The sequence below is a fragment of the Vibrio sp. vnigr-6D03 genome, assembly GCF_002835515.1.
GTDB classification, from domain to species: Bacteria; Pseudomonadota; Gammaproteobacteria; order Enterobacterales; family Vibrionaceae; genus Vibrio; species Vibrio penaeicida.
On record NZ_PIZL01000020.1, the window covers coordinates 1 to 57265 of the forward strand.

General features: G+C 42.1%; 58 protein-coding genes and 1 tRNA gene (1 of these 59 cut by a window edge). 34 read left to right on the top strand and 25 right to left on the bottom strand.

The features are described 5' to 3' along the window. Positions 1 to 125: 125 nt before the first annotated feature. The 5 genes from CW749_RS16815 to tsaA form a co-directional block, all read right to left on the bottom strand. Positions 126 to 317 carry a DUF4250 domain-containing protein gene (locus tag CW749_RS16815; RefSeq protein ID WP_101113433.1) on the bottom strand — a complete coding sequence of 64 codons (192 nt, stop codon included), beginning with the start codon at positions 315 to 317 and terminating at the stop codon, positions 126 to 128. Further along, complete coding sequence (locus CW749_RS16820; protein WP_101113434.1) at positions 317 to 523, bottom strand: YaeP family protein; 207 nt, start codon at positions 521 to 523, stop codon at positions 317 to 319. The genes CW749_RS16815 and CW749_RS16820 overlap by 1 nt, the downstream gene beginning before the upstream one ends. Before the next feature lie 201 nt (positions 524 to 724). Next, positions 725 to 1402, bottom strand: coding sequence for a tellurite resistance TerB family protein (locus CW749_RS16825; protein ID WP_101113435.1), 678 nt, complete (start codon positions 1400 to 1402; stop codon positions 725 to 727). A 141-nt stretch (positions 1403 to 1543) separates the two neighbouring features. Then, on the bottom strand, positions 1544 to 3259 hold the full coding sequence (locus CW749_RS16830) for a proline--tRNA ligase (RefSeq protein ID WP_101113436.1): 1716 nt from the start codon (positions 3257 to 3259) through the stop codon (positions 1544 to 1546). Positions 3260 to 3385: 126 nt separating this feature from the next. Next, positions 3386 to 4084 (bottom strand): tRNA (N6-threonylcarbamoyladenosine(37)-N6)-methyltransferase TrmO, encoded by a 699-nt coding sequence (gene tsaA, locus CW749_RS16835; protein ID WP_101113437.1) that lies wholly within the window; start codon positions 4082 to 4084, stop codon positions 3386 to 3388. A 133-nt stretch (positions 4085 to 4217) separates the two neighbouring features. Between tsaA and CW749_RS16840 the strand changes: the two genes are divergently transcribed. The 3 genes from CW749_RS16840 (at position 4218) to CW749_RS16850 (ending at position 6446) form a co-directional block, all read left to right on the top strand. After that, a complete protein-coding gene (locus tag CW749_RS16840; protein ID WP_101113438.1) occupies positions 4218 to 4493 on the top strand; it encodes a type B 50S ribosomal protein L31 in 276 nt (91 codons plus the stop codon). Then, complete coding sequence (gene ykgO, locus CW749_RS16845) at positions 4493 to 4636, top strand: type B 50S ribosomal protein L36 (protein ID WP_004401614.1); 144 nt, start codon at positions 4493 to 4495, stop codon at positions 4634 to 4636. Before CW749_RS16840 ends, ykgO begins: the two co-directional genes overlap by 1 nt. A gap of 220 nt (positions 4637 to 4856) precedes the next feature. Further along, positions 4857 to 6446: an AbgT family transporter gene (locus CW749_RS16850; protein WP_101113439.1), complete on the top strand. Its 1590-nt coding sequence runs from the start codon at positions 4857 to 4859 to the stop codon at positions 6444 to 6446. Positions 6447 to 6542: 96 nt separating this feature from the next. Here CW749_RS16850 and CW749_RS16855 read toward each other — a convergent pair whose 3' ends face one another. After that, entirely contained in the window at positions 6543 to 6986 is a 444-nt protein-coding gene (locus CW749_RS16855; protein ID WP_101113440.1) for a DUF411 domain-containing protein, read from the bottom strand. A 20-nt stretch (positions 6987 to 7006) separates the two neighbouring features. After that, on the bottom strand, positions 7007 to 9733 hold the full coding sequence (locus CW749_RS16860) for a copper-translocating P-type ATPase (protein ID WP_101113441.1): 2727 nt from the start codon (positions 9731 to 9733) through the stop codon (positions 7007 to 7009). Between the two features lie 120 nt (positions 9734 to 9853). Here CW749_RS16860 and CW749_RS16865 point away from each other — a divergent pair, with 120 nt between their 5' ends. After that, entirely contained in the window at positions 9854 to 10189 is a 336-nt protein-coding gene (locus CW749_RS16865) for a DUF2834 domain-containing protein (RefSeq protein WP_101113442.1), read from the top strand. A gap of 126 nt (positions 10190 to 10315) precedes the next feature. Further along, positions 10316 to 11743 carry a glutamate--tRNA ligase gene (gene gltX / locus CW749_RS16870; RefSeq protein WP_101113443.1) on the top strand — a complete coding sequence of 476 codons (1428 nt, stop codon included), beginning with the start codon at positions 10316 to 10318 and terminating at the stop codon, positions 11741 to 11743. Between the two features lie 99 nt (positions 11744 to 11842). Here the strand turns inward: gltX and CW749_RS16875 are convergent, their stop codons facing one another. Further along, on the bottom strand, positions 11843 to 12349 hold the full coding sequence (locus CW749_RS16875; RefSeq protein ID WP_101113444.1) for a Fe3+-citrate ABC transporter substrate-binding protein: 507 nt from the start codon (positions 12347 to 12349) through the stop codon (positions 11843 to 11845). Positions 12350 to 12763: 414 nt separating this feature from the next. On the opposite strand from CW749_RS16875, the gene azu reads away from it, so the two are divergent. The 7 genes from azu to CW749_RS16910 all read left to right on the top strand — a co-directional run bounded on the left by azu (position 12764) and on the right by CW749_RS16910 (position 21090). After that, positions 12764 to 13201, top strand: coding sequence for an azurin (gene azu, locus CW749_RS16880; protein ID WP_101113445.1), 438 nt, complete (start codon positions 12764 to 12766; stop codon positions 13199 to 13201). A 487-nt stretch (positions 13202 to 13688) separates the two neighbouring features. Further along, positions 13689 to 14921, top strand: a complete 1233-nt coding sequence (locus CW749_RS16885; protein WP_101113446.1) for a tyrosine-type recombinase/integrase — start codon at positions 13689 to 13691, stop codon at positions 14919 to 14921. Between the two features lie 23 nt (positions 14922 to 14944). Further along, positions 14945 to 15934 carry a hypothetical protein gene (locus CW749_RS16890; protein WP_101113447.1) on the top strand — a complete coding sequence of 330 codons (990 nt, stop codon included), beginning with the start codon at positions 14945 to 14947 and terminating at the stop codon, positions 15932 to 15934. 73 nt (positions 15935 to 16007) lie between these two features. After that, on the top strand, positions 16008 to 16232 hold the full coding sequence (locus CW749_RS16895; protein WP_101113448.1) for a helix-turn-helix domain-containing protein: 225 nt from the start codon (positions 16008 to 16010) through the stop codon (positions 16230 to 16232). A 4-nt stretch (positions 16233 to 16236) separates the two neighbouring features. Beyond that, positions 16237 to 17490 (top strand): VapE domain-containing protein, encoded by a 1254-nt coding sequence (locus CW749_RS16900; RefSeq protein ID WP_101113449.1) that lies wholly within the window; start codon positions 16237 to 16239, stop codon positions 17488 to 17490. Between the two features lie 214 nt (positions 17491 to 17704). Then, positions 17705 to 18598, top strand: a complete 894-nt coding sequence (locus CW749_RS16905; protein ID WP_101113450.1) for a DUF1837 domain-containing protein — start codon at positions 17705 to 17707, stop codon at positions 18596 to 18598. Continuing rightward, on the top strand, positions 18595 to 21090 hold the full coding sequence (locus CW749_RS16910) for a DEAD/DEAH box helicase (protein WP_101113451.1): 2496 nt from the start codon (positions 18595 to 18597) through the stop codon (positions 21088 to 21090). The genes CW749_RS16905 and CW749_RS16910 overlap by 4 nt, the downstream gene beginning before the upstream one ends. On the opposite strand, the gene CW749_RS16915 is transcribed toward CW749_RS16910, so the two are convergent. The 3 genes from CW749_RS16915 to CW749_RS16925 all read right to left on the bottom strand — a co-directional run bounded on the left by CW749_RS16915 (position 21076) and on the right by CW749_RS16925 (position 23126). Then, on the bottom strand, positions 21076 to 21933 hold the full coding sequence (locus tag CW749_RS16915) for a hypothetical protein (protein ID WP_101113452.1): 858 nt from the start codon (positions 21931 to 21933) through the stop codon (positions 21076 to 21078). The genes CW749_RS16910 and CW749_RS16915 overlap by 15 nt on opposite strands. 355 nt (positions 21934 to 22288) lie before the next feature. Further along, a complete protein-coding gene (locus tag CW749_RS16920; protein WP_101113453.1) occupies positions 22289 to 22789 on the bottom strand; it encodes a hypothetical protein in 501 nt (166 codons plus the stop codon). Then, entirely contained in the window at positions 22779 to 23126 is a 348-nt protein-coding gene (locus CW749_RS16925; protein WP_101113454.1) for a hypothetical protein, read from the bottom strand. Before CW749_RS16925 ends, CW749_RS16920 begins: the two co-directional genes overlap by 11 nt. 331 nt (positions 23127 to 23457) lie before the next feature. Here CW749_RS16925 and CW749_RS16930 point away from each other — a divergent pair, with 331 nt between their 5' ends. Both CW749_RS16930 and CW749_RS16935 read left to right on the top strand, forming a co-directional pair. After that, on the top strand, positions 23458 to 24072 hold the full coding sequence (locus CW749_RS16930; protein ID WP_101113455.1) for an AHH domain-containing protein: 615 nt from the start codon (positions 23458 to 23460) through the stop codon (positions 24070 to 24072). Then, positions 24056 to 24664, top strand: a complete 609-nt coding sequence (locus CW749_RS16935; protein ID WP_101113456.1) for a hypothetical protein — start codon at positions 24056 to 24058, stop codon at positions 24662 to 24664. Before CW749_RS16930 ends, CW749_RS16935 begins: the two co-directional genes overlap by 17 nt. Before the next feature lie 128 nt (positions 24665 to 24792). Here the strand turns inward: CW749_RS16935 and CW749_RS16940 are convergent. Both CW749_RS16940 and CW749_RS16945 read right to left on the bottom strand, forming a co-directional pair. Further along, positions 24793 to 24869 (bottom strand) — tRNA-Arg (locus CW749_RS16940). 49 nt (positions 24870 to 24918) lie between these two features. Next, positions 24919 to 26058, bottom strand: coding sequence for a flagella assembly protein FlgT (locus CW749_RS16945; protein ID WP_101113457.1), 1140 nt, complete (start codon positions 26056 to 26058; stop codon positions 24919 to 24921). 158 nt (positions 26059 to 26216) lie between these two features. On the opposite strand from CW749_RS16945, the gene CW749_RS16950 reads away from it, so the two are divergent. Continuing rightward, positions 26217 to 26852 carry a FlgO family outer membrane protein gene (locus CW749_RS16950; protein WP_101113458.1) on the top strand — a complete coding sequence of 212 codons (636 nt, stop codon included), beginning with the start codon at positions 26217 to 26219 and terminating at the stop codon, positions 26850 to 26852. Between the two features lie 32 nt (positions 26853 to 26884). After that, entirely contained in the window at positions 26885 to 27313 is a 429-nt protein-coding gene (locus CW749_RS16955; protein WP_101113459.1) for an LPP20 family lipoprotein, read from the top strand. Positions 27314 to 27491: 178 nt separating this feature from the next. Here CW749_RS16955 and flgN read toward each other — a convergent pair whose 3' ends face one another. The 3 genes from flgN to flgA form a co-directional block, all read right to left on the bottom strand. Then, positions 27492 to 27917, bottom strand: coding sequence for a flagellar export chaperone FlgN (gene flgN / locus CW749_RS16960; RefSeq protein WP_101113460.1), 426 nt, complete (start codon positions 27915 to 27917; stop codon positions 27492 to 27494). 35 nt (positions 27918 to 27952) lie between these two features. Further along, the gene (flgM, locus tag CW749_RS16965) at positions 27953 to 28264 is read right to left on the bottom strand and encodes a flagellar biosynthesis anti-sigma factor FlgM (protein WP_101113461.1); all 312 of its coding nucleotides are present in this window, start codon (positions 28262 to 28264) and stop codon (positions 27953 to 27955) included. A gap of 121 nt (positions 28265 to 28385) precedes the next feature. Then, positions 28386 to 29105 carry a flagellar basal body P-ring formation chaperone FlgA gene (gene flgA / locus CW749_RS16970; protein ID WP_101113462.1) on the bottom strand — a complete coding sequence of 240 codons (720 nt, stop codon included), beginning with the start codon at positions 29103 to 29105 and terminating at the stop codon, positions 28386 to 28388. Positions 29106 to 29206: 101 nt separating this feature from the next. Here flgA and CW749_RS16975 point away from each other — a divergent pair, with 101 nt between their 5' ends. The 14 genes from CW749_RS16975 to CW749_RS17040 all read left to right on the top strand — a co-directional run bounded on the left by CW749_RS16975 (position 29207) and on the right by CW749_RS17040 (position 43598). Beyond that, positions 29207 to 30133, top strand: coding sequence for a chemotaxis protein CheV (locus tag CW749_RS16975; protein WP_101113463.1), 927 nt, complete (start codon positions 29207 to 29209; stop codon positions 30131 to 30133). Between the two features lie 10 nt (positions 30134 to 30143). Beyond that, a complete protein-coding gene (locus CW749_RS16980) occupies positions 30144 to 30971 on the top strand; it encodes a protein-glutamate O-methyltransferase (protein WP_101113464.1) in 828 nt (275 codons plus the stop codon). 327 nt (positions 30972 to 31298) lie between these two features. Then, positions 31299 to 31694, top strand: a complete 396-nt coding sequence (gene flgB, locus CW749_RS16985) for a flagellar basal body rod protein FlgB (protein ID WP_101113465.1) — start codon at positions 31299 to 31301, stop codon at positions 31692 to 31694. Between the two features lie 4 nt (positions 31695 to 31698). Then, complete coding sequence (gene flgC, locus CW749_RS16990; protein ID WP_101113466.1) at positions 31699 to 32115, top strand: flagellar basal body rod protein FlgC; 417 nt, start codon at positions 31699 to 31701, stop codon at positions 32113 to 32115. 18 nt (positions 32116 to 32133) lie between these two features. Then, positions 32134 to 32841 carry a flagellar hook assembly protein FlgD gene (locus CW749_RS16995; RefSeq protein ID WP_101113467.1) on the top strand — a complete coding sequence of 236 codons (708 nt, stop codon included), beginning with the start codon at positions 32134 to 32136 and terminating at the stop codon, positions 32839 to 32841. 28 nt (positions 32842 to 32869) lie between these two features. After that, positions 32870 to 34174: a flagellar hook protein FlgE gene (flgE, locus tag CW749_RS17000; RefSeq protein WP_101113468.1), complete on the top strand. Its 1305-nt coding sequence runs from the start codon at positions 32870 to 32872 to the stop codon at positions 34172 to 34174. 180 nt (positions 34175 to 34354) lie between these two features. Beyond that, entirely contained in the window at positions 34355 to 35104 is a 750-nt protein-coding gene (locus CW749_RS17005; protein ID WP_101113469.1) for a flagellar basal body rod protein FlgF, read from the top strand. 22 nt (positions 35105 to 35126) lie between these two features. Continuing rightward, a complete protein-coding gene (gene flgG, locus CW749_RS17010; protein WP_101113470.1) occupies positions 35127 to 35915 on the top strand; it encodes a flagellar basal-body rod protein FlgG in 789 nt (262 codons plus the stop codon). A 13-nt stretch (positions 35916 to 35928) separates the two neighbouring features. Then, complete coding sequence (flgH, locus tag CW749_RS17015; RefSeq protein WP_101113471.1) at positions 35929 to 36705, top strand: flagellar basal body L-ring protein FlgH; 777 nt, start codon at positions 35929 to 35931, stop codon at positions 36703 to 36705. Positions 36706 to 36730: 25 nt separating this feature from the next. Then, positions 36731 to 37828, top strand: coding sequence for a flagellar basal body P-ring protein FlgI (locus CW749_RS17020; protein WP_101113472.1), 1098 nt, complete (start codon positions 36731 to 36733; stop codon positions 37826 to 37828). Between the two features lie 9 nt (positions 37829 to 37837). Next, positions 37838 to 38749, top strand: a complete 912-nt coding sequence (flgJ, locus tag CW749_RS17025; RefSeq protein WP_101113473.1) for a flagellar assembly peptidoglycan hydrolase FlgJ — start codon at positions 37838 to 37840, stop codon at positions 38747 to 38749. Positions 38750 to 38950: 201 nt separating this feature from the next. Continuing rightward, positions 38951 to 40831, top strand: a complete 1881-nt coding sequence (gene flgK, locus CW749_RS17030; protein WP_101113474.1) for a flagellar hook-associated protein FlgK — start codon at positions 38951 to 38953, stop codon at positions 40829 to 40831. An 11-nt stretch (positions 40832 to 40842) separates the two neighbouring features. After that, the gene (gene flgL / locus CW749_RS17035) at positions 40843 to 42036 is read left to right on the top strand and encodes a flagellar hook-associated protein FlgL (protein ID WP_101113475.1); all 1194 of its coding nucleotides are present in this window, start codon (positions 40843 to 40845) and stop codon (positions 42034 to 42036) included. A 416-nt stretch (positions 42037 to 42452) separates the two neighbouring features. Next, positions 42453 to 43598 (top strand): flagellin, encoded by a 1146-nt coding sequence (locus tag CW749_RS17040; RefSeq protein ID WP_101113476.1) that lies wholly within the window; start codon positions 42453 to 42455, stop codon positions 43596 to 43598. Between the two features lie 538 nt (positions 43599 to 44136). Here the strand turns inward: CW749_RS17040 and crr are convergent. From crr to cysZ, 5 genes are all read right to left on the bottom strand, one after another. Next, positions 44137 to 44646 carry a PTS glucose transporter subunit IIA gene (crr, locus tag CW749_RS17045; protein ID WP_101113477.1) on the bottom strand — a complete coding sequence of 170 codons (510 nt, stop codon included), beginning with the start codon at positions 44644 to 44646 and terminating at the stop codon, positions 44137 to 44139. A 40-nt stretch (positions 44647 to 44686) separates the two neighbouring features. After that, a complete protein-coding gene (gene ptsI / locus CW749_RS17050; RefSeq protein ID WP_101113478.1) occupies positions 44687 to 46414 on the bottom strand; it encodes a phosphoenolpyruvate-protein phosphotransferase PtsI in 1728 nt (575 codons plus the stop codon). 139 nt (positions 46415 to 46553) lie between these two features. Continuing rightward, entirely contained in the window at positions 46554 to 46811 is a 258-nt protein-coding gene (locus CW749_RS17055) for an HPr family phosphocarrier protein (RefSeq protein WP_101113636.1), read from the bottom strand. Between the two features lie 303 nt (positions 46812 to 47114). Beyond that, entirely contained in the window at positions 47115 to 48083 is a 969-nt protein-coding gene (gene cysK, locus CW749_RS17060; protein ID WP_101113479.1) for a cysteine synthase A, read from the bottom strand. 216 nt (positions 48084 to 48299) lie between these two features. Beyond that, positions 48300 to 49043: a sulfate transporter CysZ gene (gene cysZ / locus CW749_RS17065; protein ID WP_101113480.1), complete on the bottom strand. Its 744-nt coding sequence runs from the start codon at positions 49041 to 49043 to the stop codon at positions 48300 to 48302. A 347-nt stretch (positions 49044 to 49390) separates the two neighbouring features. Between cysZ and zipA the strand changes: the two genes are divergently transcribed. The 3 genes from zipA (at position 49391) to CW749_RS17080 (ending at position 54238) form a co-directional block, all read left to right on the top strand. After that, entirely contained in the window at positions 49391 to 50302 is a 912-nt protein-coding gene (gene zipA / locus CW749_RS17070; protein ID WP_101113481.1) for a cell division protein ZipA, read from the top strand. An 83-nt stretch (positions 50303 to 50385) separates the two neighbouring features. Continuing rightward, positions 50386 to 52401, top strand: a complete 2016-nt coding sequence (gene ligA, locus CW749_RS17075) for an NAD-dependent DNA ligase LigA (protein WP_101113482.1) — start codon at positions 50386 to 50388, stop codon at positions 52399 to 52401. A gap of 799 nt (positions 52402 to 53200) precedes the next feature. Next, positions 53201 to 54238: a porin gene (locus CW749_RS17080; RefSeq protein ID WP_101113483.1), complete on the top strand. Its 1038-nt coding sequence runs from the start codon at positions 53201 to 53203 to the stop codon at positions 54236 to 54238. A 181-nt stretch (positions 54239 to 54419) separates the two neighbouring features. Here CW749_RS17080 and CW749_RS17085 read toward each other — a convergent pair whose 3' ends face one another. Further along, entirely contained in the window at positions 54420 to 55073 is a 654-nt protein-coding gene (locus CW749_RS17085) for a DUF2057 domain-containing protein (protein ID WP_101113484.1), read from the bottom strand. A 156-nt stretch (positions 55074 to 55229) separates the two neighbouring features. Here CW749_RS17085 and cueR point away from each other — a divergent pair, with 156 nt between their 5' ends. Then, the gene (gene cueR / locus CW749_RS17090) at positions 55230 to 55625 is read left to right on the top strand and encodes a Cu(I)-responsive transcriptional regulator (RefSeq protein ID WP_101113485.1); all 396 of its coding nucleotides are present in this window, start codon (positions 55230 to 55232) and stop codon (positions 55623 to 55625) included. Positions 55626 to 55678: 53 nt separating this feature from the next. On the opposite strand, the gene CW749_RS17095 is transcribed toward cueR, so the two are convergent. The 3 genes from CW749_RS17095 to CW749_RS17105 all read right to left on the bottom strand — a co-directional run. Beyond that, positions 55679 to 56131: an NfeD family protein gene (locus CW749_RS17095; RefSeq protein WP_101113486.1), complete on the bottom strand. Its 453-nt coding sequence runs from the start codon at positions 56129 to 56131 to the stop codon at positions 55679 to 55681. 1 nt (position 56132) lies between these two features. Next, positions 56133 to 57050, bottom strand: a complete 918-nt coding sequence (locus CW749_RS17100) for an SPFH domain-containing protein (protein WP_101113487.1) — start codon at positions 57048 to 57050, stop codon at positions 56133 to 56135. 192 nt (positions 57051 to 57242) lie between these two features. Then, positions 57243 to 57265: the 3' portion of a co-chaperone YbbN gene (locus CW749_RS17105; RefSeq protein ID WP_101113488.1), read on the bottom strand. The gene runs 832 nt beyond the window's last position; only the last 23 of its 855 coding nucleotides appear in the window; the start codon falls outside the window, past its right edge; it ends in the stop codon at positions 57243 to 57245.

Here is a 57265-nt window from a genome sequence, read left to right on the forward strand (position 1 = left end):
AGACCTTTGTCAGCAGTCTGACGCCGCTGATATCAGCGGCGTTTTAGTTTAAGTACTAGGTTTTAGTTAGCTACTAGTAGGTACGAGACTTCTTGTTTCTGGTATTTTGAATTGCCGAAGTAAGCTTAACGAAATTGCCCAGCTTCAGGTAAAAAGTCAAAACCAGCGGTTGCTAATCTTGCTTCCAGCTTCCTTTTATCAATGTCAAAAAACACAACAAGCTTGTCGAGGTCGCCGCCAAAATCATCGCGAAGCTTCATGTTCACAATACTCATTAGCATGACGGGGTCCATTGATTCGTAGTTCGCTAAATTCATTATTTGTCCTCAAAATCCGAAATCAATAAATTAGCTGCAGCAAAAGCGGCTTTCTCACGCACTTCGTCAGGAAGGGCTGTGTCTGATGCTATATCGTTAAAGGTACGAATTGAACACGCAATCGCGTTTGGCACGTAAGCTTGATCACCACTGCCAATCTGAGCGTACATCTGACGAATGAGTTCGCAACAATCGAATACTTTCATAAAGATTACCTAGAAAATGAAAACTGGAGTCAATATACAGAGTTACGATATTGACCTCAATATACAAAAAAACAAACTCAAAACATGAGTTTGTCTTAGCGCAATATGGGGAATGGAGTGATTGTTATTTGAGCATTTTAAAGCAGGGTAAAGTCTCAGATGGCTCCTAAAAGGGGGAACAGAGCCATCTGAGTGAAACGGTTATGTATTAACTTGAGCCTCTAGCTGCAACACTAAGTCATCAGTAAGCCCTAACTGGGTAGCAAGTTCTTTTAAATAACTTCTTTCCATGAAATTTTGCTCGTCAACGACAAGTAATGACGCGAGATAGACTTCGGCTGCTTGCTCTTTATTGGAGACAGAACGAGCGATGTCTGAAGGATCGAGAGGTTTGTTTAACTCCGATTGAACCAATTGGTTGACTGAATCATCCGCCCCAAGCTCTGTCACGGCTTGCTGAATTTTTAATTGTTCCTGTTCATCAACATGACCATCCGCTTTTGCGGCTGCTATCATGGCTTTGAGAATTAAAATACTGTGTTGATCTTCACTCAACTGTGGTGAGGGAGAAGGGGAAGTATTCCCCGGCTGGCTTTTTTGCCAGTCGTTGTACACTTTAAAAGCCAAAGCACCTAGAGCTGCGGCACTGCCGACTCCTAGTGCTTTCTTCCCCATTTTACGGGACTTTTTGGACCCCATGAGTAACCCAATTAAACCACCTCCTACTGCACCTGCTCCTAATGTTGCCAACTGGCTTTTGTCTTGCCCCAGCTTTTGCGCACTGTTTCCGAGACTATGTGCACTTTGGCTAAGAGTTTGACTGCCTTGTTTCATCAAATCAGAATTTAGCGCTTGGTTTAATAGGCTTTTGAGATCCATACTCGACTCCGTTTTAAACAACAAACACAGAATACGTTTCTCAATATGAATTAAAGATGAATGGTAGTAAGAAAAGAAAAAAGAGCAACAACGTTGCTCTTTTAGAAGGTTTCGAACTGACGAAAAAGTCAGTGAATCGTTTTAGGCAAGTTGCGCTTGAACATGCTCAATGATGCTATCGATCGCAACAGCCGTTTTCTCGCCTTTGCGGCGGTTTTTATATTCGAAGTTGCCTTCGTCCATACTGCGATCACCGATAACGATAGTGTGAGGGACACCCACAAGTTCGATATCCGAGAACATGACACCTGGGCGCTCTTTACGATCGTCAAACAGGACTTCAATGCCTGCTGCGGTTAGTTCAGCGTACAGCTTTTCTGCTGCTTCCTTAACACGCTCTGATTTGTGCATGTTCATAGGAACAATGGCAACTTGGAATGGTGCGATAGCATCCGGCCAAATAATACCGTGTTTATCGTGGTTTTGTTCGATTGCAGAAGCAACAACACGAGTAACACCAATGCCATAACAACCCATTTCTAGAATGGTATTTTTACCATCAGGACCAAGCACGCCACAGTTCATCTTTTCTGAGTAGTTTTTACCTAACTGGAAAATATGACCGACTTCGATACCGCGCTTCAGCTGAATTGTACCTTGACCGCACGGGCTAGGATCGCCTTCGACAACGTTACGTAGGTCTTCGACTTGTCCAAGCTCGACATCACGACCCCAGTTAATACCGAAGTAGTGTTTGTCATCAATGTTTGCACCCGCACCAAAATCGCTCATTGCAGCAACGGTACGATCGACGATGAACGGCAATTCAAGACCAACTGGACCTAAAGAACCAGGACCCGCTCCAATCAATGCGCGGATTTGTTCTTCTGTTGCCATCTCTAAAGGGGAAGCGACTTGCGCTAGGTTTTCCGCTTTAATCTCGTTAAGCTCGTGGTCACCGCGAACAATAAGCGCAATGATGTCTGCTTCAACTTCGTCAGATGCTTTTACAAATAGCGTCTTAACCGTCTTTTCAATGGCTAGATCAAATTGTTCAACCAGTTCTGCAATGGTTTTTGCGTTTGGTGTATCCACCATTGCCATTTCTTGAGTTGGCGCTGCACGTTCTGTTGCTGGGGCAAGTGCCTCTGCTTTTTCAATGTTTGCCGCGTAATCCGACTCTGAAGAGAAGGCGATGAGGTCTTCACCGCTTTCTGCCAAAACGTGGAATTCATGAGAACCGTTACCACCAATAGCACCCGTGTCAGCAAGAACTGGGCGATAGTTAAGGCCCATGCGATCGAACGCTTTACAATAGGCGTCGTGCATGGCTTCGTAAGACTTCTGTAAGCCGTCTTTATCGATATCGAAGCTGTACGCGTCCATCATAGAGAATTCACGTGAACGCATAACACCGAAGCGAGGGCGTCTTTCATCACGGAACTTAGTTTGAATTTGGTACAGATTTAGCGGAAGTTGCTTGTAAGAATTCACTTCGTTACGCACTAGGCTTGTAATGACTTCTTCAGCAGTAGGGCTAAGTACAAACGGACGTTCATGGCGATCAGTAAGGCGAAGAAGTTCAGCGCCCATCTTTTCGCTGCGGCCTGTTTCTTCCCATAGTTCAAACGGCTGGACAACGGGCATCAAAGTTTCAACTGCACCTGCATTGTTGATTTCTTGACGAACGATGTTTTCGACTTTACGCAATACACGTAGACCAGTAGGCAGCCAGGTGTATAAACCTGAAGCCAGCTTACGGATCATACCTGCACGTAGCATGAGCTGGTGGCTCACTACTTCTGCGTCGTTTGGAGTCTCCTTCAGAGTAGAAAGAAGATAGTTACTGGTACGCATTAAATTTATCCGTTTATCAAAGTTAGATACTCAAGCCGGAGTAGGCTGGAGTAAAGGTTTCCCATTCAAGGATGTAGGGGCGATAACCCCAGTTAAGCCGCTTATGATATCAGCCAATTGTCATTGTCAAAAGTGTTCAATTGCCCTGACGACCACTAAGTTGTTGTCGACCGTAAATTTCACGTTTAAATCGAACAAATTTACCGCATATTCTTTGTCATCTTGCTTCTTTTTCTTGTATGCAGGTCGCGGATCTTGCCCTAGAACCTCGGTGAGTACTTGGTAAATTTGCGTACGATTTGGATGAGTGTCTATTACCTCACATGCCGCAGCGAGAAAACTGACTTCCAACGTTTCTGGTTCTTGGTCTGCGTAACCGCCAGTGGCATTTGGAATCGAGTCGGAGTAGGGAATATACGGTTTGATGTCCATAATCGGGGTGCCATCCACTAAATCGACACTTCCCAGCTCCAAAAAGACCTGATCTCCCTCTTTAGTTATGCCTTTTAGTTCTACTGCAGACATACCCATTCCATTTGGTCGAAATGTTGAACGTGACGCGAATACGCCGATTCTTTCGTTGCCACCTAATCGCGGAGGACGAACAGTTGGCTTCCAGCCACCGGACAAATTTTGGTCAAACAGAAAAAGTAGCCATATGTGGCTAAATTGCTCAATTCCTCTGATTGCTTCAGGTGAATTTGCTTTTCCACATAAACGAATTCGAGCTGTCGAGTGTGGCGCTAACCTTGGCTGGCGAGGGACTGCGAACTTTTCTTTGTATGGGGATTCAACAAAACCAATAGGAGAAATAGTGTGATTCATGGTCGGAAATAGGGGGTAGTAATTCAGGAACTAAATGGAACATAACACAAAAAAAACTTGCATTCTCAATTGAGAATCGTTATCAATATGTTTTGTTATAACATAGCGGTTAAGATTTTTTGGAGTTTAACAAATGAAACCGAATATTCATCCTGATTACAGAACAGTTGTATTTCACGATACAAGTGTAGATAAGTACTTTTTGATTGGTTCAACCCTACAAACGGATCGCACCATTGAATGGGAAGATGGCAATACTTACCCATACTACACGCTAGACGTTTCGTCTGAATCACACCCTTTCTATACGGGTAAACAGCGCGTTGTTAATAAAGAAGGTCGAGTGGCTAACTTTAACCGTCGTTTTGGCGGGATGAAATCTGTAGCAAAAGAAGAGGTAAGTGAGTAATGAAAGTTCTGAGTTCTTTAAAAAGTGCGAAACAACGTCACCCAGATTGCCAGATAGTGAAACGCCGTGGTCGTGTTTACGTGATTTGCAAAACAAACCCTCGCTTTAAAGCGGTTCAGGGAAAAGTGAAAAAGCGTAAATAGAAATGCAATAAGTTTCTTAGTTGTGTATTTGATATGTCGTAAAGTATAATTTTTTTGGATGATTAGTTTAAATAAAATCGTGATTTTGGTTTTAAATTTGTTAATAGTTCATCTTTTGTAACACTTATGACTTTAATTTGCTCTCCATGTGACGTAATCTCCGCCTGCTTTTTTGATGGCTATGTCAAAAAAGTTAGGAATTACTACAAGGAGGGAACAGATGAGTTCATCTGCTTCAAATACACAATATCCACCTAAAAAGTCACTGTTTACACGTTTTCTTGATGGTGTGGAATATTTGGGGAACCTATTGCCCCACCCGATTACTTTATTCGCTATATTCTGTGTCGCTATTCTGGTTATGTCCGGTATTGCGGGGTACTTTGAAGTCTCCGTAATGGATCCGCGCCCAGAAGGGGCAAAGGGTCGTGCTGCGGACGGAATGATTCAAGTTGTAAGCCTGCTAAATGCAGAAGGCTTACAGCTTATTGTGACTAATCTCGTTAAAAACTTTGTTGGTTTTGCACCGTTAGGAACCGTATTGGTTGCTATGCTGGGTGTTGCGATTGCTGAACATTCTGGTCTACTTTCTGCGGCAATGCGTGGCATGGTTATGGGGGCCTCTAAGCGTATGGTAACCTTCACGGTTGTCTTCGCAGGTATCATTTCCAATACCGCTTCAGAGCTTGGCTATGTGGTACTTATCCCACTAGCGGCAATGTTATTCCATTCTTTAGGTCGTCACCCTTTGGCAGGCTTGGCAGCAGCATTCGCTGGTGTATCGGGTGGTTACTCAGCAAACCTACTTATCGGTACTGTTGATCCGTTACTTTCAGGTATTACTGAAACTGCGGCGCAAATGATTGATCCAACGTATTCTGTTGGCCCTGAATCAAACTGGTATTTCATGTTTGTTTCTACCTTCTTTATCTCTATTACTGGTGCATTTGTTACCGAGAAAATTGTTGAGCCGAAGCTAGGTAAATACAATTCAGAAGAAGCGTCTGAAGATCTGTCTAACGATGAAATGGGTAAACTGAGTGCGCAAGAGAAAAAAGGCCTGAAGCTGGCTGGCCTTGCTGTTCTTGGTGTGAGTGCTTTACTGGCATGGACTATCGTGCCTGAAAATGGCGTTTTACGTAACCCAGTAACGGGTGAAGTAGCGGGTTCACCTTTCCTCAAAAGCATCGTTGCGTTTATCTTCGTTTTCTTCGCTATTCCAGGTTTTGTCTACGGTAAAGTTGTAGGCACAATGAAAACGGATCGCGATGTTATCGATGCGATGGCGAAATCTATGTCATCAATGGGCATGTACATCGTACTCGTGTTCTTTGCTGCTCAGTTTGTTGCTTTCTTTAAGTGGACTAACTTTGGTCAGGTATTTGCGGTTGCAGGTGCAGACTTCTTGCAGAGCGTTGGATTAACAGGTCCTATGTTGTTCTTCGCATTTATTCTAATGTGTGGCTTCATCAACTTGATGATCGGTTCTGCTTCCGCTCAGTGGGCGGTAACCGCGCCTATCTTCGTTCCAATGCTTATGCTGGTCGGCTACGCGCCTGAAACCATTCAGGCAGCTTACCGGATTGGTGATTCAACAACGAACATCATTACTCCGATGATGAGTTACTTTGGTCTGATTTTGGCTGTTGCGACTCGCTACATGAAGAACTTAGGTATTGGTACGCTTATCGCAACTATGCTGCCGTACTCGATCTGCTTCTTAGTGGGTTGGAGCTTCTTGTTCTACATCTGGGTATTTGTATTTGGTTTGCCAGTTGGTCCTGGTGCAGCGACTTACTATACGCCATAACGAACAACTATATTGATAACGAAAGCCGAAGCAATTGCTTCGGCTTTTTGTTTTTATTTCATTCAATTACGAGCAACAAACCCTACTTATACAAGATTATTCGGCTTGGTTGTGCTTAGAAAACACAAAGGTATGCCCTTTTTTGTTGAATGCATACACATCGTATTGATCTTTTTTATCGCCATATTCCATTCCTGGCGACCCCAATGGCATTCCCGGAACGGCGAGTCCCATCGCTTGTTTGGGCGGGTTTTCTAGAAAAGCTTTTATGTCACTTGCAGGGATATGCCCTTCAAACACAAAGCCTTGAATTTCTGAGGTATGGCATGAGGCTAATTCTGGAGATACACCAAGCTTTTGTTTTACCGGGTTAAGGTTTTTGTGATCTTTTACTTCCACATCAAAACCGGATTCTTCCATGTGTTTCACCCATTCTGAGCAGCACCCGCAATATGGAGATTTATGGGTGACGACCTGAGCCGCTATTGCTGAAGCAGATGTAAGCATTCCGAGTGTAAGTATTAAGCGGGAGATTTTCATAATTCACCTCATATTATGGTTTATTTTGTGTCGAACAATCGCAAGCGGTTGGCGTTACTCACAACGGTGATCGATGAGAGTGCCATAGCAGCACCAGCAACAACTGGGCTGAGTAAAAATCCAAATGCGGGGTAAAGAGCACCAGCGGCAATAGGAATGCCTAATGTGTTGTAAATAAAGGCGCCAAATAGGTTTTGTTTCATATTCTTCACGGTCGCTTTCGAAAGTTTGATGGCTCTCGAAACCGTAAGAGGTGACGCATTCAATAGTGTCATTTGTGCACTTTCTATGGCTAAATCAGAGCCACCCCCCATAGCCATACTGACATTAGCTAAGGCAAGGGCTGGGGCATCATTTATACCGTCACCCACCATCGCAACGGAGAAACCTTGCGCTTGCAAAGATTGAATGTGAGAAGCTTTTTGATCGGGTAATACATCAGCAATGACATGGTCTATTTTCATTTCTTTGGCGACAGATTCGGCTACGGTTGTGTTATCGCCAGAGAGCATGGCAACTTTTATTCCCATCTCGTGAAGTAGGGATACCGCGTTTTTAGCGTCAGGTTTAATGGCATCTGCAATGAATATTTTGGCCGCTGGTTGGTTATCGACCAGAACAAATACTTCGGTAAACTCACCTTCAATTTGGTTAGTAACGTTTGGAAAGTCTGCTTTAGCTTCAATGAATTTTCGGTTACCAATGTCAATTTGCTGATTATTCACGATCGCAGACAAACCGAGTCCACGATGATTTTGAAAATGATCGGCAGAAAGTTCGCTGTTTTGATGCTTTTCTGCGAATTGACAAAGGGCTTTAGCTAGCGGATGTTCTGAAGCATTTTCCACAGTAAATATCAAAGGAAGTAAGCTTTCTGGTGTCCAGTTATCCAAGTAGTGAGCACTGACGACACTAGGTCGACCTTCAGTCAGTGTGCCCGTTTTATCAAACACCACCATATCCACTTTGCTGGCTTGCTGAAGCACATCGGCATCTTTGATAAGGACGCCCATTTCAGCAGCTTTACCTATTCCAACCGTAACGGAAAGAGGGGTGGCGAGCCCTAGGGCGCAAGGGCAGGCAATAATAAGAACCGTAGTCGCCACAATGAGCATGTAGCTGGCTTTAGGATCAGGACCAACTGCAAACCAAATCAATGACGCTCCTATAGCGATGGATACGACGATAGGAACAAAAACGGCTGAAATGGAGTCAGCAAGTTTGGCTATTTGTGGTTTACTGCTTTGCGCTTGACGAACGAGAGAGACAATACGAGCAAGCATAGTGTTTTCTCCGATGGTCGTCGCTTCAATGACCAAGGATCCATCTTGGTTGAGTGTGCCTGCGGATATCGTGTCTTGCACTTTCTTTGCTTTAGGAATCGGTTCACCTGTTAACATCGATTCATCAATGTAGCTTTCACCTTGGACAATGACTCCGTCGACGGGAATTTTTGCGCCCGGTTGGATGCGCAGCTTCATGCCTTTTATGACAGCCTGAAGCGGCAGCTCTTTTTCTGAACCATCAGCATGAATGACGATCGCGGTCTCGGGTTGCAAGTTTATCAACGCTTCGAGTGAGCGGGTGGTTTTTGCCTTTGCTTTGGCTTCTATAAAGTGACCTAACGAAATTAAACCAATGATCATGGCACTGGCTTCGAAGTACACATGTCGCGAAGCCGGGGGAAGCCACTCAGGAAAAAGAACGACGATCATAGAAAATAGCCAAGCAGCCCCCGTACCTAGCGCGACCAAAGTATCCATGGTCGCGCGTTTGTGTTGCAGCGATTTCCATGCATTAACGAAGAAATGCTTGCCCGGAACGGCGAGGAGCCATAAACACAATAACCCTATAACACCCCATACCCATTGATCTTGCGTATGGCGAATCATCATGTTGCCGCCCAAAACACCCCATAACATTAGCGGTGCACCGATAGAGAGTGAAAGCAGAGACGCCTTTTTGTGGTGCGTCATAACTTGAGCTGATAACAAGGCTTGTTGTTCTCGTCGATCTTGTTCGTTGGTTACTATTTCAGCACCGTAACCGGCATTTTTAACGGAATGGATCAGCTTTTCACTGGTGTCGCTCGAATTGTCATGAACAAAAACCAACGCAGATTGTTCTGCGAGGTTTACTTGTACCTTTTGAGCTGCATCGACGTTCATTAGCGCTTTTTCGACAGAAGAGACACAGCTCGCGCAGGTCAATCCGGTCAGCGTTAGTTGAATGGTGCTAAGAGCTTCTGATTTTGTGTGCGGTTTGGATGGGGATGAAAGGTTTTGTGAGATATCCTCTTTTTGACTCTCTTCTTCGAAAGCGTCGCTATCTGATTCACTATCAACATCAACCGTATCATGGCTCTTCAATGGAGAGGCGGAGTAGCCTGTGTTTTCAACAACCTCTACGATGTCGTGTTCACTTAATAGACCAACGACGGTGGCTTTCGTTTTTGTTACTTCAAAGCGCGCAATGTGAGAATGTTGTGCAAATTCTTGCTCTAATTTCTTAACACATTTCCCACAATTTAAACCGGATAGCGTAACCTCAGTTTGAGCTCCTGCTTGATAGTCTAAACTTTCAATTGAAAGAAAGAGCGTACTTAACGGAGCTGAGCTAACAAGATTGACTTGGTCTTTATCAATTGATATCACGGATGTGTCTGGGATTTTGAGCAAAGCTTTTTTTACCTTCTTTGCACACCCCATGCAGTTCAGCCCGTGTAGTGAGATGGAGTAGTCGGTCATAGCGCTTCTCGTCAGATTTTTGATGAGTTCTGAGCATAAACCTTCCATCAAGGGGAAGGTCAACAAGCGTTACATATTTTCTGGGAATGGATTTCTCCCGTATGGATATCAGGAGGCAGTATGAAAGGTTTTTATTTGGTAGCGTGCATTGTAGGAACTGTGGTTCCTTACTCAGCCTTGCTCTCTTGGCTTGGAGAGTTTGGTTTTTCAATTTCTCTCATCATCGAGCACATCAACAGCAATAAAATAGGGTTATTTGCGTGGTTGGACGTATTGATTTCTGCGGCTGTTCTTATTGGATTTATATTGTACGACAGTAAAAAAATTGGCTTTACTCAACCTTGGAAACCCATTTTGGGTACGTGCCTTGTGGGGGTATCTCTTGGGTTGCCTTTGTACCTTCTACTCCGTGAGATGCACCAAGAAACTCAAATGGCACTCCAAAGCACGTCTTAACTCGCCATTCATCTTCATTTTTCCCCATTGTACAATTGCAATTGGGTGTTAAAATGTCGCCAATTTTTATCCTTATTTACGCGGTACCCTATTGGGTGCCGCTTTTAAACACCCAAAGGAAATCCCATGACGGTTAAAACTCGTTTTGCTCCTAGCCCAACAGGCTATCTGCATGTCGGTGGTGCGCGTACTGCACTTTACTCTTGGTTATTTGCAAAGAATCAGGGCGGCGAATTCGTTCTGCGTATCGAAGATACCGATTTGGAGCGTAACTCTCAGGAAGCCGTTGATGCGATTCTAGAAGGTATGAAATGGCTTGGTTTAGAGTGGAATGAAGGTCCTTACTTCCAGTCTAAGCGTTTTGATCGTTACAACGAGCAAGTAGATAAATTGCTCGCTGAAGATAAAGCTTACAAGTGCTATGCATCGAAAGAGCTTCTTGACGAGATTCGTGAAGAACAAGAAGAGAATAAAGAGATGCCTCGTTACGATGCAAATCACCCAAAGATTAAAGCTGCAAATGAAGCTGCGAAAGACGGTGAACCATGTGTAGTACGCTTCCGTAATCCAAAAGAAGGAAGTGTTGTTTTTGATGACCAAATCCGTGGTCGTATCGAAATCAGCAATGATCAAATGGATGATCTTATCATTCGCCGTACCGATGGCTCTCCAACATATAACTTTGTTGTTGTTGTTGATGATTGGGATATGGGCATTACACATGTTGTTCGTGGTGAAGACCACATCAACAATACTCCTCGTCAAATCAACATTTATGAAGCGTTGGGTGCACCAGTTCCTACGTTTGCTCATTGCGCAATGATTCTGGGTGACGATGGCGCAAAACTGTCAAAACGTCATGGTGCAGTTTCTGTAATGCAATACCGCGACGAAGGTTACCTTCCAAATGCATTGAACAACTACCTTGTTCGCCTCGGTTGGTCTCATGGCGATCAGGAAATTTTCTCACAAGAAGAAATGATTAAGCTGTTTAGCCTTGACGCGATTTCTAAATCGGCTTCAGCATTTAACACTGAAAAACTGCATTGGTTGAATAACCATTACATTAAAACGTCTGATCCTGCATACGTAGCAGAGCACCTTCAGTGGCACCTAGAGAATCAAAACCTAAGCACTGAAAATGGTCCGGCAATTACAAGTGTTATCACTTTGGTTGGTGAGCGCTGCAATACGTTGGTAGAACTTGCAGAGCAAATCCGTTACTTCTACGAAGATTTCTCTGAGTTCGAAGCAGGCGCTGCGAAGAAGCATTTACGTGGTGTTGCAAAAGGTCCATTGGAGCTAGCGCTTGCAAAAGTAGAAGCATTGGATGAATGGACAACAGCTAACATCAAAGAAAGTGTTATCTCAGCGGTTTGTGAAGAGCTAGAAATTGGTATGGGTAAAATCGGTATGCCACTTCGAGTTGCGGTAACTGGTGGTGGCCAATCACCATCGGTTGATGCTGTTATGGAACTGATCGGTAAAGATCGTGTTGTTGCACGTATCAAAATGGCATTAGCATTTATTGCAGAACGTGAAGCAAACGCGTAATTGAAGTACTTCAACGAAAAAGACCGCTATTATGCGGTCTTTTTTTATTTCAAATGCAACTCTCGCTGCACTTAGGATATAGAGGCGACTTGGGTATAACTATTTCAAATCAATACTGTTAAGACGACCCATATAGGTCAGAATCTCGATATTGTTTTTGTGTGCTTCAAGTAACGCTTTTTTAGTTTGCGTATAAGCAGCAAGTTTACCGTGCTTGTTAATAGAGCAAACTTTGGTTTTGTATTTGTACTCGCCGCTTTCATTGAATTCTCGCCATTTTGCCAAATAACACGCATCCCGATGTTCAGGGTCGGATTTCGTTGGGTTCGGCTTATAAACAATGACAGGCTCCACACTGTGGGGTAAGCGTGTCATTAAGTACGGGTCTTTTAACAAGCGACGCCAAAACTTCCCCCACATTTCTCTACCAAGTTCATTGCGTAGTTTGATGGCTTTTTTCAAACCTTTCTTTTCACCAATGCGCACAAACCCCACAGAGCGATGCATTACAGTGTCATCTGGGGTGTGGATGTGTATTTTAAATGCAGTTTTGCTTTTAGAAATAAACCTGTGTCCGGTACTCGTTGTTAGGCTGCTTTTCTTCATAAAGGGCGAAATTGATATGTTTGTTACTTGGCGAAAAGAATAGAAGAATTTGTCACTAGTTTGAAGAGCGTCGCAACTCACACGGCACCCCAGTCACATTTTTACATTAGAAGTGATTCAAGGATCTTATGAACGAAGCAAATCAGAAATTTTTAATCAATCCTGTCAAACTTCTCTACATATGAATCAAGATCCCATCGATAACGAGTTTAATAATTGGGGCGGATATGCAATCGGTATTTTATTTTATGAGTGTTTTTCAGACCTTTGTACGGAAAATATCCATATATAGTTGTATGTTTAATGATCTAAACCTCTATTACCTTATATTTCACTATGCTTAAATGAAGCTTGATAATGAGTGTTGTTATCAATAAATAAAACATAGATTAGAAAAGTTAAGGAGCCCCCAAAATGAAGAAGTTTCTCATCGCTTTCCTCGGACTGTTTTCATTCAGTGCGCTGGCAAACCCTTGTCAAGTAACCGTCGAAGCAACTGATGCCATGCAATTCAATACCAAAGCAATTAGTGTCCCTGCCAGCTGTGAATCCTTTACCGTTGACTTAAAACATGTAGGCAGTTTGGCTTCGGCAGTCATGGGGCACAATTGGGTATTGACGGAAACGGCAAACTTCCAACCTTTAGCGTTGGATTCCGCAAAAGCAGGACTGGACAATAATTACGTTCCTCCTGGTGACAAGCGCGTACTGGCTGCAACAAAAGTCATTGGTGGCGGTGAAAGCACTTCCGTTACTTTCTCTACAGCCGAACTAAAAGGCAAAGATTTAACGTTCTTTTGTTCATTCCCAGGACACTGGGCAATTATGAAAGGTTCATTGAAAGTAGAGTAGGTCAGATAAAAGGCGGCAAAATGAATTGGCCGCCTTTCCCACTAAGCCAGTTATAACTGCTGGTCCCATCAAGTAAGCGACTCCATTCTCAAATTTCAAAAATACACCATGTCGAACTGAAATCATTGACTTGCTTTCTCACGCCTCTAATCGTTGTATCGTAAATCTTCTACACTAAGTGAGTTTCTTACGCTGAATCTGTGGTCACTATGTGGACGTTAAACAAAAAAGCCTTAGCTTAAAAATAAGCTAAGGCTTTGTTTTGTATGGCGCTCCCGACAGGATTCGAACCTGTGACCTGCCCCTTATGAGTCGGATTTTTATATGTTTTTCAATAAACGACAATGAACATTGAAGACCTTTAAAGTTAATCATTATCAATGGTTTATTTTATTTTTGTTGTTCGTTCTTGTTGATTGCTGTACTTGAATTTATAATAATTTTGCTACATGGGTGCTACACAGGAACATGATAAGAGCAGATTGATATGGCTTTAAAAAAGAAAATTACAATCAGTACCATCAAAAACATGAGAATAGAAGATGAGCGTATCAATGATACTGAGCTTGCTGGTTTTCATGTCAGGATTTCTAGTAAGGGTGCTATCAAGTACTACCTCTTCTACCGTTTGAACGGCAAGCAACGCAACTATTTAATTGGTTCTTCAGAATCACTGACACCCGCTCAAGCAAGAGACTTGGCAAAAGAAGCGTCAGGGTTGGTCGCTAGTGGGCAAGATATCCAAATCGTAAGACAAGAAAACCGTAATCAAGGTAAGCGCGATAACCTTAAGCTAAGACTTTATCTCGATAATACTTATCTGCCTTATCTAGAAAGTTTAAATGTAAAAACGGCAAGTAAAGCCCACAGAAACTTGAAATCAAGCTTCTCACATCTATTGGATAAAAATATTTGTGATATCAAAGCTTGGGATATCCAAAAGTGGGTTTCAGAGAGGAAAAAATCAGGTAAAGCTAACGCCACGATTACTTATTCTCTAGGAAGACTAAAAGCGGCATTTAATCGAGCGGTAGAGTGGGGGCTTCTTGATGAACATGATCTTTCAAGCGTTAAGGTTCCCAAAGAGGACAACACAAGAATAAGGTACCTGACAGTACAAGAAGAGTCTTCTTTGCTTAATGAGGTCAGAGAACGAGACCAAAGAGTTAGAAATGAGAGAGCATCTGCTAATGATTTTCGTCGAGCGAGGAATTACCCGCTTTACCCGACTTTTGATGACGTAGCATTTGTTGACTACCTTGAACCACTGATAATTTCTGCGTTACATACTGGTATGAGAAAAGGAGAACTGCTTTCACTTGTTTGGAATGATGTCTATTTTGAACAGCGCTACATTATGGTTAGGGCTTCAAATGCCAAATCAAAGAAAGGTAGAACAATTCCAATGAATGACACTTTATTCAACGCTCTATCTCTATGGAAAAAACAGGTAGCTCAAACGCAGGCCGTATTTGTTACCGATAAAGGGGACGCGATAACAGACATTAAAAAGCCGTGGATGAAGCTTCTAAAGGATGCCAATATTGATAATTTTAGGTTCCACGACTTACGCCATCATTTTGCCAGTAAGCTTGTAATGGCTGGCGTCGATCTGAACACCGTGCGAGAACTATTAGGGCATGCCGATATGAAAATGACCTTGCGTTACGCTCATTTGGCACCAGAGCATAAAGCCGCTGCTGTTAATATGATTGGATAATAAGAAGTCTTTAGGTCTCAGATATGAAAGATACACGTCAGTACATTCGGATCGATGAAGTAGAAAAACTATTCGATTTAACGAAAGGGCAGATTTTAGATGCTGTTGAATTTGGTGATTTTGAACTTAACGTATTTGTAACCGCTAATGGTGTTGGTGGTGTAAACCATAACAATGACCTATTGGCTATTTTTGATGTTAAAGCACTAGTTGAGTTATCAAATTCTGCATCTCGGAAGTTACTCGATGGTGAAGTTCGGTTAAAGCGCTTTCCAGCCAATAATATTCTGGCTGTAAGAAATTTATCAACCGCAAATAAGCGGTTTCCGGAGGCTCTAAAAGGGGAGTTTAATTCGGTTAAAAGCACACTCCCTTCCGAAGAAGAGTTAACCACAGTAGTTGGTGAGATAACGGCAATGATGCCAAGTGCAGAAAGCTTTAAAGAACGTTTTCATGAGCAATTCAAACCAGAAGAGTTTAAAGCGGATTCTCAAGGTGATGCCTTTTTAGGGGCTTTAAACGGTATGAATATAATGCTTCAGTCTTTAGGGGAAAGCTCGAAGCTACTTCAGTCTGGTTACATCACTTTGAAGCCAGAGAATATAAGGCTTGATAAAGAAAAGCTTAACCAGTATTTCGGTTTATCTAACCGAAAGAATAACGGTTTAAGTAGTGTTTTAATTGAAGACCCAAGTACGGTTAATGAAACCGCTTCTAGCCCCGAAAAAACAGGCTTGAAACCGAACATTCAGACACATCCAATCAAACAAATTATTTTTGATGTACTGTCAGTATACCCTCAAGCCAAAGTAAATGAGGTTTGGAACCTAATAAAGCGTGATAGCCAAATTGATAGTGGTCGGCAATTCGACAAAGAGGGTATTGTGTCGGAGATGACTAATGACACCCTGTTTTATTTCGGCTCAGAGAAGGAGCGGCAAGTCACGTACGACTATTTTAGAAAGAAACTCTTTTACTCTGTAAAAAGAGACATGAAAAAAACGTCACCCTAGACGTCACCGCTACCGTCACGTGGCGTTTGAGCTCGCTATTGTTGCACCATCTTAAACACAAGAGGACAACAATATGCCTTCAAATACAAAGCGCGCTTTCACCGAACAAGAAACAGCGGAATACATTGGTATGAGCCGCTCTTTTCTTAGGCAAGCTCGAATGGAAGGGCAACGGAAGAATCGAACCATTGCTCCCCCGTTTATCAAGATTGGTCGTGCGGTTAGATACTTAAAAGAAGACTTGGATTTGTGGTTAGAGAGCCATACCAAGCTGGCTCACCTTCCTTTTGGAGGATGATGCCATGAGTAACCCTAACCTAGCCCCCATATTTCCTCATGTTAGATATTCTGATAAAGGCAGTACGACGGTCTTAAATACTGCCGATAACCTGAAAGCGCTTATTGAGTTTTCAGGGTTGGAAGCCAAATTAAATAAAATGACCTTAGAGCCAGATATTTTTGAGGCTGGCTCTTGTATCGGTGCGCCAGAGGTTGTGCGTAGCCGCCTTATATCGGAAGCCTCTATTCACAGCGCACCTAAATCGATGATTGATGACCATTTTACGGCGGTTGCTCAGCAAGCCGAGTATCACCCTGTTCGTGAATGGTTAGAAGGGGAGTGGGATGGTGTAAGAAGATTAGACACTGTTTTGAACTGCGTTAAAGCCCAAAATCAAGAACTTTCAAATCAAGTTCTTACTCGCTGGCTAGTTGGGTGTGTAGCATCGCTATATATACCCAATTTCAAATCTAAACTAGTGCCTGTTTTACAAGGCGCGCAATCATTCAAAAAAACAGCATTTGTAGAGCGAATTGCGAGTGTTTCTGAAGGCGCGTTTTTAGAAGGTGCAGAGCTTAACCCAGACAACAAAGACAGCGTATTATCGGTTATCAGGTCTTGGATTGTTGAGCTCGGAGAGCTAGAACGTTCTACGAAGAACTGCCAAGGGGCATTGAAAGCGTTTATTAGCCGACAAGTTGATACAGTTCGCCCACCCTATGGTAGAACAGACATTAAAAAGCAGCGGCAAACGAGCTTAATTGCAACAGTCAATGGCACCGACTTTTTGAAAGATGAGACGGGTAATAGTCGGTATGCGGTTATTGAGCTGAAAGATACGGTGGATATGGATACTTTGAACAAGACTCTGGGTTGGCAATTTGAATCAACGGGTGAAGTGAAGTTGGTTGAACCAGATAAACTTTTACAGTTTTGGCTTGAGATTAAGTACTTGCTTCTGGTTAAGAAGTACTCGTGGTTCTTGAGTAACAATGAACTTACCCTCATTGCCCGTGAATCTGACAAGTACGTAGATAAGGGTGCGTGGCACAAAGTACTTAATGAGCATATAGATTCTTGTGGAGACAAAGCAAGGCAATGGATGACCACCAAAGAGATTTGTGAGTTTATGAAATTTGATTATTCCAAAGCGAATGCGGTAGGAAAAGCGCTCACGATGCTCAACAAAGAAGGGGTATTGGAGAAAAAACTCAAAGATGGAGTGAACCGTTATTGTTTTCCTGTTGTACAGGTAATTGAACATTCATTTAGGTAGATGAGTTTTGAGGCGCTTGGCGTATTTTAAATTCGCTCTTAGTAGCGAAAGCATATATGCCAACTTATTCTTCAATTTATCTTACGTAGTTCCATTCAGTGCTATTTTTGAGCTATTGCAAATTTCATTATCACTAAGTATGAGTTTTATTGCTTATGGTTGTGGTGTGAGTATTATCCCTCTAGGTTCTTTATGGTATTTGGGAAAACTCTAGATGGGAAGTTCACTGCAAGCACAGTTAAAAAATGTAAGTCAGATCAAAGATATTCTTAAACAGGTTCAGACCTCATTCAAATTACATGATGGTAGAAGAGTAGAAACTCTACTCGTATACCTATCTAGCGTAGAAGACACAAAAACATCGCATGATGCTCTTTTTGAATACATTAAAGCAGGTATTCTTCAAAACTTTGCATTCTCTTATAAAGAAATCCAAAAAAAGTTAGGCAGGTCACCTGAGACTGCGATGGAGGACTTGTTCGACAAAGCGATTAAAAAGCTCAGTAAACATACAGCCAAAGGTGAACTTGGCGAACTCATTTTGTTTACTTTACTGGATGTTTATATCCAAGCTCCCAAATTACTAAGCAAAATTTCTATGAAAACAAACCCTAGAATGCCTGTTTTCGGTGCTGATGCAGTACATGGACAATTTAGGGATGGTGAATTCCGAGTTTATTTGGGTGAATCAAAGCTACACAAATGTTTTAAATCAGCGGCTACAGATGCAACAAGCTCAATTGTTCGTGCAAAAAACAAGTTTGAAGATGAATTTTTGTTATTGGATAGTTATCTTGATTTTCCTAACTTGACCGATGAACTTGAAGAGACAATTTTGAACTCTCTAGATCCTTACAACGAAGATTTAGCAGATAAAATTCACTCTCCTTGTTTTATAGGGTTTACTCAACCAGACATCATTTTTGAAGATGAATCATCATTTTTAGAGCACTACAAGTCACTTTCTTGCCAATATGTGGGTGATTTTTTTCAGAAGGTTGAAAGGCAAGAGCTCGATATCGAAGAAGTCACTTTGTTAATGCTGCCTTTTGGGTGTGTTGACGAACTAGTCGAAGAATTTATCTTGTTCATGGGAATAGAAAAATGAGTTCAATTACAGCAAGACTAGGAAAAAGTATTTTCTCGCACGAAAGCTTTGCGAAGGATCGAAATGACATTTTTGTGCAGTACGTAGAGCAGCTTGTGGGGGAAAAGCCAATATTAGAAAGGAGTTTAGTTAAGCGTATTTTAACATCCATTCAAATATTCCATAAAAGTGAAGATGAGAAACTAAGGAAAGAAGCGACGGCTATACTGGCTATGCTCCTAGATATCGCAGGAAATGACTATCCAGATTTGATTCCTATTGCGAAGAACATCTTTATTAACTCTGGAGATTTTCCGAATGTTTCTTTACTAGATAAAAGGCACCCTAATGTCTATATGAATTATGGTTTCAACACCAGTACAAAGTTTGAACTAAAAAAAGAAATGAACTCCGTAGACGAGCTTTCATTTCCATTAACAGACTTTCAAAGAATGCTTTGGGGAAATTTGGAATTAGATGAAGATGTCGTGACTATTGCTCCGACATCTGCGGGTAAGACTCACATAATACTTACCTATCTTGTAAACAAAGTTATTAATTCAGACGGATCATTTGCAGCGATTATTGTTCCAACTAGGGCTTTAATTTCTGAAGTTTCGAGTAAAGTTTTTGAAATAGCTAAAGAAATAGACTTCGAAAATGAGTTGGAGATATGTACCGTACCAAAAGATGAAGAGTTTAACTCCAAAACTATATTTGTTATGACGCAAGAACGGTTATATGAGCTGATTCAACGTGGTGACTTGAGCTTCGATTATCTATTTATTGATGAAGCACATAATATATCTGATGATAGCAGAGGGGTTTTACTACACTTAACGTTAGAAAAAATCCTTGATGATAGTAACCCTCAAATAATAATTAGTATGCCATCGGAGAGTTATCAGAACGCTTTTGCTGCCGTATTTAATGGAGTCGAATTTCAAAAGGAAATTACTAGGCATTCTCCAGTAGCCAAAATATTACTTTCTGTGGTTACGAAAGGAAGAAATATAGAGATAGAAAGGTTCAATACTTCCGATAAAACTGTGATTCCCAAAGAGTTCACTGGAAATGCAATTGCAGATCTGGTTTTCAGATTAGGTAAAGGGCAAAGCAATATTATCTATCGAAACCAAACAGATCATTGTGAGAACACTGCAAAAGCAATAGCAGATCTCATTGATGACTACGACACGTCACCTGAATTGGAAGAAGCTGCTGATTACATAGAACAGTTCATACATAGAGATTTTACTCTTGCTTCAAGCCTTAGAAAAGGAGTTGCTTTCCATTATGGTCCTCTACCAAGTTCTGTTCGAGTTATGGTGGAGAATTTAGTTAAGACAGGAGATATCAACTTTATAGCTTGTACTAGCACACTTGCGGAAGGCGTAAACTTACCTGCAAAAAATTTGTTTCTTACAAATCCCTTTAGACCTGTTATCGCTCAAAAACCGGAAAGGCTGGAAGATGTAAAAATTAACAATATTACAGGACGAGCAGGTAGAATGGTCGAGCACTTTTCTGGGAATGTTTTCTTGCTAAGCCATGACAAATGGAATTATCAAGATTATTTTGAAGAGAAGGAAGACAAAGAAGAAAAAATCCCGACATATTATAAATCTCTAAATGAAAATTTAACTTCCGTTATTGCTGCATTACAAGGTTTATATCCTCACTCAGATTCTGACCAGTATCGATTTTACACCATAGCTAACAAGTTAATTAAAGAGTTTGAAAATGGAAATTTGGAAGATAGGTTATCCGCTGAGGAACTACTATTAGGAAAAAATGAAAAGGAGTTCTTGCTTCATAATATTGAGAGTGCCCATGATTCACTGAGAATAGCTCCTTTTATACTAGAAGCTAATCCAACTATTGGTTATATACAACAGAATAGATTGTCCCAGTTTTTTGATACTCTAGATAACTTTGATGAATGGATATTACCTCATCCAAAATCTAAAGAATTGTATCGTTCATTGGTTAGGATTGCTTATAAGCTTTTTGATTTTGGTGTGTATATAAGCAGCGATAACTACTCTATAGAGCATGTTGCTATAGTAGCTTCAAAGTGGGTATCGGGAAAAAGCTTGAAAGAGATTATTGCAGAACAAATATCTTATGATAATGATAGAGCCGCAAAATCAAGTATCAATCAGTCAGTAAGAAATGTAATTAAAATAATAAATAATGACATAACGTTTAGGCTGAGAAATGCTCTAGGTTGCTATCATTTGTTATTGACAAATACTATGAAGCTTAAAGGTGTGGATAAAGTATCAGTAAAGCTCCATACATATCTTGAGTTAGGGGCATGTGATGACGTAATGATAAATCTTATAAACTTTGGTATATCTAGAGAATCTGCGAAGGAAATTCAGGAGTCCATTCCGAAAGGTATTGAGATAAAGTCGATTTATGATTTAGTTGCTTTAGTAGAACGAGGGTTACTATCGAATACTCACCCGGTGACGCAAAAAGAAATAAAGTTCTTACTTAGTCAATAAAGGGTTGTCACTCCAAGCAGAGCTCAATAATTTGATTGCTGTACTTTCATCAATGTACTTATTTCTTGTATTGAGCTCACTTCTGTAGTTTATGAAAGCATTCCCAAAGTCCAGATTTATGTTCTGACCATCCTGATTTTTCCCTTTAACTTTCAGAACAGTGCAAGATTCACTATCCGACAAATAGTTTACTATTTCAATTATATTATCTTTAGTCACGATGCTGTCGGGTTTATCTCCACATTCTAGATCTAAAGACAACTGTACATTATTTCCAATATAAGGAGCTGAACTAAGATTTTTGATTAGAGTTGGAGCATCCTCCGCGACATCAATTAGTGATGAAGAGTTAACCTTAAAGTGGAGGCTATTGTATTCTGGTAACTCTAAGAGTTTCGAGAATTCTTTTTCTTTAGGGATAAGTGATAAAGAAATATTATCAGTTCTAAGCGTTTTGAATTGTTCTAATGCGACACTGGCTACAGCCTTTAAGCTGCCGATTGGACCTGTGGTAAACCCTAATACCACTTTTTTATTGGGTACTACACAATAGTAATACGGGTCACCTATAATACCTTGGTTGATTGCTAGTCCAGTAATGCTACCGTCTCTCGTAGCCTTGGTTTGCCAAGAGTTTCTTTCTCGAACCACAGCAATAAAAAACAACTCATCTGATACATGAGCTGCCTTAATGAAGTTCTTTGTATTTCTTACGGTTACGATTCTTGTACTAGCAGATGATTCGTTACTCACAAGAAAGTTAGCGGGGAAATTGTCAAAAAAAGCATCACTTGCATCTATGGAGAAAAATCTTACAGTCACACTTTTTTTAGTTCTACTCATTATAACCTTCCGAAATGACACTGAATTTATATACAGTATTTTAGCTAATTTAACATGTATATAAAACACCAAGCTTCACATTTTACATACTTCATGATAACCCAAAAACGTCGAGAAAGTTTCTAATTTATAAGCTTTTTATTTCACCCTGGCTTCATGATTTTATGTATTTCATGGTGAAAATGAGCGTTGCGATGCAAGTGAGTTGGTCAAAAGTAACCTTTGTAGTGATAAATGTAAGTCCACTTGCCCCACTTTGATAAGTTAAGTGGGGCAAGTGGACTGTGTAATAGTAAATTGTCTTGCAAGAGATATGTTCAAAAATCCTTTTAGCCTCTTGCATATCAAGAGCTTTTTACTCAAAGCTCCCTTTAAGCAATTCGCTAACAACTAGCGGGTTAAAAGGTTTGCTGAATGGAGGCGTGACCGAAAGCAGTTTAAGCTTGTTAAAATCAAGTTTGCTAATGATTTTCGCTAAATCGTTATCGGTATAAAGGCGTTTGAATTTGAGCCATTCATCTAATGCTTCTTTGTCTCCACTTTCGGCAACATAAGCAAGTAGTGCAGTACTGTAGATACCTTCTTCTAGTGCAACGCAGCGTTGAAATGCCATTTTGCTTAGTATGTAAACCGCTGTTCCTACTTGGTCTTTTTCTAGGCTTAATAACCACTCGTTATCGACTTCGTTTATAGAGAATGTATTCTTTCTAGTCTCTCTACACTGACCGTATTTGGTATCTAATACTTCGTATGCAGATTCCATATCTTGTTTCAAGCTTTCTTCAAGCGTCAATGAAAAGGCAGAGCTTGTGCAGAAAAGCGCGATTAAAGACCAAAATATTTTATTAAAGGGCATTGTACACACAGCTCCAGAATTTTTTATCTTCACCTTTGGATAAATCACCCGTTAGATAAGCGATTTCTTCCAATCTTGCACGTTTGATATTGCTGATACCAGCAACCGCTTGAGAGAATTGTTCCCAGTCATACTTAGTCACACCTTTTCCGGCTTTGGGCATCGATATTTTTGGAGTCACGAAAATTTGAAATACAGGGACTAACATAACGATCTTTTCCAATAGAGAACTCATCTCTACTACTCGATTCATTTCTTTTATCGCCTTGACCGTGCGATCTGATGGCGTGAATGCATCAATATTACAGAAGTCTTTCTTAAACCCTTTTACAGCCATAACCTAACCTTTGTTATAAATTTATTACGATTGTACTTCCAGCAAACAAATGCATGTTGTTACATAAATAAGAATAGGAACCACAATCACTGTTTCAGAGGCTCGCTAATTTTAAAGGTTTGCTTAATTGCTGAGAAAAATTAGATTAAAGTCGGTTACTTTCGCCTCCTAATGTGGTGAGTTTACTTGGTGTCACTGTAAATAATCTTCAAACAAATCAATTACATTCTAGGTTGATTTGGTTCTAAACTAGGCTTTCAGATGCTTCAGTATGTATGAATGGTTGTATTAAAGTTCGGCAAGCTTTAATTAAATTTCTGAAGAGGCATATATGAGTAAAGATGTCGTGACCGTTACAACATCAGAATTGGAGAGGGACTTGTTTAATGTTACGGGTGACAAGCAATTCGCAGCAAAACAGGCAAAACAGTTTGAGATATTTTATGCGGGGTCAGTCATAGACTCCATTAAGTATAAACGAGGAATGATCTCCAAAGATGATCTGTTGCTTAGTCAGCATATTAGGTGGGAGCATAACAAAGGTCACAGTTATCGATTGGCAAAGAACATCATTAAAAAGACGGGGCAATGTCGCCCTAAAAACATAGCTGCTCATCATATTGTGTCTTGGAAGGATATCAGAGCCGCAAAATCTAGAATGAGGTTGTCAGCGTTTCGAATAGATATTGATAGTGCCGAAAATGGCGTATTTTTGCCGCGATGGAACAAACATGTTCCTCACCCGAAAATGCTGGAGGCTTACTCCCATTCGGGTATTCATACTTCTTTTTATTACCTGAATGTTGAGCACTTACTTGAAAATACAATCGCTCAGGATGCCGACAGAGAGGACATCATTGAAGTTTTGGAAGATATTGGTGATGATCTAAAAATGGGTCTATTCCCAATAACACGTAAAATAAGGGCAAATGAAATTGCAGGCTAAAGAAGACGCTTTCACTAAAGTATTCGGTATCCAAGCAGATGTAGATAAATACCTATATCTAGAACAAACAAGCCTCTCAGGTTCAGAAGCTATTCGTGATGGTGAATGGCTTATATTTGATGGTTCTTCAAAGTTATCAACTTGGCACCCTATAACGCTCGACTGGCTAATGCATGATGACTCGGCAGATTTGGAGAAGCCAATGGTTGCCGCTTGGGGGAGCAGTACTTTTGTTATTCGTCATGACATAGCACCTAAATTTCAGGAAAAGATGGGGGCATCTTGCGAGTTTTTACCTGTGAATGTTGATAACTCAGTATGGTATGCATTAAATGTTGTTTCTAAACTGGATGCGCTAGACAGCGAATTGACAGAGGTAAACTACAAACCCAATGGTCGAATACATAAAACCAGACCATACAAACGATTCGTTGTCGATCGCAACAAGGTTTCTACTCCAAAGTTGTTTAAGTTAAGTGATACTCCGATAAGCCTATATACGTCGAATGCTGAAAACAGCTTTTTAAACCTAGTGACAAAAAATGAATTCACTGGGCTTAGCTTTTATGAAATCGAGAGTTCCGGCTCGTAATTTATCTACGATATCAAGCTGTGTAGCACTGATTACAGAAAAATAGAAAATTGCTACATGGGCGCTACATGGAGTGACGAAAAACAACAAAGCCTTAGCTTGGAAATAAGCTAAGGCTTTGTTTTGTATGGCGCTCCCGACAGGATTCGAACCTGTGACCTGCCCCTTAGGAGGGGGCCGCACTATCCAGCTGTGCCACGGGAGCAGAGTATTTTTATCATACCTATTTTTCTCCCGATGTTAAGCGTTTGGCTTTAGTCGAAAATTTGTTTGTGCATCACATCGCCAATTTGAACGCTTCGCGCGAGATTAGGTTGATTTATTGAAAGCTCTGCACCTTTATCATAGACGCGCGTTACGGTAAGCGTTATATCACTCTTAGACACGCGATTACGGGCAATTCCGTGCTGATCAACAAAGGCTCCTGTATGCCAAAGCTGCAATACATCGCCTTTTTTCACACCATGACGGCGACCTAGGTCGATGGTTACGGTGTTATCTTTTATCGACACAATTTCTGGCAAGGTGATCTTGCAAGACAGCTCAGATTCCAGATCCAGCATCACATTACGGCTAACACGCATCATCATTTCGCCGTAGGTAGAAGACCAGAAGCGCGCACCCTTGGTGTCTACTTTACTGGTTTTCGGGAAAGGCCAGAGTGCCACTTCACGATAGTTCTTTGTGTACATTTCATTGCCCGTTTTTCCATCGAACACACTTACTTCCATAGCAAACTGGCGGTTAATGGTTTCTCCCCCAAGCAATGAAGATTCGACTGTGGCAGTGAGGTCGGTAATGGCTGCTGTCATAAGATATTGTGCACCCGTGTCCTGTGCCAGCATTTTGACGACTTCTGGTTGATCTTTTCTGATCTCATATTCTGTTGTCCCTACAGAATAAAAGCTCAGTGATTCTTCATTTAATTGGCGGCTGATGATTGTGCCGTAATCTTTACCGAGATAATACATGCTGCCCATAACGGCTTGAGTGGGTTCGAGTATATCGATAAGCCCCACAGCAAATGTCTTTTTATATTGGTCTACATGGCAACCCTTTGCCGAAGGGTAAATATCCACTCTAACTTTTAACCTGACTTTGCCGCCTGAAGTGTCTTCGTTAACGATGCGGACATAACGAACTTCGTGATTGGTAAACTGATATTCCTGTCTTGGATCTTCCAGAAAAGGCTGAATGAAGCTGAGCGTGCCGATGTCGGCACCAGAAAAACTCATTGCTTTATATAACGCATCCTCTATGGCGTGAATTCTTGCTGCCTCTTTTGTTGACACTATGGTGGCATCGCCATTGACTTCATACCACGCAGCATGAATTCCAGTAGAAAAGATCAAACTGAATATCAACAAGATGGTTCGCAAATCGTATTTTTTCATCAGTGTTTTACCATTTGGGTATGTTTTTTGCTAAATACTTGGTTAGCAGGTTTCGGTGAGTTTTTTCTTAGCGAGCAACTAAGGAAAAGCAAGTATTGTTCCAACAACTGGTAAACACGTTGGAGTAATAACACCAAGTATATCCGGAGATGAAGAGAATGAAGAAATGGTTTGTAGTCGCAATGACAATGCTTTTAGCGTCTTGCGCATTTTCACCAATATACGATGGTAAAGACACGTACCCAGGCAGCCGATTTATGCTGATGGATACGCCTCGTCATACCATGGATTTTTTTGTAGAAAGTTTAACTGAGGAGTTGATTCTTTCTAACACCAGCGTGTCGGCGCGTTCACCTATTGCCATTACATCTTTTGTTGATTTACAAAATATGGACACCACGAATTGGCTAGGGAACTCAGTTTCAGAGGGTTTTATTCACCAATTTCAACGTCGTGGATTTAAAGTGGTGGACTTTAAAGCCACTGGTTCTATTCAAGTGACACAAGAGGGCGATTTTGCCTTCAGCCGTGATTGGAAGCAGCTGGCAAGAGAGCAAGATGTTAAATACGTTCTGACGGGAACGATGTTGCGTCAAGAAGGTGGTGTGTTAGTAAACGCACGTGTGGTTGGTATGCAAACCCGTATTGTTGTCGCAACAGCACAAGGTTTCTTGCCAGCAGATCGTATTGGTCGTGACCTAGAAACTTTGAGAAGCATTCGAACTCAGGATGGTGTGATCATTCGCTCTGATCCAGAGATGAAAACGCAGAACACAATTATTCTACGTCCATAGAATTGCCGAAGCAGAGATTTAAGGTGAGAGAGATGAAAAAGTTACTTTTATTGATTACCGTGCTGGTGGCAGTAGGTTGCCAGCCTATTAATAACCGCGGCGAGAATGTTTTAGTTGCCGTAGGGTATGCGAGTATTAGTGAGCAAAGAGGGCGCACAGCCGAAGAAAAGCAGGTACGTGCGTTAAGAGCTTCAAAAGTCGATGCCTATCGTGAACTCGCAGAGCAAGTGTATGGTTTACGTGTTAGCGCACGATCGGATCTTGAAGATCAACGTCTAGGCACCGAGTATGCATCTGGAGCTGTAGACGGTGTGATCCGTGGCGCTGAGGTCGTTAGAACCTATGCTGTAGGTGATAACTATGTAACCGAGCTGAAACTGGATATAGAAAAGATGGATAAGTTACGTGAATACGGTGATGTCCAGCAAGTGCCAATTAAAAAGAAATCGACTCTATTTTGATTGAACACAACCGCTATTCTCTTCTGGGAAATATACTATTGCTCTAACTAAACGATCACATCAACTAAAGTGATCACTTCAAACAAAAGCGGCAACCCTATTAGGTTGCCGCTTCTTTTTAAATCCAGTAATTTTGCTTATATCCAAGAAGCTAGAAAGAAGTCACTTAGGTATAAGTTTACGCTTTGATGTTCGTACCAAGTGTTGAAACCGTATGAGTTTGACCACCGGCATTGTAGGTCATACCAATCTTGCCGCGGCTTTGTTGCATTAGATTATGCAGTTTATTAAAGCTTAGCTGAGCGCGCTGTAATGCGTCACCGTTGATCTCATTCATCTGTTGGCATTCTGCCACGAGAGATTGTACTTGCTTTACTTTATCTGCAAACGCGGCATTAGACTGAAGTTGCTCAACGTCAGTATGTTCGGCAATTCGTTGGTCAGTTTGTTGGAGTTGTGATATTAAGGCGAGTTTTTGCTTCGCTAAGGATTCGATGTCTTTAGAAACACGGTTAGCGATCGCGACTTTTTCCTGCTCTAATAGACCCGAAAGGGATTGAGCATTCTGAATTTGATATTCGAGTAGACTATTTAATGTTGCCATAAATTAAGAAATGAAAAAAAGCTGGACTGCAGCTATTACAGTCCAGCTAGTTCATCTTCAAACTTCACCATATTTTCTGCCAGCTTCTCCGGATCTACAGTGTAGGATCCGTTTGCAATTGCCTCTTTAATAGCAGCGACTTTCGCGCTATCAAAGCTGGGCTCGGCAGCCATGGATTGGTGAAGTTGACCGATCGCTTTGCTTTCTTGGCTAAGCGAGACAGCGTCTTTGCCGCCTTTAGGTTCGGCGACAGAATCAGAACGCGACGTAGCGTTTGAATCTGTGCGGGTTTGAGTGCGGCTGGTTGCCACATTCTGCCCGGACCTTAATTGATCAATGCTTGCCATAGTTTGAGCCTTATTCGCAAATTATAAAGAACCTGTACAAATTATATCGACAAGGATTTGGAATACTTTAACTAAAATTTACTCAAAAGATCGAGTTTTTTCATTTTCCAATTTATACAGATCAAAACGTAACAGTTACTTCTGCAATTCCAGTAACTATAGCATTAATTATACGATTTGATTTGGTATTTTTCACTCTTACTTGTTCGCCTTGAGCGCCATCTGAGAGAGCAGTTCCTTTCGTGGTTATGGTTAACTCCCCTTTAACCGCTTTAATTACAACGCTTTCATTACGGCAAACTACACAAATATCTCGACGTTCGATAACTTCACCTTGTCGGATGTTTTTCTTAAGTTTCGCGCCTGCAACTTGATCGATCTGATTAAAACCATACCGACGATAAGCACGTTGTTCGACAAAAGTTATGCTAATATCTGATTTGTTAACTAGTTCACCTCTGGCTAGAGGACGAAGAGCAGTGACTAACGGGCGCATTAGGGTTATTCGCACCGGAACGTACACGCGCCAATTGTCTTCTACGCACTCAACAAGTACGGTTACATTAGTATTTGAACGAGAATTGGAGGGGGAAGAGGTCACTAAAGGTGATGGACAGCTTGTTGCTTTTATGCGCGAATCCAAGTTAGCTGCGTTAAGATCTAACTTGTCCGATGAGGCTGTCTTAAAGGTTGCTTTTACGTGTGCTTCGGCGGCGTTTTGGATATCCTTGATCTGTTGCTCAGTAGCAGCGGAACAATATAGGCTAAAGAAAGTTAAACAAAAGCCGATACTTTTCCCAAACTTTTTGCAGAAAGCTCTACACTTAGATATGGATTGCATACTGAGAATTACCTTATAATACGCTATTTTGTATGTAATGATCTTGGTTGTTAGATTTTCATTATACTTTACTAGAAAACGCTTGAGATGGAGATGCGCTTATGACGGGTATTCTTGATTCAGTGAATCAACGCACACAACTCGTCGGTCAAAACCGATTAGAGCTTTTAACGTTTCGTCTAATGGGACGTCAACGTTATGGCATCAATGTATTCAAAGTTAAAGAAGTACTCCAGTGTCCCAAGCTGACGTCGATGCCTAACTTACACCCTTTGGTGAAAGGTGTCGCGCACATTCGTGGACAAACCGTTTCTGTTATCGATTTGAGTTTGGCTACTGGTGGTCGCCCAACAACCGATCTGGATAAGTGCTTTGTTGTGATTTCAGAATTCAACCGAACAATCCAAGCATTCTTGGTGAGTTCTGTTGAAAGGATCATTAACATGCACTGGGAGTCGATCCTTCCTCCACCTGATGGCGCAGGTAAAGCTAACTATCTAACAGCCGTTACGAACATAGACAACGAATTAGTCGAAATTCTCGATGTAGAAAAAATTCTGGCAGAGATTTCTCCAATTGATGAGACCATGAGTGAAGACATCAAAGAAGAAATCGCCAGTATTCAAGAAGAGAAAGATATTGTTCGTCGAATTCTAATTGCAGATGACTCTACCGTTGCACGTAAACAGGTTCAACGTGCTATCGAAGGCTTGGGATTTGAAGCTATTGCGGTGAAAGACGGCAAAGAGGCTTATGATAAACTTGCTGAAATGGCGGAAGAAGGTAGCATCTACGAGCAAATTTCATTGGTGATTTCGGATATTGAAATGCCAGAAATGGATGGCTACACATTGACAGCAGAAATTCGCCGTCATAGTGGTCTCAAAGATCTCCATATCATTCTTCATACCTCATTGAGTGGTGTATTTAACCAAGCGATGGTTGAGCGTGTTGGTGCGAATGAGTTCATTGCGAAATTTAATCCTGATGAGCTTGGCTCAGCAGTTAAAGCAGCGGTATCCGGTTAAAGAGAACTGAATGACAGCGATAACTATAAGCGATCAAGAGTATCGCGATTTCAGCCGTTTCCTAGAATCCCAATGTGGGATTGTACTAGGTGATAGCAAGCAGTATTTGGTCAGAAGTCGATTGAGTCCTCTGGTAAGCAAATTTAAAGTTGCGTCACTTTCTGATTTATTAAGAGATGTGATCACAGGTAGAAACCGTGAACTTAGAGTTGCCGCGGTTGATGCAATGACGACAAACGAAACACTTTGGTTTCGTGATAGTTACCCTTTTTCGGTGTTGTCAGACAAACTATTGCCGGAAGTGGCGGCAAACAAGCGCCCAATTAAGATTTGGTCGGCAGCGAGTTCTTCTGGTCAAGAACCGTATTCGATCGCTATGACTATTTTAGAAACACAGTCAAAGAAACCGGGTATGTTATCTAATGTATCTATTACGGCGACGGATATTTCTTCCAGTATGCTGGATGCATGTCGCGCGGGTGTATACGACAACTTGGCACTTGGTCGCGGCCTTTCTCCGGAACGCCGGAAAACGTTCTTTGAGGATGCTGGCGACAGTAAGATGAAGGTGAAAGATAACGTTAAGCGCATGGTTAACTTTCGTCCTCAAAACTTAATGGATAGCTACGCACTTTTAGGTAAGTTCGACATTATTTTTTGTCGTAATGTTTTGATTTATTTCTCACCAGATATGAAATCAAAAGTACTTAATCAAATGGCCGGATGTTTGAACCCAGGGGGCTACCTGCTTCTTGGTGCTTCGGAGTCGTTGACTGGATTGACTGACAAATTCGATATGGTTCGTTGCAACCCTGGCATTATATATAAGCTTAAGTAATCACATTAATAACGTTTCTAAGCCCAGCAATCATTGCTGGGCTTTTTTATATCCTCGCCCCCCACAAACAGGCATTTGCTGACGAAAGACTACGTTAGGTATACACTCAGTAATGACATTCCAAATATTATTGGTCCTAAAGATCGTATGATCTACGAGGATCGTTTCAAAGACACGCACAAAATCCTACTGTTGCATAGCCTTTGGCTCAATATTTGCTTGTATTGAAAGTGTGAATTTATTTTCTTTTGGCTACCTACTAAAACTTGGCACGCAGATTGCAAAATAATTCACAGGTAAGTCAGTTCTTTTTGGTAGAGGCAAGATATGACTATTTCGTTTGATAAAGCTTTAGGGATACACCAGCACACCGTTGGCTTACGTGAGCGCAATGCTGAGGTGATTTCCACCAACATCGCGCAAGCGAACACTCCTGGCTTTAAAGCGAAGGGCATGGATTTCGACAAGGCGCTTAAAGCGGCAAAGTCGGGGGCAAGCTTTGGTCTTTCTCGTACAGATGGTCGGCACATTCATGCCTCTACTGATATTGCAGGGGATACTCTGTATCGATTACCAACACAACCGGACACGGGTGACGGCAATACCGTTGATGTGGATTTGGAACGTAACTTGTTTATGCAAAACCAAATTCGTCATCAAGCTTCACTGGATTTCTTAGGCAGTAAGTTTAAGAACCTAACTAAAGCCTTAAAAGGGGAGTAAGTAGATGAGCTTATTTAATGTATTCAATGTGACTGGATCTGCCATGAGCGCTGAGTCAGTTCGTCTAAATACCACCTCTAGTAACCTAGCAAACGCAAACAGTGTAAGCAGTTCTGCTGAAGAAACTTACAAAGCGCGCCATGCTGTGTTTGGGGCTGAGTTAAACAAAGCGAAGTATAACCGCGACCACAATGTTCCTGTGAAGGTAATGGGCATCATTGAAAGTGATAAACCACTTGATGCTGAGTACAACCCTGAGCATCCAATGGCAAACGACGAAGGCTACATCTTTAAGTCGAATGTTAATGTGATGGAAGAAATGGCTAATATGATTTCTGCTTCTCGTGCGTATCAAACAAACGTGCAAGTTGCAGATGCAAGCAAACAAATGCTGCTGCGTACGCTGCAGATGGGTCAATAGGGATAAGGAGGTAACGTAATGGCCGGAATCAACAATGTTGGTCAGAGCGGCTTGTCCTATGTTGATCAGCTTAAGAGCCTGCAAGAGCAGAATAAGCCTGAAAAAGTAACGGGACAAAACGATCTTAACCAAGAAGATTTTCTTTCGTTGCTCACCAAGCAACTTGCTCAACAGGATCCTTTTAAGCCGGTCAGCAATGACCAGATGATTGCGCAAATGGCTTCATTTGCGACCGTCGATGGTATCGGGAAGATGAATAATCAGTTCGAAAGTCTGAATTCATCCATGACTTCTAACCAAGCGTTGCAAGCATCGTCATTGGTTGGTCGTGATGTACTAGTCCCCGGTGCCGCAGGCATTAAACCTGATAACGCTGGCATGTCTGCCATGGTTAAGGTACCTCAAGCGCTGGACAACATGTTTGTTCGCATTGAGAACGCACAAGGGCAACTTGTCCGTACCCTTGACGTAGGTGCAAAACCTGCCGGTGATAGTAAGGTTGAATGGGACGGATTAGATGAAAACGGTAATCCATTGCCGGGTGGCAAATACAACGTGAAAGCGGGTGGTTTGCTAGATGGGGAGTCGCGTGAATTTGAAGTATCAACTTACGCAAACGTGAACAGCGTGCTCCTTGGTAAAGGTGATGGGAATGTACTACTCAATCTGGCTGGCTTTGAATCGCCAGTTCGACTAGCTGAAGTACTAGAAGTTGGAAAAGCGTAAAGCGCTAGCTAGATAGGAGAATTTTGGAATGTCTTATATTGCTTTAAGCGGGTTATCCGCAGCTCAACTGGACTTGAACACAACCAGTAACAACATTGCGAACGCCAACTCATACGGATTTAAAGAGTCTCGTGCTGAATTTGGCGATGTTTACTCAAACTCAATTTTCACCAATGCTAAAACGGCAACAGGTGGTGGTGCTCAGGCGCAAAAAGTAGCACAACAGTTCCATGAAGGTTCCAGTATTTATACAAACAACCCAATGGATCTGCGAATTTCTGGTACCGGCTTCTTTGCAGTATCGAAAGATCGTTTAGAGCCACAATTGAACGAATTAACTCGTAATGGTGCTTTTCACCTAAACAAAGATAACTACATGGTGACTTCTAACGAAGAGTATCTATTAGGCTATCAGGTGAATCCAGATACTGGTGAGGTTGCGTCTTACGAGCCACAGCCATTAAACATTCCAGCAGAATTCGGTCGTCCTAAACCGACAGAAAATATCGAACTAGGCGTTAACGTGCCTGCAAATGGTGAATTGAAAGATCCAGCATTGTTCGATATTACGGATCCGACGACTTATAACCGTTCCACATCTTCGACTATTTATGACTCTATGGGTCAGTCATATAAGATGACGACTTACTACTTGAAAGATGCTAATCAACCAAACACTTGGCATTCGTACTATACGATGACCGATGGAGATGGTGAAAAGCCTCTTAACATTCAAGGTGGTGATGTGACTTCTCCGACTGGTCACGTGGGTCACACCATTAGGTTCAACAATGATGGTACGTTAGCAAGTATTAATAACGGGACAAAAGTTGTTTCTGAACCGTTAGGAACTGGCGCAGTACCCATTAACCTAAATGGTGCGGATGTAAACCAACAAATCGAGTTTAACCAGCTTGGGGCAACCCAATATGCAGCTCCATTTGAATTGAATAAATTCAATGAAGATGGTGCAACAACAGGCTTCTTGTCTAAGATTGATTTTGATGAATACGGTAGCGTCATGGGCACTTATTCAAACGGTGAAGCGGTAACGTTAGGGCGTGTTGCGCTAGTGCGTGTACCGAATGAACAAGGCTTGGATAAGAAAGGCGGTACTCAGTGGAATTCTACTCAATTATCTGGTGATAAGATTTGGGGTGAATCGAACAAAGGTTCATTCGGTTCGGTAACCAGCGGTACTCTAGAGCAATCGAACATCGATATGACTCAGGAGCTGGTGGATCTGATTTCAGCCCAACGTAACTTCCAAGCGAACTCGCGTTCACTAGAGGTACACAACGGTCTGCAACAGAACATCCTTCAAATTCGATAACATCTTCAATCATCTGTCATTGCCGCTTCATGCGGCAATGCTTGTTTGCTCTGCCGGATCTTTTCCGCTTCTACCTATCTCTTCTATTCTCTTTTCTATATAAACTCTTAAATATCAATTGCATAATAATTGGCACGATGTTTGCATTTTAGCTTTCATAGACTTTTATGGGAGCACACCATGGATCGTTCACTGTTTCTCGCGATGAGCGGGGCAAAACAAAACATGCAGGCAATGCAGCTAAAAGCCAATAACTTGGCTAACGTCAGCACGACAGGCTTTCGCGCCGATTTGGCACAAGCTCGCTCTATGCAAGCATACGGCGATGGCTTACCTACTCGAGTGTTCAGTATGACGGAACGCCCAGGGCAAAGTTTTGCTCAAGGTAGTGTGATTACAACTGGGCGAGATCTGGATGTGACCATAGAAGGCAATGGCTGGATTGCTGTGATGGATAAAACGGGTAAAGAAGGTTTAACCCGTAACGGTAATCTACATATCGATCAAACTGGGTTACTGACCAACAGTTCTGGTCATCTTGTTTTGGGTGAGACGGGTGCACCGATAACTTTGCCAATTCCATTGAGTAAAGTGGAAATCGGTCGAGATGGCACGATTTCTGTTATTCCTCAAGGTGCTCCAGCAGATGCGATTGAAGCCGTCGATAGAATCAAATTAACCAACACGGATAACCGTTCTTTATACAAAGACACAAACGGACTTTTTCGTGGCAAAAATGACAACAATGAATACGAAGCTGATGCAAACATCAAAATTATGACTGGAGCCGTTGAAGGCAGCAACGTGAGTGCTGTAGGCGAAATGACCAGTTTGATTGACTTACAGCGCCAGTTTGAAATGCAAGTCAAAATGATGAGTACGGCAGAAGATATGGACAAAGCGTCCGATTCTCTGTTGCGTTCCAGCTAACCGTTAGAGTGAGGATTTAGTTATGCATCCAGCATTATGGGTAAGTAAAACAGGTTTAGATGCTCAACAAACGAATATCTCAACCATTTCGAATAACTTGGCAAACGCCTCTACGGTTGGTTACAAGAAGAGCCGCGCAGTTTTTGAAGATCTTTTCTACCAAAATATTAACCAACCTGGTGGTCAATCATCTCAGAATACGGAACTTCCCTCTGGTTTGATGCTCGGTGCCGGCTCGAAAGTCGTTGCTACGCAAAAAGTGCACACCAACGGTAATGCGCAAACCACGAGTAACGCCTTGGATCTTATGGTTGAAGGGGATGGATTTTTCCAAATCTTATTACCTGACGGCAACATCGGCTACAGCCGAAACGGGCAGTTTACGCTTGATGGTGAAGGCGCTGTTGTTACGTCTGGATCAGGGTATCGATTAGAGCCTGAAATTGTGATTCCAGATAATGCGATCTCTATTACCGTAGGCAACGATGGTGAAGTATCCGTTCGAGTACGTGGTCAGCAAAACAATCAGGTGGTCGGTCAGATTACTACGGTTGATTTCATCAATCCTGGCGGTTTAGAGCCTATTGGTCAGAACCTTTACTTGCCGACAGGCGCGAGTGGGGATCCTCAAGAAGGTGTGCCAGGGTTAGAAGGTTTGGGTTCGATTCGTCAATCTATGCTGGAAACGTCAAACGTGAATGTAACCGAAGAGCTTGTGAATATGATTGAAGCTCAGCGTGTGTATGAAATGAATTCCAAGGTGATTTCATCTGTCGATAAGATGATGAGCTTTGTAAACCAACAACTGTAATAAGGTGACTGTCATGATGCGTTTACTATTGGTTTTTCTAACATTGGTGATGGCAGGTTGTACGTCTATGCAAAAGCCGGATGGTACCGATCCAAATGCGGGTACAACCGTTGTGGATGCGATAGAAGGCGATAAGTCTAAAGACAGTGGTGGCGGTATCATTGATACGCTGCGCGGTAGAACCGACCCTGTTGCTGGCGATCCGGCTTGGGCTCCCATTCATCCTAAGCAAAAACCAGCGCATTACGCGACAGCAACGGGATCGTTGTTTAACACTCAGCATACCCAGAATTTATATGACGACAGCAAACCTCACGGCGTAGGCGATATTGTTACTGTGAATTTGGCAGAGAATACCAAAGCCGCGAAAAGTGCAGATGCAGATCTGAGTAAGTCAAATGACGCTTCTATGGATCCTTTAAACGTCGGTGGACAAGAGCTAAAGATCCAAGATTATAACTTTTCATACGAATTGAGTAATGAGAACAAATTTAAAGGCAATGCGTCTGCAAACCAATCCAACAGTATTAGTGGTTCTATTACCGTAGAAGTAATCGAAGTTTTAGCGAATGGGAATCTGATTATTCGTGGTGAGAAATGGCTTACTCTAAATACAGGGGATGAATACATCCGCTTGAGCGGCACAATTCGACCGGATGACATAGATTTTGACAACACGATTGCTTCAACTCGTATTTCAAATGCACGAATTCAATATTCAGGCACGGGAAATCAACAAGATATGCAAGAGCCTGGATTCTTGGCACGATTCTTTAATGTATCTCTGTAAGTGAGAGAATTGTCGGAGTTTTGACATGTTAAAGAAATGGACAGTAGTAGTAGCGGGTTTGATGATGCTGGCAGTCAGTTCAGCTCAAGCAGCGCGAATTAAGGATGTGGCTAAAGTTGCTGGAGTTCGTAGCAACCAATTGGTTGGATACGGTTTGGTAACAGGTTTACCAGGCACGGGGGAGTCCACACCTTTTACTGATCAAAGCTTTAATGCGATGCTTCAAAACTTCGGCATCCAATTACCACCGGGTACGAAACCTAAAACCAAGAACGTTGCAGCGGTTATCGTGACTGCCGAGCTTCCAGCGTTTTCAAAGCAGGGTCAGCAAGTCGATGTGACCGTATCATCGATTGGTGCAGCAAAAAGCCTTCGAGGCGGAACACTCTTGCAAACCTTCTTAAAAGGTTTGGATGGTGAAGTTTATGCCGTAGCACAAGGTAACTTAGTGGTTAGTGGATTTAGTGCGACAGGGGCTGATGGGTCCAAAATCGTTGGTAATAACCCAACGGTAGGTATCATTTCTAGCGGAGCAACGGTTGAACGTGAAGTCCCGAACCCATTTAGCCGAGGTGATTACATTACCTTTAACCTATTGGAGTCTGACTTCACAACTGCTCAACGTATGGCGGATGCCGTCAATAATTTCCTTGGTCCACAAATGGCACAAGCGATAGACGCCACGTCTGTAAAAGTACGGGCTCCTCGTGAAGTGAGCCAACGAGTGGCTTTCTTATCCGCTGTTGAAAATGTTGAATTCAACCCTGCAGATGGCTCCGCAAAGATCATTGTTAATTCTCGAACGGGTACCATCGTTGTCGGCAAACACGTTCGGTTAAAGCCTGCCGCAGTGACTCATGGTGGTATGACTGTAGCGATTAAAGAAAATCTCAATGTAAGCCAACCTAATGCACTGGGTGGTGGGAATACCGTTGTCGTGCCAGATACTGATATTGAAGTGTCGGAGCAGTCTGGCAAGATGTTTAAGTTTGAGCCGGGTCTGACACTAGATGACCTTGTGAGAGCGGTGAACGAAGTTGGCGCTGCGCCTTCTGATCTGATGGCTATCTTGCAAGCGTTAAAGCAAGCTGGTGCCATTGAAGGTCAGCTGATTATCATCTAGGAGAGCACGATGGTTAAGAATCCTAACGATATAGGCTTTATTCACGATATTGCATCCTTAGATAAACTTCGTCAGGGAGCGGTGGGTGCAGGAACGGATGAAGAAAAGCAGGCTGCACTGAAAACAGCGGCAAAGCAGTTTGAATCCATCTTCACATCCATGCTTTTTAAATCAATGCGTGATGCGAATACGACTTTTGAATCTGATTTGATGAAAAGCCAAAATCAAGATTTTTATCGTCAGATGCTTGATGAACAAATGGCAAGTGAAATGAGCGACTCAGGTTCGCTTGGTCTTGCCGATATGATTGTGGCTCAACTGAGTGCTGGGGCTGGTGAAAATCATTCTGAAATTGCTATGAGAAATGCAGCAATGGATACTTCACTTCGCCTGCCTGTGGATTCGGATAAGGTGCGTGAAGCAACGGCAACACGAGCTGTGAGTGAATCGGCATTTGATAGCCCGCAGCAGTTTGTTGATAAATTGAAACCTTATGCCGATAGAGCGGCAAGAGCTCTCGGCGTTGACGCTTCAGTCATTATTGCGCAAGCTGCGCTAGAAACGGGCTGGGGACAGAAAGTCGTGAAGAACTCTCTAGGATCCAGTAACAACTTATTCAATATCAAAGCAGATAAGCGTTGGGATGGCGGCAAAGTCGCGACTCAAACTCTAGAAGTTTATGATGGTGTACCCGTGAAAGAGAAAGCGGATTTCCGTTCTTACTCTTCTTATCAAGACAGCTTTAATGACTACGTACGTTTCTTGAATGATAACCCTCGCTACCAAACAGCACTTCAACATGAAGGGGATAATAAAGCGTTCATTCATGGTATTCATAAAGCGGGTTACGCTACCGACCCGAACTACGCTGATAAAGTTCTAAGAGTTAAAGCTCAAGTCGATGATATTCTGAGCAATTGATCTGTTTTAAGCTGCACTACTTGTGCAGCTTTTTACTTTGACCCAGTAATAATTCCCCCTTTGAACGCCCCTCTCTTAATACATCTAATGTTCCAAGTAATATTTAATAAGTATATGTGGCATACATATTGCAATCACATAATTACATGGTTATGCAGTAGCGATTTTACTGATTCTAAGTAATTCTTTTTTGGGGGCATTATGTCATCGGATCTACTTAATGTAGGTACACAAAGCGTCTTGACAGCTCAGCGGCAACTAAACACCACCGGTCATAACATTTCTAATGCGAATACCGAAGGTTACAACCGCCAGTCTGTGATGCAAGCTGTTAATGCCCCTAAGCAATACGGGGGGCAAACCTATGGCATGGGTGTTCATGTGGAAAATGTTCGCCGCTCTTGGGATCAATTTGCCGTCAATGAGCTCAATCTCACCACGACAGAATTTGCAAACAAACTGGATACCGAAGAAAGCCTGGATAACATTACCAACATGCTGTCTTCAGTGGCTTCGAAGAAAATCCCAGAAAACATCAATGAATGGTTTGATGCATTAAAAACGCTGGCGGATTCACCCAACGACATGGGTGCAAGAAAAGTATTGTTAGAAAAGTCGCAACTGATCACGCAAAACTTAAATCACTTCCATTCTGTCGTGCGCACAGAAAAAGAAAACATCAATAAGAAGATGCAGAATGCCGTTGAGCATATGAACTCATTGGCCACTGAAATACGTGATGTACACCGTTTGATGATGCGTACACCAGGGCCGCATAACGATTTCCGAGATGAACATGAGCGCCTGATTAATGAGTTGGCTCAATACACCAAGGTTACGGTAACTCCTCGTAAAAATAATGAAGGTTTTAACGTGCATATTGGTAATGGACACACTTTAGTCTCTGGAACCGAAGCCAGCCAATTAACCCTGCTACCGGGTAAGCCCGATCCACAACAGCTTCGTATTGGTATGGTTGAAGGGAAAGGCGTAAAAGCCATTAAACATGATGGCTTGAACGGCAAGTTATCGGCATTCTTAAAAGCTCGCGATGAATCTATTCCTAATGTTATGAGCGAACTTGGGCGTATTGCGACTGCGATGTCTTTCGGCGTCAATAAACTTCAATCACAAGGTTTAGATTTACGTGGAGACATAGGTAAAAACGTTTTCACAGATGTTAACTCTGCTGAAATGTTGAAATCACGTGTGATTACATCGACAGATTCAAAAGCGGATATCGGTGTGTATATCGAAGATATCTCTCAGCTTAGTAGCGGCGAATATTCGGTTAAATACGATGGGTCGAGCTACCGTGTAACTAAACCAAGCGGTGAGAGTATTACCGTATCCAGTAGTGTTTTTGCCAATGGTTTCATTTTGGATGGCATGAGAATCAATGTAAATAATGCGCCAGAAGATGGAGAGCGTTTTCTCATTCGTCCAACTGAAAGTTCTGCTTCTTTAATCAGAGTTGAAATGAACGACCCTGCAAAAATTGCTGCTCAAAGTTACGAAAGTTCCTACACTGATGCCCTGGGTACTGCCCAATTCAATATTCTTCAAGCAGGTAACCTAAGAGAGTTTCAGATTGTTGTTTCTCCTACTGGAGACCAATTTGCCGTATTGGATATGCAGGGGCAGGTGGTAATGCAGCCTCAAGCTTATCCCCCTTCGGGGCCTGTTACCGTTGATGGAACTGTATTCGAATTGACGGGCGGGGCAAATGCAAACGACAAATTTGCGGCAAATCTTGTCCCTTCTGAGGGGGATAACGGCAACTTGCTTAAAATGCAGAATATCCAAACGGATAAGGTGATGAATGATGGCAACACAACAGTATTGGGTATTTATAAGGACCTAAATACTGATGTCGGTTTGAAAACATCCACCGCCACACGACTTGCTGATATTGCCAAACTAGAAAATGAAGCGGCAAAAGAACGTATTGCTTCCATCTCAGGGGTTAACTTAGATGAAGAAGCAGCAAACATGATGAAGTTTCAACAAGCTTACATGGCATCTTCGCGAATCATGCAAACAGCGAATGATACGTTTAACACTATTTTGGCACTGAGATAGGAGGAAGCTAGATGATTAATAGAATAGCCAGTTTCCACAACTATCAAACAGTGCAGAATGACCTTCAGCGTCAAGAGCTGAAAGTTCACAACAACCACGCCCAATTGGCGTCGGGTAAAAAATTGCTGAATGCTGCAGATAATCCATTAGCTGCGCACTATGTACAAGGTATAACCCAGCAGACAGAAGAATTGCGTCAGTACATGGATTCTATTGTGCTGATTCGTAACCGTCTTGAACACCAAGAGGTGATCATTGCCAATGCCGAGCAACATGCTGATGATGCTAAACGTTCGGTGATGGAAATGATTAATGGTGCTCTTTCTCCTGAAGATCGCGCAGCGAAAGCACGAGAACTGGAAGAAATGGCGCTAAATATGCTCAATCTTGTTAATACTCAAGACGAGTCTGGTAACTACATATTTGCTGGGACCAAACCGAAAAACCAACCGTTTTTTAAAGATCACAGTGGGGATGTCTCTTATGTTGGGGATACCTATCACCGCAATATGAAAATTGCGAATGGTCTTGAAATTTCGGTTAGCGATCCGGGCAACAAAGTCTTCATGGAAATTGATAACCCTATAGGCGACTACGATCCAGAGTATAACCTTCAGGTCGCGTCTGAATTGCTTGTCGAAAGTGCAACGAATTATGACGCCTCTGACACTTCCAATTACAACATTACGTTTGTTGATATGGGAGATGGGAGTTTTGGTTATCAACTAGAAAAAGACGGTTCTGTTGTTAAGTCGGATACCTACGATCATAAAGTGGGTATCCAGCATGAAGATTTGCAAATTCGATTCAAAGGTCGGATTACCCCTGGAGACAGTATTGCTTTCGAGCCTAAGAAAACGTTCAGTATCTTTGAAACTTTTCAAAAAGCACAAGAATATTCTCAACGTTCGGTTGCAGATTCAAACGGTACGGCAGAACTTCACCAAGTAACGGAAGAGTTCCATAAGGCCTTTGTTCACATCAATACGGTTCGTACAGATTTGGGCTCGCGCTTAAATACACTGGACATTCAGGAACAACAGCATGATGACTTCAAGCTTTCTATGGCGAAGTCTAAAAGCAATTTTGAAGATCTTGATTATGCTCAGGCGGTGATCGAGTTCAACGAAAATTCATTAGCATTAAAAGCATCCCAACAAGCTTTCGGTAAAGTGAAAGACTTGACCCTGTTTAATTACATTTAAACTCTGTTCGCAAACTTATGCCTTATGCGCTCTGCCTTAAGTGCCCAGTTTGCCCCTTAGAGGAAAAGGTAAAAGATTGCCGCTAAAGCCATTTGGTGCGGTAAACAGTCGTAAAGGGATTCGATACTTCAGTGTTGATCGAATGATTTTTAAGATGAAAAGAAAGAGAGTGAATTTAATTTTAACCTAACACATTAAAAAATAGGGAAAATAAAATTTAATTCACATTAATGGTAAGGTTGTTGAAAAGTTGGCACACAAGTTGAATGTATTATTGTAACGAAACAACTTAGGTGCAGTTAGAAGTTCACCGTTAATAAGTTGGACTTCTAAAAGTAACTTTCGGTCAGTGCTTATCCAAAAAAGTATTAACTGACCGGTTCGCAGAGAAAGCGAACTCAACAGGAGAGCAAACTATGGCTGTAACAGTGAGCACTAACGTTTCCGCAATGACGGCACAACGTTACCTAAATAAGTCGACCAACGACCTTAACACATCGATGGAGCGTCTATCGTCAGGGCACAAAATCAATAGTGCAAAAGATGATGCAGCTGGCTTGCAAATCTCCAACCGATTGACAGCACAGTCTCGTGGTCTAGATGTAGCAATGAGAAACGCCAACGATGGTATCTCAATTGCCCAAACCGCAGAAGGTGCGATGAACGAATCAACCAATGTTCTGCAACGTATGCGAGACCTAGCAATTCAGTCTGCCAATGGTTCGAACTCCGATGCAGACCGTAGAGCTATCAACGAAGAGGCGGTTGCGCTGCAAGACGAACTCAACCGTATTGCTGAAACCACATCATTTGGTGGACGTCGACTACTTAATGGCTCATTTGGTGATGCTGCATTCCAGATTGGTGCTAACTCCGGTGAAGCGATGATCATGGCACTGACCAGTATTCGAGCCGATGATACACGAATGGGCGGAAACACCTTTGTTGCACCACCAGAAAGTGCCAAAGGCACAGATTGGGGTGTTCCAGCGGACAAACTAGATATCAAGTTTGAGTTCACAACAAAGGCGGGTGAACCACAAGTAATCGAGATATCAGCGAATGCTGGTGATGATATCGAAGAACTGGCGACATACATTAACGGTCAGTCGGACATGATTAATGCCTCGGTCAGTGAAAACGGTCAAATGCAGGTATTTGTCGCTGAACCACACTTAGAAGGTGACTTGACCATCTCCGGTGCGTTAGCTGGCGAAGTTGGACTGACAGGTGGACCTGGCTTACAAACTACGGTTCAAGATTTAGATCTTAGAACAGTGGCGGGCTCCCAAAACGCAATCAGCGTAGTGGATGCCGCACTCAAATATATTGATAGCCAACGTGCTGATTTAGGTGCGAAACAAAACCGACTCAGCCACAGTATCAATAACTTAGCGAACGTACGTGAGAATGTGGATGCTTCCAACAGCCGTATCAAAGATACAGACTGGGCGAAAGAAACCACAGAACTTACGAAATCACAGATTTTGCAACAGGCAGGTACTTCCATTCTTGCTCAAGCAAAACAGTTGCCAAACTCAGCAATGCAATTACTTCAATAGTAATGCACGTCATCGCCTGGACAGACGTGGACTGGCGAATGGCGAAGCTAAGTTAGCAAGCGCGGAAGGTACAAAAAACAGGACGCTCTCTCATCTCTCACCTGCGGAATGTTTATTAATTTGTATTGGATGCACCTGGCTAGTTAGGGATATGTTTCATTTCTCTGATCTCCGCATGACTCTGACTAGTAACAGCCCCGGTTCTCTCAAAGGAAAAGGGGCTTTTTTCTTGCCTAAAGAAAACTATCCCTTCAGTTTTTAGCCTTATACAACCATATGATTCTCTCAAACAAAGCCCCTAGTTTGAGCATAGATTAAATGATCCTATAGCATTACTAACCTATTGATTCCTCAATCGAGACTAATTTGAGAGGGTTAATGATTTGATATGGATAGCCATTAGGATTGATGATGACCAAGCCGAATTCAGACGAATGTAATGTTAGAAGTACGCAACAGTAAAACTATTTTATTAACGTGAAAACAAAAAACGCTGCCCGAAGGCAGCGTTTTTAAAGCGATGGTACAACTAAGAAGATTACTTAGTTACACGAAGTACTGTGGTTTCGCCTACAGATACCGCGCCAGAAAGTTTGTTCAACTCTTTGATTTCGTCCATGTTAGAAATAACAACAGGCGTTAGAGTTGATTTAGCTTTCTCTTCTAGAAGTGCTAGATCGAATTCGATGACAGTATCACCAGCTTTCACTGTTTGACCTTCTTCAGCGATGCGAGTGAAGCCTTCACCTTTCAGTTCAACAGTATCAATACCGAAGTGTACAAACAGCTCAACGCCGTCGTCAGACTCGATAGAGAAAGCGTGGTTAGTTTCAAAGATTTTACCGATAGTACCGTTTACTGGAGCAACCATCTTGTCGCCAGATGGTTTGATCGCGATACCGTCACCAACGATTTTTTCAGCGAATACTACATCTGGCACGTCTTCGATGTTTACGATTTCGCCAGATAGAGGTGCGATGATTTCAATTGCACCAGCGTCAGCACTGTCGTCAGAAACCAGCTTCTTCAGTTTGTCAAACAGACCCATGTCATGCTCCTAAACGTTAATTTTATTCTGTTGAATTATATTAGCAGTTTGTTTTTTCTGCGATAAATTTTTCTACGTGTGCTTCAATCTCTGCAGCTGTTGGCATTTGAAGAGCTTCTTCTGCCATAGCTTTAACCTCTTCGAAGTTAGCGTTACGAATTACTTTCTTCACTTTTGGAATAGAGATACCGCTCATGCTGAATTCATCTAGGCCCATGCCCAGAAGAAGAAGCGTTGCGCGCTCGTCACCAGCAAGCTCACCACACATACCTGTCCACTTACCTTCTGCATGAGAAGCGTCAATCACTTGCTTGATTACTGTTAGTACAGCAGGTGATAGCGGGTTGTATAGGTGAGAGATTAACTCATTACCACGGTCTACTGCTAGAGTATACTGAGTTAAGTCGTTAGTACCAATACTAAAGAATGATACTTCTTTCGCTAAGTGGTGAGCAATTGCCGCTGCTGCTGGTGTTTCAACCATAACACCGATTTCGATGTTTTCGTCGAACGCTAGACCTTCAGAGCGCAGTTCCACTTTGTATTCTTCGATTGCCGCTTTAAGCTCGCGAATTTCTTCAACAGAAATGATCATTGGGAACATGATGCGCAGCTTACCGTGAGCAGAAGCACGTAGAATACCACGTAGTTGGTCACGTAGGATTTCACGGCGGTCCAAGCTGATACGAACCGCACGCCAACCTAGGAATGGGTTCATTTCTTTTGGTAGATCCATGTATGGCAGATCTTTATCGCCACCGATATCCATTGTACGGATGATTACGGATTCACTATGCATCGCTTCCGCGACGTCTTTGTATGCTTGGTACTGCTCTTCTTCTGTTGGAAGTGCATCACGATCCATAAATAGGAATTCTGTGCGGTACAGGCCAACACCTTCACCGCCGTTGCGGTTGATGCCGTCACAGTCTTTTACTGTACCGATGTTGCCGCAAACTTCGACGTTGTGTCCGTCTAAAGTTGTTGCTGGCAGGTCTTTCAGTTTTGCAAGCTCTTCTTTTTCCGCAAAGAATGCATCACGGATTGATTGTGCTTCAGACATTTCAGCGTCTGTAGGATTTACGATAACTTTGTTGTTCATCGCATCCAGAATCAGCATATCGCCGTTTTTAACTTGCTTAGTGATGTCGTTCGTACCAACAATCGCGGGTAGCTCAAGAGAGCGAGCCATAATAGATGTGTGTGATGTACGACCACCAATGTCACAAGCGAAGCCAAGAACGTAATCTAGGTTGATTTGCGCTGTCTCAGATGGTGTTAGGTCGTATGCGACAAGAATGACTTCTTCATCAATATCACTTAGAGAAACGATGTTAATACCAAGTGCATTTTTAACAAAACGCGAACCAATATCACGGATGTCTGTCGCACGTTCTTTTAGGTATTCATCATCCAGTGATTCAAGGGCAGTGGCTTGCTCTTCGATCACAGAGTAGATAGCGTTGTCTGCTGAAAGCTTATCGTTTTTGATCAGTGCTAAAATTTCTTCTTCTAGCTCTTCATCTTCAAGAAGCATGATGTGACCTTCGAAGATCGCTTCTTTCTCTTCACCGAATGTTTCAAGTGCTTTCTGCTTGATAATTTCAAGTTGGTGGGAAGATTTGTTACGAGCGTCGTAAAAGCATTGTACTTCTGCTTCTACTTGATCGTCGGTGATGGTGTTTGTGTTTAGGACAATTTCATCTTCTTGAAGAAGCAGTGCTTTGCCAAAAGCAATACCAGGAGATGCCAGGATGCCTGAAATCATAGCCTTACCTTAAGTTGGTCAACAATAAACGGGAAAATGTTTGACTAAAATGCTAACGAGTAGTTGTAGCGTAAAAAGACTTCATATTCAAATAAAGCCATTTTGTGTTAACAAAATGGCTTTAATAAGATCTTTCTAATTAGTGAAGTTGGTCCATAAGAGCAACTAGGTGGTCTACTGCGTTTTGAGCTTGTGGGCCTTCAGCAGAGATAGTAACAACAGTACCTTTCACCAAACCTAGAGTTTGCAATTTGAACAAGCTCTTCGCACTTGCACTTTTACCGTTAGAAGTAACAGTGATGTCAGCATCAAAGCCTTTCGCTTCTTTAACGAACTGAGCCGCTGGACGAGTGTGAAGACCGTTTTCTGCAGTGATTTCTACTTGCTTCTGATACATGTGATATACCCCAATTGATTTATTTTTGTGTCTGTGTCGGCAGCGTGTTGAGTTTTCATAACCAGTGCTAGTCCAGAGGATATGAAACCGCAAAACCGATATCAGTGTTTTCAACTCGCTTTGCTTGTATTCATATGATACAGCAAAGTTGAGTGATTCTTTAGTTAGTGCGCTTCTTTTATTTTGAAGCGAAAAATAAAACTGAGGTGATATTACCAAAGGTGAGGCAGGGATCAACAAAAAAGCCCCTTAACGGGGCTTTTTTAGACTAAAAATTGATTTCAACACAGTTTTATTACGTGTTTATTGCTGGTTTTCTTTCTCTGTGAATAGACCTGCAAATAGTGCTGTGCTGAGGTAACGCTCACCAGAACTTGGAAGAACAGTTACGATAGTTTTTCCTGCAAATTCAGGAAGTTCCGCAACACGGTTTGCAGCAACAACAGCCGCACCAGAAGAAATACCAGCTAGGATACCTTCCTCTTCCATTAGACGACGAGCCATCTGAATCGCTTCTTCTGAAGTAACAGACTCTACACGGTCAATTAATTCTAGATCTAAGTTACCAGGGATGAATCCAGCACCGATACCTTGGATTTTGTGAGGAGCAGGTTGAATCTCTTCACCTGCAAGTGCCTGTGCGATAACTGGAGATTCTGCAGGCTCAACTGCAACCGTAGTAATAGCTTTGCCTTTTTCACCTTTAATGAAACGGCTAGTACCTGTTAGTGTACCACCTGTACCTACACCAGATACAAATACATCAATCTCACCGTCAGTCGCTTCCCAGATCTCTGGACCCGTTGTTTTTTCGTGGATTGCTGGGTTAGCAGGGTTGTTAAATTGCTGAAGAAGCAAGTATTTGTCAGGGTTGCTAGCAACAATTTCTTCAGCTTTAGCAATCGCACCTTTCATACCTTTAGCTGCTTCAGTTAGCTCAAGATTTGCACCCAATGCTTTAAGCAGTTTACGACGCTCAAGGCTCATTGACTCAGGCATAGTAAGGGTCAGTTTGTAACCACGAGCTGCCGCTACGAATGCAAGAGCAACACCTGTGTTACCACTAGTAGGCTCTACAAGCTCAACACCAGCTTTTAAAGTACCTGCTTTTTCAGCTTCCCAGATCATGTTTGCGCCAATACGACATTTAACACTAAAGCTTGGGTTGCGTGCTTCAATTTTTGCTAGAACGTTACCTTTACTTACGCGGTTAAGGCGAACAAGTGGAGTGTTACCAATAGCTTGTGAATTGTCTTCGTAGATTTTACTCATGTTGATGTTCCTTCATTACACGGGGTAGGGTGCACGATGCACTCTGTGTTTATAGTGATTAAGCATAAAGTGCTAATAATCAACCGAAAAAGAATAAATGGTTATAACTTATAGGGTGTACACGATATGCAATGGTCCATTTCTTTGACTGTGGAAATGGTCAAGTCAAGTAACAAAAAGGCTGACGAGTGTCAGCCTTAATATTCGCAGAAATCATTATCTCACATACTGTAGACGGTATTTATCCACCCACATTGCGGTAGCACCACAAACTGCTACTGGCATCACAAACAGATTGAGAATGGGAACCATAGTAAACAGCGTTACCATAAACCCGAAGCCATAGGATGCGGATTGATTTTGTTTCAAATCGTTTCTCATGTCCTGAAACGAGACTTTGTGGTTATCGAAAGGGTAATCACAATATTGTATTGCCATCATCCAAGCAGAAAATAGGAACCAAAGTATTGGTCCTATGGTCTGACCTAACGCTGGGATAAGCAGTAAAATGAAAAGCCCTAGCGCTTTCGGCAGGTAGTACATCAGCTTTCGCCATTCACGACCCAGAATACGCGGAACGTCTTTGAGTAGAGAAAGTATCGATTGGTCGCTAAGTTTCTTTCCCGTTAGCTTTGCTTCAAGCTGCTCTGCGAGTAGCCCGTTAAACGGGGCAGCAACAAAATTTGCAATGGTGCTAAACAAATAGGTAAATGTGGCCAATATTGTGAGTGCTAACAAAGGCCACAGTAGATAAGAAAGCCACGAAAGCATATCTGGCAGATACCCAAGCCAAGCATCAATCCATTGATTTAGATTTGAAAACAATAAATAGATGGCTCCACCAATTAATAAAATATTTACGAGAAGGGGCAAAATCACAAAACGTCTGATACCTGGTTGGAATGCGAGTTCAAACCCATGAAAAAAGTATCCGATGCCACTTCGATTGTTTGTTGTCATAAATTTAATCTTCCTAGATTGCTCTATCAGCGATTCTAACGTATACCCAAGTAACCTCAAGGAGTTAGCTTGAAAGATTTTGTACAAGGATAGATTGTAAGTCTGACTCGAACGTTTGATGTAACTTGGTATAAAATACGTTATATGAATAGAAGCTGAATTTTATTCATGTCTTAGATTTACAGCAAAATAGAATAAAAGCGTGCAGAAGGTCACGCGATGCTCATTCGCGTCTAAACATATTTATTCAAATTTCTCAGAGACTTTTGGTAAAGTAACACACATAAATGATAAATAAGCTTCAGCTTGAACACTTATTCAGCGATGCAGAGAACAGAGAGTGAAAAATGCAGGAATTGCGACTAGTACTTATCATCGTAGGCTTACTTGCCATTGCCGCTTTGCTATTCCACGGTTTATGGACAAGTAAAAAAGAAGGTAAAGCCAAGTTTGGTAATAAGCCTCATCGTAAGCTCGGAAATACAGAGCAAGAAGAAGAGCCTGATTATGCCGCGACTCGCGCGTTTGCTCCAGAAGATGATTTTGAGATTATTCGCAAACCACGTAAAGAGCCTGAATTTAATAGTGACGATACCGAAAAAGACACGCCATCTTTTGATCCACTTGTCGACAGCGATGAGCCCTTACCGTCTTTTTCATCCATCGATGACAACGAAACTGCAGCAAAAACTGACGTGGAAGAACCGTTAGAACCTTCTGAAATAACGGCTTCAGAAACCAGAGAAAACGTTGAGCCTAATGCTCAGAAAGAAGAAGTTATCCAAGTTGCGGAATCCGAAGTTAAAGCCCAAGAGCAAGTCAACGAAGAACTAGAGCCAGAGAAAGAAATGGAAGTGCTGGTTTTGAACGTTCACTGCGCTGGCGATACGCCATTTGTTGGGACCAGTCTGTTTGAAAGTATGAAGCAAAACGGTTTGCTGTATGGAGAAATGGATATCTTCCATCGTCATGCGGATATGTCTGGAACGGGTAAGGTTTTGTTTAGTGTCGCGAATATGATGCAACCTGGTACTCTGGCGCATGACGATCCAGAAACGTTTGAGACAAAAGGTATCTCTTTCTTTATGACCCTGCCATGTTTTGGTGAAGCAGATCAAAATTTTAAACTGATGTTGAAAACGGCTCAGCAAATTGCGGATGACTTGGGTGGGAATGTTCTAGATGATCAGCGCAATTTAATGACACCTGATAGGTTGGATGCTTATCGCAAACAGGTCCGTGATTTTTACGACAGTTAGTATTGTAATTCACGAATACAAGATAGAATAAAACAATCAGGGCTCATATAGAGCCCTTTTTACTGAGCAAGACAGAGCAAGTTATGACTAAGAAGACTGAGCAGCTTTACTCCGAATTGAAGCAAACCCTTCACCACTATGCAGTAAAATATTATGTGGAAGACAACCCAGAAGTGCCTGACGCTGAATATGATCGGTTGATGCGACAACTGCAGGAGATTGAGGGTGAGCACCCTGAGTGGGTGACGGTTGATTCACCAAGTCAGCGAGTGGGTGGAGCCGCATTGGATAGCTTTACCTCTGTTGCTCATGAAATCCCAATGCTTTCTCTTGATAATGCGTTTGACGATGCTGAATTACAAGGGTTTTACCGCCGAGCGAAAGAGAGAGCGGTTGGTTCTGATTTTTCAACATTCAGTTGTGAGCCCAAGCTAGACGGTTTAGCCGTTAGTTTATTGTATGAAAATGGTTTGCTTGTTCAGGCCGCTACTCGTGGGGATGGTGCGACTGGCGAAAACATCACAGAGAATGTCCGTACTATTAATTCAATCCCCCTTGTGCTTCAAGGAGATGATTGGCCAACACGCATTGAAGTTCGCGGTGAGGTATTTATGCCTAAAGCGGGCTTCGATAAAATGAACGAGCAGGCAATCAAAAAAGGTCAGAAACCCTTTGTAAACCCGCGCAATGCAGCCGCAGGCAGTCTGCGTCAACTTGACTCCAAAATTACGGCTACTCGTCCACTTAGCTTTTACGCATACAGTGTGGGCGTTGTTGAAGGAGGTACTCTTTCTGAAAGTCACTACGAGCGCTTTCTACAATTAAAAACTTGGGGCTTACCCATGTGCCCTGAAACCCAAAAAGTTGAAGGTTTGGAGAATGTTTTCGATTTCTACCGAAATATCCAAACGATACGTGACGATCTCCCTTATGAGATAGACGGTGTTGTTATCAAAATCGATGATATTGCCATTCAAGAGGAATTGGGTTTTGTTGCCAGAGCACCGAGATGGGCGATTGCCTACAAGTTTCCAGCGCAGGAAGAAATCACGGTATTGAATGATGTCGAATTTCAGGTTGGGCGAACTGGGGCTATTACCCCTGTTGCTAAGCTAGAACCTGTGTTTGTGGGTGGTGTGACGGTCAGTAATGCGACATTACATAACGCAGATGAAATTGCGCGTTTAGGCGTTAAAGTTGGAGATAGTGTCATTATTCGACGTGCTGGGGATGTGATCCCTCAAGTCACAGGTGTTGTGATGGATCGCCGCCCAGATGATGCTTCTGAAATTATTTATCCAACAGCGTGTCCTGTGTGTTCTTCTGAAGTTGAGCGTCTTGAAGGAGAAGCCGTTACTCGTTGTACGGGCGGATTGATTTGTCAGGCGCAAAGGAAAGAGGCGTTAAAGCATTTTGTTTCGCGTAAAGCACTGGATGTCGACGGCTTAGGCGTGAAAGTTATCGAGCAGCTCGTTGATCGAGAAATGGTCGAAACACCCGCGGACCTTTTTAAACTGACTGCAGGTGTTATTACTGTTCTAGACAGAATGGGACCTAAATCAGCGCAAAACGTAATTGATGCTTTGAATAAATCGAAAGAAACGACACTTCCTAGGTTTTTATATTCGCTAGGAATTCGTGAAGTTGGCGAGGCGACAGCATCCAACCTAGCGAGTCACTTCAAATCTCTAGAAGCCATTCAAGCAGCATCAAAAGAACAGCTCATCGAAGTCAATGATGTAGGTGAAATCGTTGCTACTCACCTAAAACATTTCTTTGAGTCGGCAACGAACTTAGATGTCATTGCGAAATTGCGGGAACACGGTGTTCATTGGAACGATGTGACCGACCAATCGAGTAACCAACCTCAGGTGCTTGAAGGGAAAACAGTGGTTATTACTGGTAGTTTCTCTAGATTGAATCGTAATGACGCAAAAGCGGCACTTCAAGCGTTAGGGGCAAAGGTGACTGGGAGTGTTTCTAAAAAGACAGATATCCTATTTGCGGGTGAGGCTGCGGGCTCTAAACTGGCCAAAGCGCAAGAGCTGAACATTGAAATCCAAGATGAGGAAAGCCTAGCAGAGTTACTTGGTTTGTAGCCTAAAAAGGGTTCAATCTTAGAACAAGGCGAGCTAACGGGCTCGCCTTTATTTTTCTTCAAAAATTTCACGCAGCGATAACGTTACTGTATTTAGATTAGCGTGAAAAGGTCTGTAAGGCTTTGGCATTTGAGCTCATTTCCCTGTTTGCTTTATTTTGCAGTTTATCCATTAAAATCAAATTTTTAATGTTGTTCTAGGCATTTTTGTAAAAATTAGTTTTTTTGAGATTTTTAAAGAGCAGTAAAAATAACTCAAAAAATTACGCAACTAATTCTAAAAACATTTGTCTATCAAAATAAGCGTAAGAAATAAGGTAACTATCAGAGAAATATTTAGTGAGCCTTTTATATACATCACTTTACTATTAATTCTCATTGTGAATAAAGATATCAATTGTCTGTGATCATTCTCTGATTTTAATCTCTAATAGCTATTGATATTTCTCATTTTCGAGTCACTTCAACTTTATTGAAATTCATTTCACCCTAACCTATTGAAATATAACAACCATCTCTTTAATTCTAAGCTCAAAATTAATAACTGTGATTCATATCATTAAGTTGATAAAAGTTTGCTCTCCTTCATATTTTTTTAGATAAAAAATAAGTTCTCGTTGATGTTTTCCTCCACGAAGTTAGTCTTGCTTCCTATGGATACACACTGTGTATGCAGGAAAAGAAAGTGTGAATTCAATAGATTTTGATTATCACGCAAATAGGAAAGATGCTTTCACCTTAGCGGCCAAATTGAGGTGTTAAGCGGACAAAAACAGCTATATCCATTTTAGGAGTTTTCCATGGAAAAGATCTTCAAACGCACTCTTCTAGGTGCAGCAGTAGCTACTATCGCGGTTTCAGGCTCTGCATTTGCTAAACCAGCAACAGAAACAGTTGACCTATACGGTCAAATCGCTATCTCTGTAGCTCAAAATGCTGAAACTACAGAAGGTAAAGACAAGCCAATCGTTATGGACAACGAATCACGTATCGGTGTTCGTGGTTCTGCAGATTGGGAACGTGGTCCAACTATCATCTGGCAACTTGAAGGTGGTAACGTAGGTGATGACGGTTCTGACAGCGGTCTAGGTGTGCGTGATACGTTCGGCGGCTTTGATTTCGGCGATTCTGGTAAAGTTCGTTTCGGTCGTGTACTAACGCCACTATTTGAAGTAGTTGATGGCTACACAGGTCAAAGTTCTGGTGGCGGTTTCAACGTAGGTAACACTGGTAACACTAACTACGATCGTCAATCAAACATGGTTCGTTACGATTCAGCAAACCTAGGCGGCTTCAGCTTCGCTATTGGTGCTGGTCGTGGTGACGAAGATGTTGCTGGTTCAAACGTATATTCTGCAAGCGGTCAGTTCAAAACTGGCGTATTCACAGCGAAGCTAGCTTACGAAAACAACACTGATCGTGAGAAAGTTGATAAAGCGGACAACCGTGGTGATGCAAACGCAATGATCGCGGGTGTGAACGTTGACCTAGAAGGTTTCGGTGTACACGCTGCTTACCTAACAGGTGAAGTTAAACCTGAAGGTGGCAAAACTGGCGCGGCTGGTTACGGTAAAGGTACACAAAGTGCATATAAATTTGGCGCTTACTACACTGGCGTAGAGCACTGGACATTTAACCTAAACTTTGCAGCTTCTACAGACGCGAAAGTTGATGGCGACACAATCAAAGACAAAGACCAAACTATTACTGGTCAAGCGATGTACAGCATTGATTCAAATGCAGTTGTTTACGCTCGTCTAGTTCACCACACTGATAAAGTTGGTAGCGATAGCGATAGCGATCTAGGCTGGCGTCTTGGTATGGAATACTACTTCTAAGACCCAGTTACACTGCCTTTTTCAATTTTGCCGACGTGCTAGACACGTCGGCTTTTTTACCAAATAAGCTAGAGATAGTTTTAGGTGAAAGCTGAAAAGCAGACAAAAGAAAAGCCACTTTGAGTGGCTTTTCTTTTGTCTATACTATTTTACTCTGTGGCTTATTTTTTAAAATATAAGATTAGTTGATATTGGAAATAGCCCAAGATAGAAACGCTTTCTTATCTTCTTCTGATGCGTGTTTGAATAGCTTTTGCAACGATTCCAAATCTGATGAAGCAACGTGTTTTACTTTTTTCTCGCTCTTTTTCGGCACTGGCTTGCTTTGAACGGGCTTTTCGGAAAAAGCAGCTAAACTCGCAGGTTCTGAGCTAGCATTAAAATTACTGACTTCTTGAACCATATCCGGCATGAAAGTAAACCCGACCTTGATTTGACCTGTTTTTAGAGAATCGACTTGACCTGTTGGGCCATTCAAAAAGAACTTTGGCTCTTTATTGAAAGCTTCACCTTGGCTAAGCGTGGTTATCCGAGGTACGGTTAACTCTAGGCTTGTATCCCTGGCGTCAAATGTTGCAACCAAAGGTTGAGATTTAAATTTTGTGTTTTTACTTCCTGCTTCGGTAACGACTTTTGCGACTCGAAATACCAGTTGGTTTGTGCCGTTGGGTACGGTGAGTGTTTCTTGATAATCGAACCCAAAACCGGAATACCCGATATCTTCTCCATTGACGATCATAAGCTGAACATCTTTAGGCATTGAAATTTCAACATCAGCCAATGTAGAAAATGGTATTAAAGCTGATGAAAGCAATAGCTTATGACTTAATTTCATAGTTCTCTCCCTGCAATATGAGAAACAAAATCCATATTGTATTTTATTATTTGTATCGCAAATAAAGTATTAATTAATCTCGTCTTTGCGATCTTACGCTTGAACTAATTTACGGTTATATTGATAGTGTAAATATAGGTTTTATTGAGCTATTTTATGAATGTATCGAAAGTCGCTAAACTTACAGGGTTGACCCCTAAATCCATTCGGTTTTACGAATCGAAAGGCGTCACTTCTCAAGCCATACGCAGTGCTAATGGCTACCGCACTTATTCTGAAAAACACATAGAAGAACTGCAATTGGTCGCGAGAGCAAGAGCGGCAGGGTTCAGTCTGGATGAATGTAAAAGTTTACTGGAACTTGCGTTCAACCCATCGCGAACAAGCGCTGAAGTGAAAGCGAAAACACGAGATAAACTCGTTGAAATAGAAACCAAAATCGCAGAATTAAACTTGATGAAGAATCAATTAGAAAGTTGGATTTCTGAGTGCCCAGGGGATGAAGGAAAAGAGTGTCCGATTATTGATAATTTGTGTGGGCATAAAAAATAGGTTCGCCACCAGACAAACCTATTTCATTGTGAACACCATTTTAGAACAGGGTATTACTCTATAGCTTCAATAGTAAGGACTATTCCGTCAACGGCGGTTACTTTAACAGCGGTGCCAGCACTAAGAGGTCGCTCACTCATTGCAGACCAAGTGGTATCACCCATTCGTATGCGACAGCGTCCTGCTTCTATGTCTTCTTCTAGGCGAGTTATTTGCCCTACAAGCTGTTTGTCTCGTTGATTTAAGTTCGTCTCTTTTTCATCTAAGACGTCTTTTTTGTGTTGGTAGCGCCACCAAAGCCAAGTGGTTACGAGTGAGAATACAGCAAAACATACCCATTGAAGCTCCCAACTGATTGGAAGAAGCAGTTTCACAAACCCCACTAGGATGGCTGATATGCCAATCCACAATAGGTAGCCCGCGGTGCCAAGTAGTTCTCCACACAGCAACACCAAACCGAGAGCAATCCAGTGCCAGTGGTTCATCTGGTTAAGGATTTCTATCATATTATTTCTCTTTCGAGTCTTTGAACATTTCTGCGATACCCGCCACAGATCCCATCAAGCCTGTTGCTTCTAGTGGCAGCATAATGATCTTTCCATTTTCAGCCTGACCAATGGACTTAATCGCTTCAGTATAGCCTTGGGCGATAAAATAGTTTACAGCTTGCATGTCGCCTTGTGCGATGGCGTTTGAAACCATTTCTGTGGCTCTTGCTTCAGCCTCCGCTGCACGTTCTCTCGCTTCAGCTTGTAGGATAGCGGCTTGCTTATCACCTTCGGCTTTTAAAATTTCAGCCTGTTTTTGACCTTCTGCACGTAAAATCTCAGCTTGTCGAACCCCTTCCGCTTCAAGGACTTCAGCACGTTTATTACGTTCAGCTTTCATTTGAGCATTCATCGCCGCGGTAAGGTCGGCCGGTGGTTGAACATCTTTAATCTCGATACGAGTTACTTTTACACCCCATGGATTGGTTGCTTCATCTACGATAGAAAGTAATCGAGTGTTGATCATGTCACGCTGGCTTAGCATTTCATCTAATTCTAGTGAGCCCAAAACAGTTCGGATATTCGTGAGTGTTAGGTTACGGATCGCGTGTTCTAGGTCATTAACCTCGTAAGCGGCCTTTGGGGCGTCCACTACTTGTACGAAACAGACAGCGTCAATGGTTACGTTGGCATTGTCTTTTGAAATCACTTCTTGTGCCGGAATATCGAGTACACGTTCCATCATGTTTATTCGGTGACCGACGGAATCGATAAATGGGATAATAAGGTTTAAACCTGGCTTAAGGGTTTGGGTGTAGCGACCAAAGCGCTCTACAGTCCAGTTATTGCCTTGAGGAACGGTTTTTACACCAGCTACGATAAAGATAATGGCGACAAAAATAAGCACGCCAACGGTGATGAGAATATCGAGTTCCATGACTATATCCTTAATATATATTGGATAAAACAGAATACAGTGAACCGAATTAATCTGAAACTTAATTTATGAAACGAGTTTGATTTTTGCGCTGTATTTAGCACGTCCATAACAATTTAAAGGGAGAGGCGTTTAAAGGCAGTGTATTCTGTACCTGCTTAAGTACCAGCAAACCACACTGCCTTTGAAGAGTTAGTACAATAATGAATAAAGTT

Excerpts from the sequence above, each read along its gene's own strand:
- CW749_RS16980 (WP_101113464.1), top strand. The coding sequence starts at position 30,144 with ATGACAGCGATAACTATAAGCGATCAAGAGTATCGCGATTTCAGCCGT.
- CW749_RS17095 (WP_101113486.1), bottom strand. The coding sequence starts at position 56,131 with ATGATAGAAATCCTTAACCAGATGAACCACTGGCACTGGATTGCTCTC.
- CW749_RS17100 (WP_101113487.1), bottom strand. The coding sequence starts at position 57,050 with ATGGAACTCGATATTCTCATCACCGTTGGCGTGCTTATTTTTGTCGCC.
- CW749_RS16995 (WP_101113467.1), top strand. The coding sequence starts at position 32,134 with ATGGCCGGAATCAACAATGTTGGTCAGAGCGGCTTGTCCTATGTTGAT.
- azu (WP_101113445.1), top strand. The coding sequence starts at position 12,764 with ATGAAGAAGTTTCTCATCGCTTTCCTCGGACTGTTTTCATTCAGTGCG.
- flgA (WP_101113462.1), bottom strand. The coding sequence starts at position 29,105 with ATGCAATCCATATCTAAGTGTAGAGCTTTCTGCAAAAAGTTTGGGAAA.
- CW749_RS16930 (WP_101113455.1), top strand. The coding sequence starts at position 23,458 with ATGAGTAAAGATGTCGTGACCGTTACAACATCAGAATTGGAGAGGGAC.
- ptsI (WP_101113478.1), bottom strand. The coding sequence starts at position 46,414 with ATGATTTCAGGCATCCTGGCATCTCCTGGTATTGCTTTTGGCAAAGCA.
- CW749_RS17040 (WP_101113476.1), top strand. The coding sequence starts at position 42,453 with ATGGCTGTAACAGTGAGCACTAACGTTTCCGCAATGACGGCACAACGT.
- crr (WP_101113477.1), bottom strand. The coding sequence starts at position 44,646 with ATGGGTCTGTTTGACAAACTGAAGAAGCTGGTTTCTGACGACAGTGCT.
- CW749_RS16950 (WP_101113458.1), top strand. The coding sequence starts at position 26,217 with ATGAAGAAATGGTTTGTAGTCGCAATGACAATGCTTTTAGCGTCTTGC.
- CW749_RS16890 (WP_101113447.1), top strand. The coding sequence starts at position 14,945 with ATGAAAGATACACGTCAGTACATTCGGATCGATGAAGTAGAAAAACTA.
- CW749_RS16830 (WP_101113436.1), bottom strand. The coding sequence starts at position 3,259 with ATGCGTACCAGTAACTATCTTCTTTCTACTCTGAAGGAGACTCCAAAC.
- CW749_RS17005 (WP_101113469.1), top strand. The coding sequence starts at position 34,355 with ATGGATCGTTCACTGTTTCTCGCGATGAGCGGGGCAAAACAAAACATG.
- CW749_RS16850 (WP_101113439.1), top strand. The coding sequence starts at position 4,857 with ATGAGTTCATCTGCTTCAAATACACAATATCCACCTAAAAAGTCACTG.
- CW749_RS16815 (WP_101113433.1), bottom strand. The coding sequence starts at position 317 with ATGAATTTAGCGAACTACGAATCAATGGACCCCGTCATGCTAATGAGT.
- zipA (WP_101113481.1), top strand. The coding sequence starts at position 49,391 with ATGCAGGAATTGCGACTAGTACTTATCATCGTAGGCTTACTTGCCATT.
- CW749_RS16945 (WP_101113457.1), bottom strand. The coding sequence starts at position 26,058 with ATGAAAAAATACGATTTGCGAACCATCTTGTTGATATTCAGTTTGATC.
- CW749_RS16885 (WP_101113446.1), top strand. The coding sequence starts at position 13,689 with ATGGCTTTAAAAAAGAAAATTACAATCAGTACCATCAAAAACATGAGA.
- tsaA (WP_101113437.1), bottom strand. The coding sequence starts at position 4,084 with ATGAATCACACTATTTCTCCTATTGGTTTTGTTGAATCCCCATACAAA.
- flgB (WP_101113465.1), top strand. The coding sequence starts at position 31,299 with ATGACTATTTCGTTTGATAAAGCTTTAGGGATACACCAGCACACCGTT.
- flgN (WP_101113460.1), bottom strand. The coding sequence starts at position 27,917 with ATGGCAACATTAAATAGTCTACTCGAATATCAAATTCAGAATGCTCAA.
- CW749_RS16955 (WP_101113459.1), top strand. The coding sequence starts at position 26,885 with ATGAAAAAGTTACTTTTATTGATTACCGTGCTGGTGGCAGTAGGTTGC.
- cysK (WP_101113479.1), bottom strand. The coding sequence starts at position 48,083 with ATGAGTAAAATCTACGAAGACAATTCACAAGCTATTGGTAACACTCCA.
- CW749_RS17055 (WP_101113636.1), bottom strand. The coding sequence starts at position 46,811 with ATGTATCAGAAGCAAGTAGAAATCACTGCAGAAAACGGTCTTCACACT.
- CW749_RS16915 (WP_101113452.1), bottom strand. The coding sequence starts at position 21,933 with ATGAGTAGAACTAAAAAAAGTGTGACTGTAAGATTTTTCTCCATAGAT.
- CW749_RS16900 (WP_101113449.1), top strand. The coding sequence starts at position 16,237 with ATGAGTAACCCTAACCTAGCCCCCATATTTCCTCATGTTAGATATTCT.
- CW749_RS16840 (WP_101113438.1), top strand. The coding sequence starts at position 4,218 with ATGAAACCGAATATTCATCCTGATTACAGAACAGTTGTATTTCACGAT.
- CW749_RS17020 (WP_101113472.1), top strand. The coding sequence starts at position 36,731 with ATGTTAAAGAAATGGACAGTAGTAGTAGCGGGTTTGATGATGCTGGCA.
- CW749_RS16865 (WP_101113442.1), top strand. The coding sequence starts at position 9,854 with ATGAAAGGTTTTTATTTGGTAGCGTGCATTGTAGGAACTGTGGTTCCT.
- CW749_RS16855 (WP_101113440.1), bottom strand. The coding sequence starts at position 6,986 with ATGAAAATCTCCCGCTTAATACTTACACTCGGAATGCTTACATCTGCT.
- flgE (WP_101113468.1), top strand. The coding sequence starts at position 32,870 with ATGTCTTATATTGCTTTAAGCGGGTTATCCGCAGCTCAACTGGACTTG.
- ligA (WP_101113482.1), top strand. The coding sequence starts at position 50,386 with ATGACTAAGAAGACTGAGCAGCTTTACTCCGAATTGAAGCAAACCCTT.
- CW749_RS16975 (WP_101113463.1), top strand. The coding sequence starts at position 29,207 with ATGACGGGTATTCTTGATTCAGTGAATCAACGCACACAACTCGTCGGT.
- CW749_RS17080 (WP_101113483.1), top strand. The coding sequence starts at position 53,201 with ATGGAAAAGATCTTCAAACGCACTCTTCTAGGTGCAGCAGTAGCTACT.
- CW749_RS16910 (WP_101113451.1), top strand. The coding sequence starts at position 18,595 with ATGAGTTCAATTACAGCAAGACTAGGAAAAAGTATTTTCTCGCACGAA.
- CW749_RS16895 (WP_101113448.1), top strand. The coding sequence starts at position 16,008 with ATGCCTTCAAATACAAAGCGCGCTTTCACCGAACAAGAAACAGCGGAA.
- ykgO (WP_004401614.1), top strand. The coding sequence starts at position 4,493 with ATGAAAGTTCTGAGTTCTTTAAAAAGTGCGAAACAACGTCACCCAGAT.
- CW749_RS16920 (WP_101113453.1), bottom strand. The coding sequence starts at position 22,789 with ATGCCCTTTAATAAAATATTTTGGTCTTTAATCGCGCTTTTCTGCACA.
- flgC (WP_101113466.1), top strand. The coding sequence starts at position 31,699 with ATGAGCTTATTTAATGTATTCAATGTGACTGGATCTGCCATGAGCGCT.
- CW749_RS16925 (WP_101113454.1), bottom strand. The coding sequence starts at position 23,126 with ATGGCTGTAAAAGGGTTTAAGAAAGACTTCTGTAATATTGATGCATTC.
- flgM (WP_101113461.1), bottom strand. The coding sequence starts at position 28,264 with ATGGCAAGCATTGATCAATTAAGGTCCGGGCAGAATGTGGCAACCAGC.
- CW749_RS16825 (WP_101113435.1), bottom strand. The coding sequence starts at position 1,402 with ATGGATCTCAAAAGCCTATTAAACCAAGCGCTAAATTCTGATTTGATG.
- CW749_RS17085 (WP_101113484.1), bottom strand. The coding sequence starts at position 55,073 with ATGAAATTAAGTCATAAGCTATTGCTTTCATCAGCTTTAATACCATTT.
- cysZ (WP_101113480.1), bottom strand. The coding sequence starts at position 49,043 with ATGACAACAAACAATCGAAGTGGCATCGGATACTTTTTTCATGGGTTT.
- flgG (WP_101113470.1), top strand. The coding sequence starts at position 35,127 with ATGCATCCAGCATTATGGGTAAGTAAAACAGGTTTAGATGCTCAACAA.
- flgK (WP_101113474.1), top strand. The coding sequence starts at position 38,951 with ATGTCATCGGATCTACTTAATGTAGGTACACAAAGCGTCTTGACAGCT.
- gltX (WP_101113443.1), top strand. The coding sequence starts at position 10,316 with ATGACGGTTAAAACTCGTTTTGCTCCTAGCCCAACAGGCTATCTGCAT.
- CW749_RS16820 (WP_101113434.1), bottom strand. The coding sequence starts at position 523 with ATGAAAGTATTCGATTGTTGCGAACTCATTCGTCAGATGTACGCTCAG.
- CW749_RS16905 (WP_101113450.1), top strand. The coding sequence starts at position 17,705 with ATGGGAAGTTCACTGCAAGCACAGTTAAAAAATGTAAGTCAGATCAAA.
- flgH (WP_101113471.1), top strand. The coding sequence starts at position 35,929 with ATGATGCGTTTACTATTGGTTTTTCTAACATTGGTGATGGCAGGTTGT.
- cueR (WP_101113485.1), top strand. The coding sequence starts at position 55,230 with ATGAATGTATCGAAAGTCGCTAAACTTACAGGGTTGACCCCTAAATCC.
- CW749_RS16935 (WP_101113456.1), top strand. The coding sequence starts at position 24,056 with ATGAAATTGCAGGCTAAAGAAGACGCTTTCACTAAAGTATTCGGTATC.
- flgJ (WP_101113473.1), top strand. The coding sequence starts at position 37,838 with ATGGTTAAGAATCCTAACGATATAGGCTTTATTCACGATATTGCATCC.
- flgL (WP_101113475.1), top strand. The coding sequence starts at position 40,843 with ATGATTAATAGAATAGCCAGTTTCCACAACTATCAAACAGTGCAGAAT.
- CW749_RS16860 (WP_101113441.1), bottom strand. The coding sequence starts at position 9,733 with ATGACCGACTACTCCATCTCACTACACGGGCTGAACTGCATGGGGTGT.
- CW749_RS16875 (WP_101113444.1), bottom strand. The coding sequence starts at position 12,349 with ATGAAGAAAAGCAGCCTAACAACGAGTACCGGACACAGGTTTATTTCT.